This is a genomic window from Mariniphaga sediminis, assembly GCF_003573545.1.
GTDB classification, from domain to species: domain Bacteria; phylum Bacteroidota; class Bacteroidia; order Bacteroidales; family Prolixibacteraceae; genus Mariniphaga; species Mariniphaga sediminis.
Window position 1 is genome coordinate 1 of the sequence record NZ_QWET01000018.1, and the last position, 57,671, is coordinate 57,671.

Here is a 57,671-nt window from a genome sequence, read left to right on the forward strand (position 1 = left end):
GGACCCTGATATTGTAATCAAATAATCCTTTCTTCCCATCGTGCCTAAAGGTATTGCAGGCCGCATTTCTTCCAGGGAGAAGAAATCAAAGCGGTCGTAAAAGATTAAGGTAGCTATAGCGGCGGGGCACCACCTCTTCCCATTCCGAACAGAGAAGTTAAGCCCGCCAGCGCCGATGGTACTGCGTAAAAGTGGGAGAGTAGGCCGCTGCCGGATTTATCCAAAGCCCGTGTTCTTTTGAGCACGGGCTTTTTTATGGATATAGCTGAAATATAGAATAATTATTTTCATTTTTTTTCGTTCAATCACTGAACTATTCCTGACAAAATGGATAAAAAAGAAGAATTGCTTAACTCATGGAGGGAGAATACATTTTTTTCCTTACTCATTCTTGCGGTTGGCGTTTTTCCTTTTTCTGAAGCGCTGGTAAGTATTTCTGTCGGATTGTTATTATTTCAGGCACTGGCCCTTCGGTCGTGGTTCCACCCTACAGCGAAAAAACGTTCCCGGAAGATTATTCTTTTGCCGTTTTCTGTTTTTGCAATTTACTTACTGGGAACTTTGTTTACAAAAGATTTCTCTTTCGCTTTATATGAATTGAAAAAAGTAATTTTTTGGATAGTTGTTCCCCTGGCTGTTTTTCTTTCTCCCAAACTTTCGGAAAGAAAACTGTACACTGTTTTTTTTGTTTTTATTCTTTCTGTAACTGTATCAGGTTTATTTTTTACGGGCAAACTCATTCTTCACGATTACTTTCAATTAAATGGCTTCCGTAATATCAGTTTTGTTTCACACATCCGCTTTTCTTTTCAGGTGGCGCTTTCACTTATTCTGCTGGTGTGGATTCTCATAAGCAGAAAATATGCAGAATTCAAAATAAGTGTTTCTGTAATTATTGTTTTGATTTTGTGGCTTTTTTATTTTCTTCTCCTGCTAAAATCTTTGCTGGGTATTGTCTCATTCTTCGGAACCCTTGGATTTTCTTTGGTATTTTACGCTATTACAATAAAAAATGCCAGGTGGAAAACTATGTTGGCTGTTGCATTTTTGCTAATGGTTTTTGTGCCTTCCTTTTTTGTTGGGAATGTGTTAAATGATTTTTATGACTTTAAAGAAGTTAACCCGGATACATTGGATAAACAGACAATATCAGGGAATGATTACACGCATGACCTCGATGATAAATTCCGGGAAAATGGCTACCTGCTGAATGTGTACATGTGTGATGTGGAACTCCGGCAGGAATGGAACAAACGGAGTGAAATCAAATACGATGATATTCTCAACGGTTATCCTTTGAGTAGTGTGCTTACCCGCTATCTTACCAGCCTGGGATACCGAAAAGACAGTGTTGGAGTGAGTAAACTGACAGCCGAAGATATCGGGCTTATTGAAGAAGGGGTAACAAACTGGAAGTTTCATAACCGGTTCTTTTCCATCTATCCCAGGATTTATGAAACGGTGTGGGAGCTTGATTATTATTTGCGTACAGGGGATCCCAACAATAAATCGCTGGCGCAGCGTATCGAATTTGTAAAAGCGACTCTCATCCTGATTAAAGAGAGCCCCTGGGTTGGAATTGGCACGGGGAACTGGATTCTGAAATACGACGAGGTGTATGACAAAATGGAAACCAAACTGATCAAAGAGAAACGGGGACCATCGCACAACCAATATTTAAATTACATAATGAAGTTTGGTATTCTCGGATTTGCCTGGATCCTTTTTGTCCTCCTCTTCCCGGTTTTTCGGTTAGGACATAAAAGAAATTTCATTTTTATATTGTTCCTGATTTTTATGGCCTTTGCTAACCTGGGAGATGCTAACATGGAAACCCACATGGGACTTTCCTTTTTTTCTTTTTTTTATTACCTCTTTCTCTGGAACTCAACAGATGAAATGAAAAAATCTATTCTGAAGAAGTAAGGCCGTTTTTACATTTTATAAATTTTCCTGTTATTGTTTTTTCCAGAAGTTGTTGGTTGATCAGCACCTGCTCCCTGCTTTGTACTCTATGCCAGAGATGGTAAGTGATGGCCTGAAACTTTATTTTTCTGAAAGTAACCCCACCGTTGAACAACCTTGCCACCAGTTCAGTGTCTTCCAGTCCCCAGCCGGAGAAATCTTCGTTCCATCCATTTACAGCCATCACATCTTTTTTCCAGGTTCCAAGTAATCCGCCGCGCAGGTTCGACGAAAAATGTAGTGGTTTTAGCAATGTGTTTAGAAAGGGAAGCCTGACAGCATTTAACCGGTTGTTTTCAATTTCAGGAGAAAAAAAAGGAACCGCAAAGCGTTTCTTTTTAGTCCTGGTTCGTCTTTTTGTTGCTGATTCAGAAAGAAATACCCTTGAACCAATGAGTGCTTCTCCTTTCCGGATATTTCTCCGGAAGTCTTCAATAAAACGGGGATGAAAAAATAAATCGCCATCAGAAAAAATAAGATATTCTCCGCTACTTTTTTTTACGGCTTTATTGCGAATAGCGGCTGCCCTGAATCCTTTATCTTCATGCCAAACTTGCAGAAGCGGTACCGGGAATTTTTGTTGGAAAGATTCAATGAGTTGTTGCGTTTCTTTTGTCGATCCGTCATCGGCAATGATGATTTCATCAGGATAAACAGATTGATTGACAACGCTTTTTAAGATGATTGCCAGTGCAGCAGGCCGGTTATATGTTACTATAATTAGTGAAACCTTCATAATAGGAAAATAGGGTGAGTAAAAGTAAGCAGAATCTTTTATGTTAACATTTGTTTAGGAGATAAACTTTGTGAGAATCTATTTCCTGTTTCATAAGTGTTTGAATTCCTGACCAGAAGCAATTCGTTTTGATATCGAACTTTTTAGCGATTCTGTTGTTTCGCTTAGGAAAGAAAAAAGGAAAAAAAGATATGAAAAGAAGAAATTTTATTACCGCTATGGGTACGGTTGCCCTGGCAACACCTTTAATTGGAACTATTAGTTCGTGTGCCTCTGAAACCAAAAAGTTTGAAGGGCATAAATTTCCTGAGTTGGGTTACGATTTTAATGCCCTGGAGCCTTACATAGACGCGCAAACGATGGAGTTGCATTATACAAAACATCATCAGGGGTATTTTAATAAATTTATGAATGCAGCGGAAGGGACAGAACTTTTGAATACACCCATGGAACAAATTTTTGCTACCATCAGTCAGCAGTCTGACGGAGTACGCAACAATGGGGGTGGATTTTACAATCACGCGCTCTTCTGGGAAAATATGACTCCTTCCCAGGGAGAAATTCCCGCTGAACTGAAGGCGGCCATTGATAAGGATTTTGGCTCATTGGAAACATTCAAGGAAAAATTTGGAACTGCCGCCAAAACGCAGTTTGGCAGCGGATGGGCCTGGCTTGCTGTAGATGGCAACGGGAAACTGTTTGTTACCTCTACTCCCAACCAGGACAATCCGCTGATGGATGTTGCCGATACACAAGGGGTTCCACTGTTGGGCCTTGACGTGTGGGAACATGCCTATTACCTGAATTATCAAAACAAAAGAGGTGACTACGTCAATAATTTCTGGAATATCGTAAACTGGGATGTGGTAAAATCCAGGTTGGATCAGGTGAATGCATAGAAAATAGTTGGAACATTTGCGGTGGCTCATTATTTTTGAGGTTTTAAATTTGAAGGAATGAGCCATCGTATTGTTTTTTTGGGAGCCGGAAACCTTGCCACGAGATTGTCTCTTGAATTAAAGAAGAACGGGTATGTCATCGCGCAGGTTTACAGTCGTACCAAATCTTCGGCCAGCCAGCTTGCCCTGAAACTGCAAACGCACTACACTACCTCTCCGCAAAAAATTATACCGGATGCCGACATTTATTTTGTGGCATTGAAAGATTCAGCTTATCAGGAAGTGCTGCCTTATGTGACACTTGAAAATAAACTGCTGGTTCATTGTTCGGGGAGTATGCCTCTTTCTGCACTTGAAAAGTATTCAGAAAGAAGGGGCGTTTTGTATCCTTTGCAAACATTCTCTAAAAACCGGCTGGTGGATTTTAGCGAAATACCGGTGTTTATTGAGGCGAATTCAAAAGCGGATGAAGACAAACTGAATCAGATAGCCCACAAAATTTCTCATAAAGTGAAAGTGCTTGACTCGGAGAAACGTTTAAGTCTTCATATTGCGGCTGTTTTTGCGTGCAATTTTGTCAATCACTTTTACTCAGTTGCATCGGAAATATTAAAATCAGATGGCATTCCGTTCGATGTGCTTCAGCCATTAATATTGGAAACGGCGGAGAAAGTGCAGGTTATGGCCCCGGAAGAAGCGCAAACAGGACCTGCCGTACGTTTCGATAAAAATGTTATTTCGAGCCATATGGATGCGCTTCAGGCCTTTCCCGAATTCAGGAAAATGTATATGGACATTTCAGAAAGTATTTTTAAATATCATAAAAACAGATAGCTGATGTCGTTTTTTAAAGAAGAGTTGAAAAATATAAAAGCCTTTGTTTTCGATGTGGATGGAGTATTGTCGAAAGACACTTCGCCGCTGAATGAAGAAGGCGATCCGGTTCGGACTGCCAATGTGAAAGATGGTTTTGCCATTCGAAATGCCCTGGCAATGGGATACCCTGTTGCTGTAATTACCGGAGGGTTTGTTGAGAGGGTGCGCCTGCGGCATGAGCGGTTGGGGGTAAAATATTACTACGACAAAGTCAGGGATAAATCAAAGTGTTTAAATGACTTTCTGGAGAAAACCGGAATAAAGCCAGAAAATGTTCTTTTTATGGGCGACGATTTGGTCGATTACAAGGTCATGCTTGAAGTCGGAGTTCCTGTTTGCCCGCAGGATGCTGTTTCTGATATCAAAGCTATTTCGAAATATGTCTCTCCCCGAAAAGGCGGAGAGGGCTGTGTGCGCGATGTTATTGAACAAACCCTCAGAGCACAGGAAAAGTGGATTCCGAAAGATATGTCAGTAAATAATGCTTATTAAATGAATTGGTTTCCAAATTACAATTATATTCTGGCCTCAAAATCGCCGCGCCGGCAACACTTACTCCAGTCGCTCGGGATTCCGTTCAGCATAAAAGTGAAAGAGGTGGATGAAGTATTTCCCGAAGGGTTGTCCAAAACGGAAATTCCGGTTTATCTTGCGCGGTTAAAAGCAGATGTTTTTTTGCCCGAACTGGCCGAAAATGATTTGCTGATTACTGCAGATACTATTGTTTCCCTGGATGGTGAGATAATCGGTAAACCAGGGACCCGGGAATCTGCTGCCGAAATGCTTGGCAAACTCAGTGGAAAAGAACATCAGGTGATTTCAGGGGTCTGTCTTTCTTCGGTAGACAAACAGATAGCGTTTTATTCCTTAACGAACGTTCAGTTTAAGAAACTAAGTGAAGAAGAAATTCAATACTACATTTCGTCTTTCAAACCTTTGGATAAAGCGGGCGCTTACGGAATTCAGGAATGGATTGGGTTTATTGGGATTACCCATATCGAAGGCTCTTTTTATAATGTGATGGGACTGCCGGTTCAGCAACTCTATGAAGAAATTCTCCGGTTTTAGTTTCATTTTCCAAACCCTTTTTGTTTTTCCCTCGTAAATTGGATCAAGTAATCACTATTTGATCCGTTACCATGAAATATTTTATTAAATTATTTTCGTTGGTCTTTTTTATGTTTCTCATATTTTGTGGGTGTAGCAGAAAAGAGCAGGTAAACGTTGGGTTACTGATGCATGCGCTTGATAAGGAGAGATGGGAAAATGACCGTGACTTTTTCGTTGAAAAAGTACAGGAACTTGGTGGAACCGTGGAAGTTCGGATTGCCGACAATAATGCTGAAAAGCAATTGAAACAGGCTGACGAATTGCTCACCAACAATGTTGATATTTTGGTTGTTGTGCCAGTCGACCAGTTTGCTGCTGCCCAAATTGTAGAAGACGCTCACGCCAAAAATGTAAAGGTCATTTCGTATGACCGGCTGATAAAAAATTGTTCGCTCGATTTTTATGTTTCGACTGATAATGTGGAAATAGGAAAACTTCAGGCGGAATATCTTACCACAATCAGGCCTACCGGGCGTTATGCTCTGATCGGAGGTGCTATGACCGATAACAACAGCCAGTTTTTATACCTGGGGCAAATGAATGTTTTACAGCCTCTGGTTGAACGCGGAGATGTGCAAATCATTTACAATGTGTTTACGGAAAGCTGGGAAGAAGAGGAAGGCTATAACCATGCCAGGAAGCTTTTAGCCGAAACCGACCAGGTGGATGCTATTATTGCCGGAAACGATGCCATTGCTTATGGAGTTATCCGGGCTTTACGTGAAGCCGGAAAAGAAGACGAGGTTTTGGTGGTTGGAATGGATGCCGACCTGAAAAACCTTCAGGAGATTGTTGCGGGGCATCAAACCTGTACCATTTACAAACCGATTGAAAAAATGGCGGCTACCGCTGCCGAACTGGCGATAACACTCGGAAGGGAAGAGCCGTATGAAAAAACATTCCAGACTGTAAGTAACGGCGCCCGCCTGGTCCCGGCCGTACTGCATAATGGAATGGTAGTAAACCGCGAGAACCTTAAGTTGACGGTTATCTCTGAAGGGTACCAGTCTGCGGAGGATATTTACCGGTAGTATACCACAGTGTAATATAAGTGTATAAAACTGTGAAATTGGTGCATAACGAAAAGAGTTTTACTTAAAAAAACGGGGAAGAATGTATCAAATGAGAATTTGATTATGAAAAACTGAATGGTTGAAATTATTCTTATAAAGGAAACTAATAAAATGGGGCTTATTCATTTTTTTTTGAAATAGCCTCTTTTTGTTTGGTAAAAGAAAACGTCCAAAATATTATCGGCAACAGATAAATTTTTATAAATTGGCTCTTTGTAAATTCTGAAACAGATAAGACCATTTTCCTATTGATGCATCCTTCTGGAAATTGTAATATTGAAAAACTTAAAGACGGGAACAAGTCTGAGTTTGAGAAGATATACCTCGATTTTTTCGATGTGTTGTATGCTTTATGTTTTCAATATGCTCAAAGTAAGAGTGTTGCTGAAGAGTTGGTGCAGGATGCTTTTATGAAGTTGTGGGAGATAAAAGAAGAGCTTCAGGACAACACTAACATAAAAAATTTTCTTTTTACTATTGCCAAGAATAATAGTCTGAACTACTTGCGCAGTCGTCAAATTGCATTCAAACATTTAACCCGGATTAAAGAACGAGAAAGCTATTATGCCGCTCAATCACTGGAATATCTTGGCGATGATGTGATTGAATTTGAAGAGTTGATGCGAATGATTGACAAGGCCATTGAGGAACTTCCAGCCGAATTAAAAGAAGCCTTTACAATGAACCGGTATAGTGATATGAAATATGCCGAAATAGCCGAAAAACTCCAGGTGAGCATTAAAACAGTAGAAGCCCGCATCTCCAGGGCTTTGAAAATCCTCCGGAAAGAACTGAAGGGGTACCTGTCTGTTATTTTTATGTCATTTTGATATATGTATCACTCTAGCTCCATCTTTGGGAGGCGTGGGGTACATTGTTTTTCCTCTCCGCTAAAGGGGAACGGCAGCTTGGTAAGTCGATGATACCAAACTCCCTTCGGGACAGTATAACACTTTTGGCTTACTCATTTCTTCAAAAAAAACTACAGAAATATAAAAATGCATTGAGAATGTGTAGTTTATCATTTGGCGATTAGCCTGGATTCAAAAAAATACATTTTCTCATAGGGTAGTAAGCGGGTTATGTGTTTAGTTAGTATAAAACATTGCATGAATGAATTCCGGTGAATTTTTAAAATATCTTACGAACAAGGCTTCCGACAAAGAAAAAGAGGCATTTTACGCATCGCTTCAGGAAAACAAACCGTTGGAAAAAGAATTTCTGGATGCCAGGAAAGTTTGGGATCTTGCCCAATTGAATAATGTCAGGTTATCCACCAAACGTAAAAAACAACTTTTTGAAGAGTTCTGGCAAAGAAGTCACCAGGAAATACCCCGGGAAAAAAGATTGGTGACTGTATTTTTGCGATATGCTGCCATTGTTGTTTTAATACTGGCAATTCCCGTCTTTTATTATTTGGGCAGAAACAAAACAACCGTTTCGCATGATATGCTTACAACTATTACCTGCGCTCCGGGCGATAAATCTTCGGTTGTTTTGCCAGACGGTTCGGAAGTCTGTTTAAATTCAGGAAGTACCATTGTATTCCCTAATGATTTTGGAAACGGGCAAAGGCAGATACGTTTGGAAGGGGAAGCTTTTTTTAGCGTGAGGAAAAACCCAAAGGTACCTTTTGTCGTAGAAGCTTCTGAAATTGAGGTAGAAGTGCTGGGTACCGACTTTAATTTAAAGGCCTACCCGGAAGAATCCGAGATATTGGCCACGTTGGTTGAAGGCAGGCTAAAGGTTACAAGCGAATCGGAAAGTAAAATGATTATGCCTAATGAGAAGCTGGTTTATAATCGTTCTTCCCGGAAAATGGTTCAATACAGGCTTAGCGACACTTCACCGGAAACAGAATGGAAAGAGGGACGCTTTGTTTTTAGAAACGAATCATTGGCCGATTTGGAACTGGAAATGGAACGATGGTTCGATGTAGACATTGAATTTGCCGATGAAGAAGTAAAAACGAGGCGCTTTACGGGTATTCTTGAAAGAGAAAGTATTCTCGAAACCATTTCTTATTTCGGGATTTCAAAGTATGTGGATTACAAAATTGACGGAAACCTAATAACTTTTTATTCAGCGAACTAAAAAAATTATTTGCCTATGATGTAAACGTTCTAACGAAATGAAAAAGGGAAGTGCGTCACCACTTCCCATGAATTAAACCGAAGTTTAACTGTAAAATTTTCAAATTTATGATTTTTGAACAAAACTGCCCTCCCTTTTTTAGAAAAAGGAGGCAAAAAAAGTTACTGACTATTATGAAACTAACGTGGTTGCTAATTACGGTTCTTACCGTTCAAACAACGGCTTCATCAGTTTGGTCCCAAACATCGAATATGTCGTTAAATCTGCGGAATGTAACTTTACAGGAGTTGTTTTTGACCATTGAAAACAACAGCCAGTACCGTTTCTTTTACAACAATGATGAAGTAAATACCTCAGAGAAAGTCACTGTTGTGGTAAATGATAAACCAGTTGGGGAAATTCTGAATATTGCCCTTAAAGATTTGCCGTACACCTTTAAACAAATGAAAGACCGGCTGATTGTAATTGAGTTATATGATAATAACAAAGAGCAGGCTGGGCAGCAATCAACTGTCTCCGGCAGGGTAACTGATAGTAACAATCAACCTCTCCCGGGGGTAGCCGTGATAGTGAAAGGTACCACAGTGGGTACCATTACCGATTTGGATGGGAATTACACCCTCGTTAATGTCCCGGATAATGCCACACTGGTGTTTTCTTTTATGGGGATGCGAACCCAGGAAGTGCCCGTTGAAAACCAGACTTCAGTTAGCATTACAATGGAGGAAGATGCCATTGGTCTTGATGAAGTGGTAGTGGTGGGGTTTGGTACACAGAAAAAGGCGGATTTGACAGGAGCCGTAAGTGCAGTTCAGGGAGAGGAGTTGCTCAAAAGAATTGACGTAACGAATACTGCCACAGCATTGCAGGGCTTGTCACCGGGGTTAACCATTCAAAACTTTGCAGGTGAACCGGGCCGTGAAGATATTAGAGTCAGAATCAGGGGAAACGGAACGTTGAATAATTCGGATCCTTTGGTTTTGGTTGACGGAGTTGAACGCTCCCTTGCCACAATTGAACCAAATGATATTGAATCATTAACAATACTGAAGGATGCCGCCTCTGCCGCAATATATGGTTCGCGCGCTGCAAACGGTGTAATTCTTATTACAACAAAACGTGGCGCTGTGGCCGGAACAACTGTTAGTTACGGATATAATGTAGGTTTCCAGAATGTACTTGGCTATCCTGAAGCGGCCAATAAAGTGGACTGGTTAAATCTTGAAAATGAAGCCCAGGTTAATGCCGGTCTTGATCCTATTCATACCCAGGAGCATATTGACAATGTTGCTGCCGGGAATGATCCAATAAAATATCCCTTCACAGTTTATGAAGACTATCTGTTTCATAAAAACGCACCGCAACAGCGCCATAGCATTTCTCTTACATCCGGCGGAGAAAATGGTCGGATTTTCGCCTCATTAAACTACCTGGATCAGGATGGTATTATTAACAGGTTTAATAACAAAAGGATATCTGCCAGGATAAATTCAGATTTATATATCAGTGATAAATTAACGGCCAATTTTAATCTGAATTACATGAACCGAAAAGCAACCGGGCCAGGCCATACAGCCCAGCGATTGGTTCAGGCAATGCTTCACATGAACCGGACTATCGTTGGAAAATATCCCGACGGGACCTGGGAGTTGATTAGCGGGCAATGGAACGCAATTGCTATGATGGAAAACGGGGAAAGGGTTCTTGAAAGAGATGAAGTTGTAGGCCAGGCGGGCATTGAATATCAGATTTTACCTTCGCTTTCATTAAAAGGCGATGTGACGCTGAAAGCTTACGGACAAGATGAAAGTACCTTTATGAACACGCTTAAAGGGATGAGAAGTTATGAAACCGGAGAGTTGGTTACCGTAGGGGGGTGGTTTGCAACAAATAACCTCACCGAAGGTCAGGAAAATACCAAAGAATGGAGCCAGCGGGCATACCTCAATTTTAACAAGTCATTTGATAAACATTCTGTAGAAGCGGTGGCTGGTTACGAAGGAATCAGTAATAAATTTAAACAGATTGAAGGCTATCGGCAGAATTTTTTCAACAACGAACTGCGCGATTTAAATTCTGGTGCCTCTGCAGCACAAACAGCTACTGGTTACAGGGAAGAATGGGGACTCCAGTCATTTTTTGGAAGGGTTAATTACTCGTTTGATTCCAAATACCTGTTACAGGCAAACGTTCGTTATGACGGTTCTTCAAGGTTTGCAGAAGGAAATAGATGGGGATTGTTTCCCTCATTTTCTGCCGGATGGCGCGTCTCTCAGGAGGGATTCCTGGTGGATAACAACATAATCAGTAATTTGAGGTTAAGAGCATCCTGGGGACAATTAGGTAATCAGGACATTGGCTTATGGAGGTACCTGAATACATACAACCTGGATCAATCCTATGCATTCAATGATGGAGTCGTATCCGGGGCTGCTGTTACAACTGCCGGAAACCCCGACATTACATGGGAAACCACAACAATGACCAATGTCGGTTTTGACCTTGGTTTTCTGGATAACCGGATGGAAGTAATTGCGGAGTATTTCTGGAACAGGACCGAGGATATATTACTTGAATTACCCATTCCGCCTACCATTGGTGTGGAGGCTCCCACTCAAAATGCCGCAGTTGTTTCCAATAAAGGATATGAAATCTCGGTTAAGTATTACAGTCCGCAAAGGAGCGACGGCGGTTTCCAATATTCGCTGGGAATTAATTTTTCTGATGTCAAAAATAAAATTGAAGATTTAAAAGGCACCGGGCCATATTTCCCTGACAAATTCACCGTATGGGAAGAAGGTTATTCTATGACTTCTTTGCGTGGGTTAAAATCACCCGGTTTATATCTGTCCGATGCTGATTTTACCCAGTATCCAACGAAATTGGTACCCCAGGTGGCAATGGGCGACATAATTTATGAAGACCTGAATGGGGATGGCGTTATAAGTCAGGCATTGTATCCTGCCGGAGATCAATATGTAATGGGAGACGAGGATCCTCGCTATGAGTATGGAATAAGCGCCGAAGCAAGCTATAAATCATTTGATTTTTCAATGTTCTGGCAAGGGGTAATGCAAAAATATCACACCCTCGACGGAGCATTAATGGAAGGACCGAACTGGGGAAACTTCATTCCCGCAATAATGGCAGAAGAAACCTGGCATCCAACCAGAAACCCTAATGGTACCTGGCCAATTGTAACGTATGGAAACAGTTGGAACCTTGTTGAAGCCGATTTCTGGCTTCAGGATGCAAAATACCTGAGACTTAAAAATGTCCAGCTGGGATATACGATCAAACCATCTAAATATATCTCGAATCTGAGAGTTTATGTGTCGGGTGAGAATCTATTGACTTTCACTCCAACAGAACTGTTTGACCCGGAAACTCCCCGGGGAAGGAGTCAATTCTTTCCGCACTCCAAAATTTTCAGTGCAGGGGTGAATATAACATTTTAAGATTACAGATTATTAAAAAGATGTGTTATGAAAAATATAATAATTCTATTCATATTACTAGCCATAGGGACGCTGCCGGGCTGTGACTTTAATGAAGAACTCAATACGATTCCTACGGGTACTGTGTCAGAATTAATTTTCTGGGAAAGCGAAAATGATGCACTTCTGGCAGTAAATGCAGCCTACCGGGAACTTGACGGAAACGGGTTGGTGCAACTTGTAACCACCACCGATCTTGCTATGCATGCTCCATCAGGACCACAAACATTATATGACATAGCTGTTGGGACAATCGACCCTACAAACTATTCTGTTCGCGATTATTGGAGACGTTATTGGATTGGCGTAAGAAAAGCAAATGATCCAATAAATAATATTGATAAAATCGAAAACGGGGATCAGGAATTGTTGGCCAGGTTAAAAGCGGAAGCCAGATTCCTGCGTGCTTATTATTACACCATGCTTACTACATTTTGGGGTGATGTTCCGTTGGTTACAGAGCCATTGGGGATTCAGGAGCAGGTTAACCGAAGCAGTAAAGAGGATGTTGTCGATTTTATTATTACTGAATTAGACGCCATTACCGGGACTCTCCCAATTAGTTATACCGGCAATGACATCGGAAGAGCCACCCGTGGCGCAGCATTGGCTTTAAAAGCAAGAGTTGCATTATACAACGGGAGATATACCGCTGCAAGAGATGCAGCCAAAGCCGTAATTGATTTGGATGTGTATGGATTATATCCGGATTATGAAAAATTATTCTGGTATGAAGGACAAGGGTCAGAAGAAGTCATATTCGATCATCAATATGCGGTGGGGTATGATTATACGAACTATGTTGGCAGATCTGCATCTTCGCTTGGAGGCGGATCCGGTATTGATCCATTAAGGGCGTATTTGTTAATACATGAATATAAAGGAGCAGTAGACCCTGAGAATGAATATGCCGGACTTGATCCCCGGTTTGGTTATAATGTTTTATTTCCGGGCGCAGTTATGCCAAACGGAGAAATTTATGACTCAACGCCAACCAGCGAAACACCAGACAGAATATCATCAAGTGAATTTGCCACAAACTATGGGTTTAATGTAAAAAAGGCAATTGACTGGGAAAGGGATGGCGGTAATCCGGAACAATCAACATTGAACTTTATACTGATTCGTTATGCTGATGTGTTGCTTATGTACGCTGAGGCAAAAATTGAATTAAACGAATTGGACGACACTGTATATGATGCCATTAATGAGGTGAGAACACGTCCAACAGTTGAAATGCCAGCTATTACAGGTGGAAAGTCACAAGCGGAGTTAAGAGAGATTGTTAGAAGGGAACGCACCGTTGAATTGGCGTATGAAGGTTTACATTTGTTTGATATGAACCGCTGGCAGACAGGAGAAGCAAAAACTCAGCCGGCACTGGGAATCAGGTACAAGAATGAGAGTGGAGAGTGGGTTATTGTAAATAGAAATCTTACCCGGAATTTTAGGGCTGATAGGGATTATCTGTGGCCCATTCCGCAGGAAGAAGTGGAAGTTAATCCTAATATTGGACAGAATCCAAATTATTAGTGCATTAGCAGACATTTCCGTACCGGGTAATACTAATTAATGCAAGGGACTATATCTTCAGCTTTAAGCGAAGGTATAGCCCTTGAATATAGTTCTCATCGAAGTTTTGTTTAGAACAAAAGATTACAATAGGTGTGTTGAATTCGAAATAAGAATTAATTTCGGGCCAAAAACCAATAAATATGAATTACAATCTAATATATCTGTTGCTGGGTACAATGCTGATCTCTTCTTGTGCCCGGAACAATAATACACTTACGGAAAAGGAGAAAGCAGAAGGTTGGGAACTGCTTTTCGATGGGCAATCTTTGGACAGCTGGAAAATGTATAACGGTGGAGCAGTCACCGGATGGGTGGTGGAAGATGAATGTCTTGTCGCTCTCGGACAGGGAGGAGATATTGGGGGCGATATCATCACAAAAAAACAATATGACAATTTTGAAATCTCCATTGACTGGAAAGCAGGAAAAGGAGGGAATAGCGGTTTAATGTACCATGTACTGGAAGGCGAAAATCTCATTGCGCCTTATTTAACCGGACCCGAATATCAGTTTATTGATGAAGAAGGGTTTGACGGAACATTGGAAGAATGGCAAAAAACGGGATGTGATTATGCCATGCACCTGCCCGATTTAAACAAAAAGAAATTAAACCCCGCTGGAAAATGGAATAACAGCAAAATTATTTTTGATAATGGTCACGTAGAACATTGGCTGAACGGAGAAAAGATTCTTGAGTTTGAAGCCTGGACTCCGGATTGGTATAAAAAAAGAGACAGTGGAAAATGGGAAAAGATGCCTGAATATGGCTTGTCGCCTGTCGGACATATTTGTCTCCAGGATCATGGTGCCAAGTTTTGGTTCAAAAATATTAAGATAAAATCATTGCCTGAGAAGGAAAAGGAGAAAGTTAGCCTTTTCAACGGTCATGATTTAACCGGGTGGAGAATATTTGGTACTGAAAAATGGTGGGCTGAAAATGGCCTTTTGATTTGCGAAAGCGGCCCTGACGAAGAGTATGGTTACCTGGGAACCGAAAGATACTATAAGGATTTTGACTTAACACTCGAATTTAAACAGGAAGCTGACGGGAACAGCGGTGTTTTTATTCGTTCAATAATTGAAGGGACAAAAATAGCCGGCTGGCAGGTTGAAGTAGCACCTAAAAATCATGATACGGGCGGAATTTACGAATCTTATGGAAGAGGATGGCTGGAACAAATCCCGGATGAAAAGGAAAACATATTGAAAGAAAATGACTGGAATACGATGCGGATAAAAGTCGTTGGTGATGAGATTACTACCTGGCTAAACGACATGCAAATGGTCAATTTGAAGGATGAAAAGATTGGAGATGCCGTAGGGCGAATCGCATTACAGATTCATTCCGGGGGAGGAATAAAAGTGTTATGGAGAAATATTGAATTAAAAGAACTATAATTTGTATTATTGAGATTTTTAACAATAAATTCTAAAACAATATGGACTTATCAAGAAGACAATTCTCGAAGATTGCCGGACTGGCAACCGTGGGAACAGTAATTTCATCCAATGCTGTTTGGGCAGCCAACAGCGACACCTTAAAGGTGGGGCTTATTGGATGTGGTGGTCGTGGAACAGGTGCCGCAGAACAGGCACTTAACGCCGATCCAAACGTAGTGCTTACGGCCATGGCCGATGCTTTTTCCGACCACTTGGAAAAATCCTATGAAAGTTTAAAACAAAAATTTGGCGAAAAGGTACAAGTTGAAAACAGTAAGAAATTTGTTGGACTGGATGCCTTTCAAAAATTGATTGACTCGGATGTAGATGTTGTTTTGTTGGCTACGCCACCGGCTTTCCGTCCGGAACATCTTGAAGCAGCGGTGGATGCCGGGAAGCATATTTTCGCAGAAAAGCCATTTGCCGTGGATGCCCCGGGATTGCGCCGGGTAATGCTGGCAGCGCGGAAAGCAAAGGATAAACAATTGTCATTGGTTTCCGGCTTCTGCTGGAGATACCATATTCCAAAACGTGAAACATTCAGCCGCGTACTGGATGGCCAGATCGGCAATGTTCTGGCAGCCGAAGCCACCTACAATACAGGAGAACTGTGGTACAAAGAGCGGCAGAAAGGGTGGTCTGATATGGAATATAAGCTGCGTAACTGGTTGTATTATAACTGGCTTTCAGGAGACCATATAATTGAACAAGCCATCCACAGTATTGATATGCTTTCATGGGCCATGGGCGATGAAGCCCCTGTGAAAGTGAGCGGAACAGGTGGCCGGCAAAAACGGACCGATAAAAAATACGGTAATGTTTACGACCATTTTGCAGTTACCTATGAGTACTCAAATGGTATGAAAGCCTATTTCCTTTGCCGTCAGCAAACAGGAACGAGCCCTTCGTATGCTGTTGAGCTTGTTGGATCGGAAGGAAAGTGTGTGGTAGACTGCAGAACAGGATTGCACGAAATAAAAGGTGAAAATCCCTGGAGATACGATGATAGTACTAAATTTACGGACGAAAATGCATATAAAAAGTCGAAAGTAAAGAATATGTATCAACAGGAACACGATGAGTTGTTTGCCTCCATCCGGGCAGGAAAGCCGATGAATGACGGTGAATGGATGACACGTTCCAACCTGCTGGCTATGGCAGGGCGAATGGCCGCTTATACGGGACAGACAATTTCCTACGAACAGGCCCTTTCGTCAATGGAAGAGCTGTTCCCCGGAAATATATCCTGGAAAACGGACTATGATCTTCCTGTTGCCATTCCGGGAGTAGACAAATTTAAATAAGGATATGATTATGAACAGGAAAAACTTTATTAAATCGGCAGGTTTGATGGCGGGGGCCGCGGCAGTGGCTACCCCGTTTTCCGCCTCAGCAGCCCGGGGAAGTACTCCTTCTGCGGCAAAGGTGACCCTGAAAAAAAGTTTGGGGTTTGGAATGATAAAAGAGGATTTACCGCTGGTTGACAAATTTAAACTGGTCAGGGATCTGGGATTTGACGGAATTGAGCTGAACAGTCCCACCGACATGGACAAGTCAGAAATTCTTGCGGCAAAGGAGAAATCAGGCATTGAACTTCCCAGTGTGGTAAACAGCGACCACTGGAAAAAACCACTTACCGATCCCGATCCGGCGGTGCGGAAAGAGTGCATAAAATCGGTTGCCCAATCGTTGCAGGATGTGAAAGACTTTGGCGGGGATACCGTTTTATTGGTTCCGGGAGTTGTGAATGAAAAGGTGAGTTACGAGCAGGCCTACAATACGGCGCTTGATTCAGTGAGGGAATTAATTCCGTATGCCGAAGAAACCGGAATACAGATTGCCCTTGAAAATGTATGGAACAACTTTTTGATCAGTCCGGTGGAGGCCAAACGTTTTGTGGATGAAATCAACCACCCGTTGGTAGGCTGGTATTTTGACATAGGCAATATCCTGCGCTACGGCTGGCCCGAGCATTGGATAAAAACGCTGAACAGGCGCATTATGAAGCTCCATATTAAAGAATACAGCCGAAAGTTGATGAATGAGGAAGGTCTTTGGGAAGGATTTAAAGTGAAGCTGCTTGAAGGCGACAACAACTGGCCTGAAGTGATGAAAGCAGTCCGTGAAATCAATCACCAGGGAGGATGGTTGACTGCCGAAGTCAGTGGAGGCGACCGGGAACACCTGAAGGATGTTTCCCTCAGGATGGATAAAATAATAGGCTACCTGTAGGTTAGCCAGTAGTTTCCGATTATAAAAAAAAATGAATGCGCCGGGGTGTCTTATTGCATCCCGGCGTTAAAATTTCAGCCGGAGAGGTTATCCTCCGGAGCCAATCCTTACAATCTGTTATATCTCCATTTGTTTCTTCAGTGGCCGGTAGTGGCCAGTATTTTTGGGTCGCTCACATGGTTATAAATGCCTGATGGAAGATAAATGGTAGCTGTCAGTCCGGGCTTTTCTGATAACCAGGATGTCGTAATTTTTCCCCGGGAACATTGGCTTCGTTTCAGCCCATAAAAAGCTCCTTTCCAAAGTGCCAGGCCATTAGTCCGGAAACTATCAGTTTCATCAGCGTACCTGCTAAAAAGCCTATGAAAGAGCCAAAACCGGATTTTAATGCGGCGCCGGAATCTTTGCCTGCGGTGAGTTCTCCTGCCACCGCCCCCACAAATGGCCCCACAACAATTCCAAAAGGCGGAAAAAAGAACAGCCCGATAATCAGTCCGATGATGCTTCCCCAAACGCCCCGTTTGCTTCCTCCGAAACGTTTGGTGCCCCATACTGGTATGGCATAATCAAGCAGATAAACAACCACGGTAATAATACCCCATATAATTAAAAACCGGGGAGAGAAGTGGTATCTCTCTGTAAAATGCAGCAGCAACAAGCCAATATAACTCAGTGGAGGCCCGGGAAGAACCGGAAGTACACCCCCCAGAATTCCTCCAATAATAAAAATGATTCCAAAGCCAATTAAAAGGTAATCCATTGCCTGATATTAAATAGTAGGTGCAAATAAACACAAAATTTGTCCACTATAATATTCATTTTAGCGACGCAACTAAATTTTACCGGGAAGAGTAATTTTTTGTGACTGATTTCTCTGCGGATTGTTGATTAATTCTACAACTGACGGGCAAATTCAACACTTTCGGTGTTAGGCTATTTTTGAATATGTGAAGCGGTAATGGTCTGTTATGTAGTGTTTTTGTGTTCTTTGTTCGGGGTTTTTCTTTTTTTGGAACAGTTTTTTTATCAGTAGCATGGAATGAAAACAATGAAAGTTATGAAAACAAAGTTTAGTATTCTTTTTACCCTGACTGCCATTTTGCTGACCGGGATATTATTCTCTTGTCAACAGCAAAAAAAGAAAGGGAGCGAAGAAAGTATCGAAGAAAAAGTGGAACAGGAAGTTGAAAACTTCGGGAATAGGTTGAGCCAGATTTCTGAGACTGACCCTGCATTTGCCGAAAAACTGGAGGCCGAGCTTGAAACCTTTGAGGCGACAATGGAAGAGTTTAGCGAGGAGATGGAAGCCGCCGGTGAGGATGTCAACAAAGAGGTGGATGAAATAGCCCATACCCTTTTGGCAGAAGCTCGGCAATTAAATCAGAAGTTGGATAGGTGGAGCGAAGATGCAGGAGAAGGTCTTTCTGAATTAAAAAACGAAGTTCAAAAAGACTTTGTTCAGTTCAAACAATCAGTAAATGACTGGTTGAACTAAGTTTCCGGCCCCCAAACACAATTTTTCCTTATTGCTAATAAATAATGCCTTTTGCGTTAGAATTCAGGATGGTCTGCAATTTTCAATGTATATTTGCGGTTCACCAAAAGGCGAATAGTTTCGCCCGAAACTGTAAATTAGCATAGTAATGTTAAATGTTTCCTTAAAAACTTGGTGAACGGCTTGATTATTTATTAAAAAAGTATTTTCTTTGCAAGCCGTAAAAATAATGCGTTTGTTTGTACATCAAGAAATTATATAAAAATGTCACGAGTTTGCCAAATAACAGGGAAAAGAGCGATGGTGGGAAACAATGTCTCTCACTCAAAGCGCAGGGTTAAAAGGAAGTTTAACGTTAACCTGTTTCGGAAAAAGTTTTATCTTCCGAATGAAAAACGCTGGGTTCAGTTGACCGTTTCAGCATCCGGTATTCGCACTATTAATAAAAAGGGCGTCGTAGCCGCCATTCAGGAAGCAAAAGAAAAAGGATTTATCGAAAAAATTTAAAGATACCGCGTAATGGCTAAAAAAGGAAAAGGCAACAGGATTCAGGTTATTTTAGAATGCACCGAGCATAAAGACAGTGGTATGCCGGGTACTTCACGGTATATTACGACCAAAAACAGGAAAAATACACCTGACAGGTTGGAAATGAAAAAGTACAACCCCATTTTGAAAAAAGTTACTGTTCATAAAGAAATTAAATAAAGAATTTGAATTATGGCAAAGAAAGCAGTTGCAACATTACAAAAAGGTGCGGGGAAAGGCCATTCTAAAGTAATTAAAATGGTCAAATCACCTGAGACCGGAGCCTACACGTTCAAGGAGGAAGTGGTTACCAACGATGAGGTAAAAGATTATTTTCAAAAACAATAGGTAATGTAAATACCGAAATCAAAGGAAGCTTTCATCAACCATGGAAGCTTTTTTTGTGTCCGGTTTCCCCCACATTCAGTTACCGAAAATATTGTTAATTTTAGCCACCACAAATTAAGATTCAATGGGAATATTCGGAAGTTTTACCAAAAGTAAAAAGGAGAACCTCGACAAAGGCCTGTCAAAAACAAAGGAAAGTGTTTTTAAAAAGCTGGGACGGGCTGTTGTGGGCAAGTCAAAGGTGGATGATGAAGTACTCGATAACCTGGAAGAGGTGCTGATTACTTCGGATGTGGGGGTGGAAACAACCCTGAAAATTATTGAACGGATTGAAGAACGGGTGGCCCGCGACAAGTATCTTGGGGTTGATGAACTCAATCAAATATTAAAAGAAGAAATTGCCGCATTGCTGGAAGAAAACAATTCGGGCGATGTATCTGACTTCGATCTTCCGGATACGGAAAAGCCTTATGTTATTATGGTGGTTGGGGTGAATGGCGTGGGAAAAACAACTACCATCGGGAAACTCGCCTACCAGTTTAAACAAGCCGGGAAAAAGGTTTACCTTGGCGCAGCGGATACATTCCGTGCAGCTGCCATTGAACAGCTCGAGATTTGGGCAAAAAGGGTAGATGTTCCCATTGTAAAACAAAAAATGGGTGCCGATCCGGCTTCGGTTGCTTACGATTCTCTGTCGTCTGCCAAATCCAACGATGCCGATGTGGTAATTATTGATACGGCCGGAAGGTTACACAATAAGGTAAACCTGATGAATGAGCTGGCAAAAATTAAAAAAGTGATGTCGCGCATTGTTCCGGGAGCGCCTCACGAAGTACTGCTTATCCTCGATGGTTCTACCGGACAGAATGCTTTTGAACAGGCCAAACAGTTTACCAAAGCCACAGAAGTAACGTCGCTGGCCCTTACCAAACTTGACGGAACTGCAAAGGGGGGAGTGGTAATTGGTATTTCAGATCAGTTTAAAATTCCCGTAAAATACATTGGAATTGGAGAAAAAATGGAACACCTCCAGATTTTCAGGAGGCGTGAGTTTGTGGAATCGCTTTTTTCGGAAAGCTAAAACCTGCTATTTTTCAGTTGTGTTTTTCTTTTTTTCGGGGTGATGAGGCAATGCAATATCCTCTGCGACCAGTTCCCATCCGACCGATTCTATAAGTTGTCTTATTATGGCAATGGTGTCGGCAGCCTGGTTCCGGGTAATGTCAAAAAGGTAACTACGTTCGATTTTGTCGCGAATAAACTCTTTCGATTTTTTATTCATGTTGGTCAGGTCCAGTTCCGAAAATTTATTGATAATTCCTTTTTGTACATCGTAATATTCCAAATCAGTGTCCATGCTTAAAATTTCGGGTTTGGGGAAATGTGAAAGTTTAACCCGCTTTTTCCCCGGTTGCATTTCGATATGGATTTTTGCCAGGTCGAAACCGATGAGCACTTTTGCTTTTACAATCAGCAGCGCTTTTTTCTCCAGTTGAAGCAACTTAAAAAAAATGCTTTTCCCGTCGCGATGGGAAAAAACTTCTGAAAATTCGCCTTCTACAGTGATAAGCTTACAAACATGCCTGATTTTGTCGAGCAGTATTGTTGACTGAACCTGTGTGCCCTGAACACTCCGTTTTTTAAAAAACCAGGTTGTGCCGACCACTCCTCCAGCCAGTCCAAGCAAAACTCCCAACAAAATCAGGGTTTCCATAAATTTTAGTTTAATGAACTAATATAGAACTTTTTAAGTAAACCTTCGCCCACGTGTACAATAAATTCCGAAGTTGTATTAATTTATGCTCCCTATTCCTTGTCCCCCTCCTTATCTTCTGATGTCTTTGTTTCGTTTGTTTCAACGGCGGGTAAAAAATATTCAGCAATCTTAAATACAGGAAAATCTTCGGAGAGGATACCTAAATTTGCCGCGCAGGCAATTACTAACTTTTCTTCAGGGTAAATAATGAGTATGGCTCCACCTCCGGTAACATTGCCGGCTTTACCGAATATCTTCCGGCCCTCTCTGTCCGCCAAAGTCATCCAGCCATTGGTCATTTGTGCCGGCATATTGTTTTGCAACATCACGGGTTCGAAGAGTCTTTTTTTTAGTTCTTCGGAGAGGTAATCGGAATAAAGGAGGGCATTTCCAAATTTGACCAAATCTTCCGCATTGGAAAGCAGTCCCTCTGAAGGAGTCTTGAAACGCATATCCCTTGTGGTTGCATTTATTACCTGCGAAATGTAATTGTGATCGAAAAAATCAGATCGCCCTATGATGGGAATCAGCGGATTATCCGGCAAAGTGTTTTCCAGCTTCAGGGTGTCAGTCACATATTCCTCTAATATTTTAGGAAAATGTTTTCCGGAAACTTTTTCCATCACAGCACCCAGCAAATTGTAATTAAAAAGATTTGGAACCTGGTATATGCCGGGGGGAACAGCAAGCGAATCATCCTTGAAAATATCAATGCCTTTTATGAGGCTGGTATTCAGGGCACGCCAATCTCTTTCTGTCTCTCTTGGATTTCTGATACCTGAAGTTTGGTTAACAAGATGTTTAAGGGAAAGGTTGAACCGCTTCTCCGGAAAATCGGGAAAATAGTGCCAGACGGCGGAGTCCGGATGTAATGTCCCCTCTTCAACCATTTTTTGGTAGATGAATGCAGTAAACAGTTCCGAAATTTCACCAATCCTGAATTTGGTGGATCGGGTTGCGGGACTCTCCAGATCTTTCGATGCAAGTCCAAGTCCTTCAGAATAAAGTATTTTTCCCTCTTTAGCAATGGCAACGGTTGCTCCCGGTACAAAATTTTGCGTAAGGAAAAAAGCAACATCTTTTCGGGCTGCCTTTATTTCATCAATGTACTTTCGGTCGTAAATGATATCGTTTTTTTGCTTTTTACAACCAGAAAGGTTAACTAAAACAACAAGTAAAATGAAAAGCTTAAAAATTCTTCCTACCATAATTAAAAACGTTAGTCATTTATAATTTTATTTTTGTTCCATCTCTTCGGGGTAATCTCAGTGTCAGCTAGCTGCTACATTTGTTTTTTCATTTTCCGAACGCGCAATGATTACGGCACCGCAGCTGTCGCTCCATACATTAACAGAAGTTCGCAGCATATCGAGGATACGATCTACGGCAAGGATAAGTCCGATTCCTTCTAAAGGAAGTCCCACAGCTGTTAGCACAACTGTAATCATTACGAGGCCTGCCATGGGAATACCGGCGGCCCCAATGGAAGCAAGCAGTGCTGTTACCACCACCAGAGCCTGTTGCCCAAAGGTAAGATCTATGCTGTAGGCCTGCGCAATAAATATGGCAGCCACGCATTCGTACAGTGCCGTGCCGTCCATATTTATGGTGGCTCCCAAAGGAAGGGTAAAGCTGGATACTTTATTGGACACTCCACTGTTATTTTCCAGTGCATCCATCGTGAGCGGTAGTGTAGCGCTCGAAGATGAGGTGGAAAATGCAGTGAGTAGAGGAACCGTCATATTTTTCAAATGGGCATAGGGTTTTGCTTTCCCGATAAAACGTACAATGAGGGGAAGAGAAATCAATGCATGAATAAGTAGTGCAACAACCACACACAGGCTGTAAATGGCCAGACTGCCTGCAACACTTGCCAGATCATCCGAATTCCTGTGGACTTCAGCAGAAACAATTCCAAAGATTCCCAGCGGTGTGAACTTAATAATAAAGAGAGTGATTTTCATCATCACATCGAAAACTGCATCGAAAAAGGTGCTTAATGATTGCCTGTGTTTTTTTTCTACCCGTGTAATAAAATAGCCAAAAAGAATAGCAAAAAATATTACAGGAAGAATTTCTCCCTGCGCCATTGAACCAATAATATTATCAGGAATAAGCCTGTAAAAAATATCTTTTACCGAACCAGCCTGATCGGCCAGTCCTTCTACTGATTTGGAAAATCCCAGATCCACCCCAACACCGGGTTTTATGAGGTTTACAACGGTCAACCCGGTTAAAATAGCAAGCGTACTGGTAAATATGTAATAAAATAACGTCTTTATACCCAGTCTGCCCAGGTTTTTACCGTCGCCCATGCTGGTAACACCACTAATGATGGAACTGAAAATAAGTGGAATAATTACCATGGTTAATGCCCGCAGGAAAATATTTCCCATCCACGAGACATATTTAACCCCCTGGGGAACAAAATACCCGAAAAGTACAGCCAGAATAAGAGCAATCAGTATTTGCCAGTGCAGTTTGATCCGCATTTTTATATTATTGTTTTATGTCGGTTTATTAAAGGGGTGCTAAATTAGTTTTTTTAGGATACATGACAAATTGCAAATAATGCAATTTAACCTGAAACAAGTGTTTTTATTAATTCTACAAACTCATAGATTTCCCTTTCAGTGGTGTCGAATGAAGTCATCCAGCGTACCTCCGATTCTTTTTCGTTCCATATATAGAAGAAAAAATGCTCCTGCAATGGTTCGATAATTTCTTGCGGAACCCGGGCAAATACTCCGTTAGCTTCTACGGGTTGGGTGATTTTTATGCCCGGAATTTTTGCTACTTCAGCCTCCAGCAGTTTTGCCATTCTGTTGGAGTGAGAGGCTGTTTCTTTCCACAAGTCATCTTTGAAATAGGCCTGAAACTGTGCCCCCACAAACCGCATTTTAGAATAGAGTTGCATACTTTGTTTGCGCAGGTATTTGGTTTCTGTAGTGAGTTCCTGATTAAAAAACAATACCGCTTCACCCATCATCATTCCGTTTTTTGTGCCGCCAAAGGAAAGTACATCCACGCCGCAATCTTTGGTAAAGGATTTGAAATCCATGTTTAATGTTACGGCGGCGTTGGCAATCCGGGCGCCATCAATGTGCAGGAACATGTTGTGTTGGTGTGCAAGGTCGGCCAGTGCCCTGATTTCGGCCGGTGTGTAAACGGTTCCCATTTCAGTTGCCTGCGAAACCGAAATGACCCGTGGTTGGGAATGGTGTTCAAAGTTGAATCCTTTCAGGTGATGTTGAATAGATTCCGGTGTAAGCTTGCCATTTACGGGCTCTGTTGGCAGCAATTTACAACCTGTAAATTTTTCCGGTGCGCCGCATTCGTCTTCCTCAATATGTGCTGTTTCGGCACAAATGATGGAGTGAAAACTCCGGGTGATGGAAGAAAGCCCTAATACATTGGCACCGGTACCGTTAAAAACAAAAAACACCTCGGTATCTTCTCCAAATTTTTCCCTGAATATTTCAATGGCTTTTGCGGTGTAAGAATCGTTGCCATAGCCAATAACGTGCCCGTGGTTTACTTCTTCCATCGCCTTAAAAATGGCAGGGTGGACACCCGAATTGTTGTCACTTGCAAATCCTTTTTTCATACCTTGTTTTATATTTTTCAGACCGTTGTCCGTTCCTTTGAATCTAAATCTTTACTTTTAACCAGTATAAAGAAAGAAAAAATCATACGTTTTTGAAAATGGATAAAGCAGCCATTTTTTGGTTCAGGCGCGATTTGCGGTTGCATGATAATCATGGGCTATGGCAGGCATTAAAATCCGGATTACCTGTGCTCCCGGTGTTTATTTTCGATACGGAAATCCTCGGGAAACTTTCTTCCGGAGACGATGCCCGTGTGTCATTTATATATGCTGAAGTTAAGAAACTGAAGGAGGAATTGGAAAAGAAAGGCAGCTCCCTGTGGGTATTCCATGGGAAGCCTTTGGCGGCATTCAGAAAATTGTTTCGCGGGATAAAGGTAGAAGCGGTTTTTACCAATAAAGATTATGAACCTTATTCCCGGCAACGTGACGCCAAAACTGATCGGTTTTTTAGGTCGGAATGTGTTGATTTTTTTCTGTTTAAAGACCAGGTAATTTTTGAAAAAAGCGAGGTAGTGAAAGACAATGGCGAACCGTACACTGTTTTTACTCCTTACAGCAAAAAATGGAAACAGGTTTTAAACGGGAAGAAAATTTCTTCATTCCCTTCTGAAGAGAGGTTGGAAGGGTTGTTGAAAATTGACCCGCTCCCATTTCCCAAACTGAGCGATTTAGGATTTAAAAAAAGTTCTCTCGTGGTTCCGCCACCGGAAATTACAGAAGATGTTATTCGAAATTATGCCCGGACACGTAATTTGCCTGCTATACGCGGAACTTCCCGGTTGGGCGTTCATTTACGGTTTGGCACGGTTAGTATCCGCGAATTAATCCGGAAAGCAGAGAAATGGTCGGAAGTTTTTTTGAATGAGCTTATCTGGCGGGAGTTTTTTAGTAGTGTTTTATGGCACTTTCCGCAAGTGGAGAATCAGGCATTCAAATCAAAATACGATTTTATTCCTTGGAGAAATAATGAAAAAGAGTTTGAAAGGTGGTGCTGTGGGGAGACGGGGTATCCGCTGGTAGATGCCGGAATGCGGGAACTGAATGCCACCGGATTTATGCATAACCGGGTACGGATGGTTACGGCCAGTTTTTTAACCAAACACCTGCTTGTCGATTGGCGCTGGGGCGAAGCCTATTTTGCTGAAAAGTTGCTCGATTTTGAACTGGCATCAAATAATGGAAACTGGCAGTGGGCTGCCGGTACTGGCTGCGATGCAGCGCCTTATTTTCGGATTTTTAATCCTGAAAGCCAGCAGAAAAAGTTTGATCCTGAAGGCCAGTATGTGCGGAAATGGGTGCCGGAAGTGAACACTCCTTCTTATCCGAAACCCATGGTAGAACATAAAATGGCCAGAGAGCGGGCGTTAAAAACATACAAGGAGGCGTTAAAATGAAAATCAAGAGTAGACCTCCCGACCTGTTCTTAGTAGCCGGAAAAATATTTAATTTACTTCCCTTCCTGCAGCCACTCCAGGATCCTCCGGTTTTGCGGGCCGGTTACAGGAGATAACGACTCAACTACATGCCCCTCTTCATCTACCAGGAATTTTTGAAAATTCCAGATAACTTTTGCATCAAGTACGCCGTTCTGTTCGCTGCTTGTCAACCATTTGTAAACTCGATGAATGCTGTCGCCTTTAATCGAAATTTTTTCCATCATCAGAAAACTGACACCGTATTTTTGTGTGCAAAATTCTTTGACTTGCCCATTGTTTCCAGGCTCCTGGCTGCCAAAATCATTACTGGGAAAACCGATAATTTCAAAATCATCGCCTCCATATTCTTCATATAACTCTTGCAATTTTTTGAACTGATGCGTCAGGGCACATTCCGAAGCTGTATTTACAATCAGAACCTTTTTGCCTTTCAGCAGGGAAAAATCAAACAGGTTGCCGTCAATGGTACGAGCGCTGAAATCATGCAATGTGCTGAACTGCGTAAAAGCATGAAGACTGCCCAGCAGGAGAAGCGTTAAAAGAATTGAACGTTTTCGCATACTGATCTAAAAAAATAAAGGTGAAATGTAATGAAAGTTTGGCTTTTCCGGTAATAAAATCGGTAGTTGTTGATAAGTTTTGCCGGGTAAAAAAACAGAATTGTTTATCTTTGGTCGATTGAGAAAGACCACGGAGTAAATGGAAAATTTTATTGTTTCAGCGCGAAAATACAGGCCCGATTCGTTTGACACGGTTGTGGCACAATCGTCCATTACCACCACCCTGAAAAATGCCATTAAAAACAGCCAGTTGGCACATGCTTACCTGTTTTGCGGTCCGCGTGGGGTGGGGAAGACGACCTGCGCCCGTATTTTTGCCAAAACAATCAACTGCTCCAACCTTTCGCCCGAAGTGGAGGCGTGTAACGAATGTGAATCATGCAAAGCATTTAATACCAGTCGTTCGTTTAATATTCATGAATTAGATGCCGCTTCCAACAACTCGGTAGACGATATCAGGCAGCTTATCGACCAGGTGCGAATTCCCCCGCAGGTGGGAAAATACAGCGTTTATATTATTGATGAGGTACACATGCTTTCATCACAGGCTTTTAACGCTTTTCTTAAAACACTGGAAGAACCGCCGAAACATGCTATTTTTATTTTGGCGACAACCGAAAAACACAAAATTATCCCTACAATTTTGTCTCGTTGCCAGATTTTTGATTTTAACAGGATTGGCATTTCCGATATAGCCGGGCACCTGGAGTACGTAGCTAAAAATGAAGGGGTAACGGCAGAAAAGGAAGCACTGAATATTATTGCCCAAAAGGCTGATGGAGCTATGCGTGATGCCCTTTCCATTTTCGACCAGATTGTTAGTTTTTCAGGGAAGGACATTACCTATCAGGATGTTATTTCAAACCTTAATGTGCTGGATTACGATTATTATTTCAGACTGGTAGAACATTTTGTGAAGAATGAAGTGCCTGATTCCCTGATGATTTTTGATGACATTTTAAATCACGGCTTCGACGGACATCATTTTATAAACGGACTGAGCAGCCATTTACGTAACCTGTTGGTTTGTAAAGATCCGGTTACGGTGCAGTTACTTGAGGTGAGTGGAGAAATTAAAGATCGTTATAAAGTACAGGCGGCTTCTTGTGAAAATGACTTTTTACTAAAAGCGCTGGAAATAAGTAATGAGTGCGACATGCAGTACAAAATGAGCCAAAATAAGCGGCTGCTGGTAGAACTGGCAATTGTACGGATAGCGCAGCTGACCTTAAAAAAAAAATAGCTGACAACACTGGTCCCGACGATATTCTGGAACCTATATTTTTGGATCAACCCCCTTCTGAAGCGCCCAAAAAAGACGCAGAACAAAAGAAATCACCTCCGGTTGATGCGCCGGTAAAAAAGCCTGTAAGGAGGCTTTCGCGCGGAGCCAAAAGTCCTTCCATTAAAGATGCTCTTGCCGGGAAATTCAGCGAAGAAAAGCTGTCAGCTAAAGAACAACACGAAATCTATACCAGTGTTGGTGAAACGAGAGATTTTACTCCTGAAGCGCTTAAAATGAAGTGGGATGAATTTCTGATACGGCTTGATGATCGCCCGAATCTTAAATCAACTCTTTCAAGGACTCCCAAAATAGAAGATGGGTATCAACTGGTGCTGGAGATTGATAATTCGGTACAGGATGATCTGATAAACAGCATTAAGCCGGAATTGATTTCGTGGTTACGAAAAGAACTGAGAAACTCCAAAATCCACTTGATTACCCGGATAACAGAAGTCGAAAAGGAAAAACTTATTTATACCGATTCGGAAAAATACATGGAGATGCTGAAGAAAAATCCCCGCCTGGAGTTGCTCAAACAAAAGTTCAAACTCGATTTTGAATAAGAAAATTCAGGGAGCCAGCCTTTTTATATCCCAGCCATTTTCAGTCTTTTCATACAAAATACGATCGTGGAGCCGGTTGACACGTCCCTGCCAGAATTCTATTTTTTGCGGAACAACCCGGTAGCCTCCCCAATCCGGGGGAAGGGGAGGACGTTCACCATCAAACTGCTTGCTGAATTTTGCGAATCGCTTTTCCAGGTATTCCCTCGAAGGAATGACTTCACTTTGTTCGGAGGCCCAGGCACTAATCTGGCTTTCAACCGGCCTTGAGTGGAAATATTTTTCCGAGATCTCCCTGCTTGTTTTTTCCGCAAACCCTGAAATATGAATTTGCCGCTCAAACGACGACCAGTAAAAGTGGAGCCCAACAGCCTGGTTTTCCTCTATTGCCTTTCCTTTTTCGCTGTTGTAGTTCGTAAAGAAAACAAAACCGTTTTCATCAAAAAATTTGAGTAAAACAATTCGCGAACGGGGAAACCCGTCGCTGCCCAGCGTTGACAATGTTATGGCAGTGGGTTCTTTTTCTTCCGAATCAAGAACATCTTCCATCCATTTCTCGAATTGTTCGAAAGGGTTTTTCGCAATATTTCTCCGGGAAATTCCCGGAAAGTTGTACTCATTTCTTACGGCATCAATCTTCATATTTCTTTTTAACCAATTAAGAATCAAAAAATTTGCTATTGTATATCTATGAACATTTTTTTTAAGGAAATGTTTTTTATTTGATGGAGGAAGGTATTTTTTAGTATAAATTTTTAAATGATGAGCTATGAAAAGATGGTTTGTTTTTTTGATGGTTGTTGCCTTTTTCCCGGCAGTCGCCGGTACCGGCACGCTTGAAATAGGGGGAAAAGTAACCCACTCCGATGTGAAAATGCTGGATGTTTCAGGAGAAAAAGTTTCCCTGGCTGACGTAGCCAAAGAAAACGGACTTCTGGTAATGTTTTCAAGCAATACCTGCCCGTTTGTTCAGCAATGGGAAAGCCGCTTCCCTGAAATTAAGAAATGGGCAGATAAGAATAATGTGGGAATGATTGTTTTGAATTCCAATTATAAAAATCGCGACGGAGTTGACTCTTATGAGGAAATGCAGAAGCGTGCCCGTGAGAAGAATTATAATTTTTACTATGTGGTGGATAAGGAAAGCAAAATTGCCAATGCCTTTGGAGGGCAAACCACGCCGCATGTATTCTTGTTTGACAGCCGCATGGAGTTGGTTTACAAAGGAGCTATCGACGACAATTACAAGAGCGCCGATGCCGTAAAACAGGCGTATCTGAAAGATGCTATTTCCAGTATTGCCAAAGGGGAGAATGTGGCTATTGCTGAAACAAAACCGATTGGTTGCAGCATTAAAAGGAAGCAGGATTAGTAGCTTTATTCTTTAATCAAGTACGCAACCTGAGAAGATCGCAAAAGAGACGAAAGCTATCTTTTGTGTGTTTGAATGAATACAGATGGCCTTTCCATGAGGGGCAGGCATAAAATTCAAAAGAGATTAGCGGAAAAAACTGAAATTGACTTTTCCGTATTGGCGAAGTTCTGCAAAGTTTGGCCATTTGGTGAATTCATAACTTTTGGGGTGTTCCAAAATTAACAGTCCCCCTTCACGGAGAACATTTGCTTCGAAAACTGCAGCCGGGATTTTGTCGAGCCAGGGGGCATCAAAAGGAGGATCAGCAAAAATAATGTCGAAATCCTGCCGGCAATATTTCAGAAACCGGAAAACGTCATCGCGAACAATCTGTGCATTGGTTATGCCAAGTTTCTCCACCACATCATGTATGAAGCGCACATGACCTGGATTTTTTTCGACAAGAGTCACTGCTTCTGCTCCGCGGCTGATAAATTCATAGCCAATACTCCCGGTTCCGGAAAACAGATCCAGCACCTTCATTTCTGAAAAATGATAACTGTTTGTCAGGATATTAAATAATGCCTCCTTGGCAAGATCAGTGGTTGGCCGCGCCGAAAACTTTTTGTTCGGTGTAAAAATTCTTCCTTTGTATTTGCCTCCAACTATTCGCATATTCAGGGTAACGTAAAAAAGCGGTGCAGAGGCTCCGTAAAAGTGTTCGTATCAAAATTTATTTCCGGCGAGAGGAAGGAGGTGTTGCTGAAATAGTTGGAAAGACCGGAATAAAGTTCTCCGTCAGGAAGGATTTCACCTGTTAGTAGCAGCTCAGTCTCTTTTACACTAATGCCTTGTTGTTTTAGTAAGGAGAGTACATAGTAGATAACATCGTTTGTATGGAAAAAATCAAAACTGTTGGCTGCCTGCAACTTTCCTTGAGCGTAGAGCAACAGGCAGAAACTTTTTTTTCCAAAAAGCAATGCCAGGGTGTGACTGCCCTTTTCTGCCCTTTTTTGCAGTTTCTGAATCAGAAGGGTAACCGGATGCAACAGGGAGTGTCCGGGAAATATCTTGCCGATTACTTTCGAAAATGAATCAGGTACCGGGAAAAGCAAATTTCCGTTAATGGCAGGAATGTAATTATCCTTAACCGGATAACTGCTTTCTTTTCCGAAAACCAGGCTGAAAATTTCGGTTTGGTTTTCGTAATGATACCATTCTCCGGGAATCAGGGAAAATTTATCCGTGAGAAGTAAGATGAGGGTTTTAGCATATTTTTTTTGAATCAGTTCGTGTGATTCATACCACTCAGTGAAACGACGTGCCAGAAAATTTGGAGAACTAATGGTGACAGGGAAATTCTCTAAAACCAGCAGACGGTTTTCATCCGGATGAACAACAGAAAAAGAAAATCCATCCAGGCTGACCTGGATGGATAGTATATATTTTTCAGTTTGGCTAAAATCGAATTTCAGATCTTTAATCGGGTCAACCATTTCGGATTACTCCCAGTTACCGGCATTGTTAACGGTTTCGGTAAGTGATCCCACTTTCAGCCCGGGATATTTTTCATTCAACCTGCTTTGTTCGTTCAGGTTGATTACATATTGCCTGTCAAGACCCCTTAAAATAACATTGTTATGCGCTTTGGCCTCGAATACGGGAACTTTAATTCCGGAACCGGTAGTAATAACATTGGATCCCAGCATAAATTCAGCAACCGTATCAGAGAGCGGCACGTATTTCAAATCTTTTGGTTTGAAAGAGCTTTCAAACAGACTTTCCTTAACACTGTTTTTAATCGTGTCGCGGATAATCAATCCCATGCGCAAGGCTTTTCTTTCCGTTAACCCAGCCTCTATCATGCTGTCTGTCAGTTCTCCAACTTTTCTTACGTTTCTAACAGAATCGTATTCTACAAAATGTATCAGGGTGTCCCAGTCTCCTGTAAACCGGCCGTAAACATCTTTATACGCCAATTGGGCTTTCCGAATGTCTTTCAGCCTTTGAATAGTTACATCGTAACGATCCGTTTTTGTTTTTTCGAAGTCAATCGGATGCTGGATGCCCTGGTAAATAAGATAGGTTAAACCTATCGCAACAATAACAAGCAAAATCTGAATAATGGTTCTCATCTTTATCGTTTTAATAAGATTATCGTCGATTGCTTGCAAAATTATAAAAAAAAATAAATTACCTTCCTTTGCTCTTTGTTATTTTAGCAGGCATGATTAAAAATCATTTAAAGACTTTATTAGAGCAGAATTTACCTTTTGCTCCAACTGTGTGCCAGTCAGAGTTAATCGAAGGTTTATCCGGATTTATTACGTCGGAAAACCAGGATAAAATATTACTGGTAAAAGGTTTTGCCGGAACCGGGAAGACAACCATGATCAATACCCTGGTACAAACACTTAAATCACTTAAAATACAGACTGTTCTGATGGCCCCCACTGGCAGGGCTGCCAAGGTAATGGCGGGATATGCCGGAATGACGGCTTTTACCATTCATAAAAAAATATACCGGCAACAGTCGTCTGCCGATGGAATGGGCCGGTTTGTCCTCGACAGGAACCTTCATAAAAATACATGGTTTGTGGTGGACGAGGCTTCCATGATTTCCAATGAAAGCAATGAAAATTCGGTTTTTGGAACCGGAAGGCTACTGGACGATTTGCTGGAATATGTCTATTCCGGATTTAATTGCCGGTTGGTGATGGTTGGTGACACAGCCCAGCTTCCGCCTGTAGGATTGAGTATAAGCCCGGCTTTAGAGGCAGATACCCTGAGAATGCATGGTTTTGAAGTAGATGAGTATGTGTTGACGGAGGTCGTCAGGCAGGCTTCCGATTCCGGAATTTTATCCTGTGCAACACAAATAAGGCAACGGATTGAACAGGGGAACCAATCCGGTTTTTTTCCATTGAAAATGGATTTGCTCGACGATGTTATCCAAATTTCGGGGGAAGACCTGATTGAGCGTATCTCTTCGTGTTACGGGCAATACGGACTTTTTGAGACCACTATTGTTACCCGTTCGAACAAAAGGGCGAATTTGTACAATAAAGGAATCAGAGGGGCGATTCTTTACCGGGAAAATGAAATTGAAAAAGGTGATTTGCTGATGGTGGTAAAAAATAACTACTATTGGGCTGGAGAGGATGAAGGAATCGATTTTATTGCCAACGGAGATATTGCCGAGGTGATTTCCATTTACGGGTATGAAGAATTGTATGGTTTTCGTTTTGCTGACGTTTGCCTCCGGTTTGTGGATTATGAGGATGTGGAACTCGACTGTAAGATTTTTCTGGATACCCTCTCCATTGAATCTGCTTCCTTTTCCTATGAAAAAAACCGGCAGCTTTTCGAGGCCGTTTCGGAAGATTATGCTGAAATCGGAAATAAACAAAAGCGCTGGAAAAAGATTAAGGAGAACTCCCATTTTAATGCGCTTCAGGTTAAGTATGCTTATGCTCTAACCTGTCATAAAGCGCAGGGCGGACAATGGAAAGCTGTTTTTGTCGATCATGGTTATCTGGTGGAAGAGATGCTTGATCAGGAATATTACCGATGGCTTTATACGGCTTTTACCCGGCCGGTAGAACAATTGTTCCTGGTGAATTTTCACAGAAGCTTTCTTGAGACGGCAGAGATGGAATGATTTTTATTTTTTTACAGAATAGGTTTTTCCATCGATGGCAACCTCTGTATTGCTGAAAATCGTTTGGGCCTCTTCTAAAAAAGGCTCTACCTCTTTGTACCGCGTTGAAAAATGACCGATGATTAATTTCCCGGCATGTGCCATTTGAGCTGTTTTGGCTGCATCTAAAGCGGTGGAATGGTAAGTCCTTTCAGCCCAATCACGCAGCTCTTCGGTGAAGGTAGCCTCGTGGTAAAGCAAATTCACGCCCTGGATCGTTTCAACTACCTGGGGGTAGAACGCCGTATCAGAACAAAAAGCGTAGGAGCGGGGGGGAGGAGGGGGAGTTGTTAGTTTTGCGTTGGGAACAACTTCTCCTTCGGCAGTTAAAAAGTCTGCCCCCTGTTTTATCGCCCTGATTTGGGCGACAGGAATTTGGTATTGTTCAATACATTCCTTTTTAATATTGGCCTCTTTCGGCTTTTCGCGGAATAAAAAACCGCAACAGTTAATGCTGTGTTTTAGCGGAAAAGAAATCACTTCCACTTTTTTGTCTTCAAAAATGAGTTGAGGCTTTTTAAAATTTAAAGGGTGAAAAATCACTTTGAACTGCATTTCTCCCTTTAAAAAATCGAGTTGGGTCTGGATAACATCTTTTAGTTGGGAAGGGGAATAAATGTGGATGTCGTTTTTCAGTCCCAGCAGATTAAAGGTCGAAATTAACCCGATTAATCCGTAAAAATGATCCCCATGCAGGTGAGAAATGAAAATGTGTTTTATTTTTCCGAAAGCGATTTTTTGCCGGCGGATTTGAATTTGTGTTCCTTCTCCGCAATCGATCAAAAAAAACCGCCCAAGTACATTAAGTACCTGGGCGGTAGGATATCTTTCAGAAGTCGGTATGGCGGAACTGCTTCCCAGTATGGTTAACTCAAAAGGCATTTCCACTTACATCTCCTTCTTTCTGTTTAGCAACTTCTCGGCTTCATCAACGGTTTTCGTAATAAGAAGAACGGTGTGAAGCATTGAAATTTTTATCAGGTGATCCACGTCGGGCTGTAACCCACAAAGGATAAAAGTACCGATAGTGTCTTCACATAACCTGTTGCCAATTAAAATGGCCCGCAGTCCCGATGAATCGCAATATTTACATTTGCTCATATCGAGTACAATGTTTTTTTCACCATTGTTGTTCAACACTACAAACTCTGTCTTTAAATCCGGAGCGGTATTTGTGTCGAGCCTTTCGGTGTTCACCTTAACAAGGGAGAACCCTTCCTTTTTGAGAATTTCGATTGCCATGTCACAATTTACGAAATTCCGGCTAAAAATATATTAACCGAATCCGGATTAATTTTCCTTATCTTCTGTTTTCTCCTTTTTCTCTTTTTTCTCCAACTGTGATTTCAGTGCAGCCAAATCAGAGATGTCACCCAGGGTGGTTTTTTCGATATTGTCGTTCACTGCTTTCACCGCTTTTTTGGTTGAACGCGTTTGCGATTTCCGTTTTGATGAATCTTCAGCACGTTTTATATCTTCAAATACCCTGGAGTGTGAAACGATGATCCGTTTAGCCGATTTATTGAACTCAATCACTTTGAAATCCAGTTTCTCATCTTGTTTCGCCTGCGTTCCGTCTTCTTTAACAAGATGACGCGGAGTTGCAAATCCTTCTACGCCGTAAGGCAGGGCAACAATAGCACCTTTGTCCATCAGGTCTACAACGGTACCTTCGTGGATGGAATCGGTGGTGAATATGGTTTCAAATACATCCCATGGATTTTCTTCCAGTTGTTTATGGCCAAGGCTCAAACGACGGTTTTCTGTGTCGATGTCGAGCACTACCACTTCGATTTCTTCGCCAATAGAAGTGAATTCTGATGGGTGTTTGATTTTTTTCGTCCAGCTTAAATCGGAGATGTGGATAAGTCCGTCCACTCCTTCTGTGATTTCAACAAACACACCGAAGTTGGTAAAGTTGCGGACAATAGCTTTGTGCTTGGTTCCCACACCGTAGTTTTCTTCGATTTTTTCCCACGGGTCGTTTTTCAGCTGTTTCATACCCAGCGACATTTTCCTGTCTTCGCGGTCGAGTGTCAGAATGACTGCTTCCAATTCGTCGCCTACTTTCAGGAAATCCTGTGCACTGCGAAGGTGCTGACTCCATGACATTTCCGAAACGTGGATTAATCCTTCCACTCCCGGAGCTATTTCTACAAATGCACCGTAGTCGGCAAGTACAACCACTTTGCCTTTTACTGAGTCGCCTACTTTCAGGGTTTCATCCAGTTTATCCCATGGGTGCGGAGTTAACTGTTTTAGACCCAATGCAATTCGTTTTTTGTCGTCGTCGAAGTCGAGGATAACTACATTCAGTTTCTGATCCAGTTCCACAATTTCGGTTGGGTGATTGATTCGTCCCCATGAAAGGTCGGTAATGTGAATAAGTCCGTCCACACCGCCGAGATCCATAAATACCCCGTATGAAGTGATATTTTTGACAGTACCTTCCAGTACCTGGCCTTTTTCAAGTTTGGCAATAATCTCTTTTTTCTGTTGTTCAAGTTCCGCTTCAATCAATGCTTTGTGAGAAACTACCACGTTACGGTATTCATGATTGATCTTAACGACTTTGAACTCCATGGTTTTGCCAACAAATACATCATAGTCGCGAATTGGTTTCACATCAATTTGTGAGCCAGGCAGGAAGGCTTCGATACCGAAGACATCCACAATCATACCGCCTTTTGTGCGACATTTGATATATCCTTTTATTATTTCATCATTTTCGAGTGATTCATTCACACGTTCCCAAGAGCGTGTAGCACGCGCTTTTTTGTGCGAAAGGATCATCTGTCCCTTTTTGTCTTCCAGGCTTTCGATGTAAACATCTACTTTGTCCCCTACTTTTAATTCGGGGTTGTAGCGGAATTCGTTCAGGCTGACAATACCATCTGACTTGTAGCCTATGTCAACAACCACTTCGCGTTTGTTCAAAGCGATGACAGTGCCTTCCAGTACCTCTTTTTCGGTCACTGTATTCAGCGTGTTGTCATACATCATTTCCAGATCAGCACGTTGTTTTTCAGAATAGGAATCAATTCCGCTTTCAAGGCTGCTCCAATCGAATTCTTCTGTTTCTTTAGAGGCTGTTTCAGTTTCGGCTTCAGCTTCTGCCTTAACTTCTTCTTTGGGCTCATCCGTTGCTTCTTCATTTACTTCTGCAGCAACTTCTTCGCTTTTTACCTCTTCTGTTTCTTTTGTTTCAGCTTCTGCTGCCTGCTCTTCTTCTTTAGCTTCTACAGGCTCTTCAGCTTTAGGGGTTTCTGTTGTTTCAGGAGTTTCTTCTCCGGGCTTTTCTGTAGCCGCTTTTTCTTCCTGAACAGGAGCTTCAGTTATTTGCTGTTCTTCCTGTTCTACTTTTTCATTTTTCTTTTCAGTCATGCAATTCTTAATAAATTAATAAGTTAGACATTATACTTGTTCTTAAATCGCGCGCAAAAATATAACTTAATTCACTTATTTCAAAGGTTTTCAGTATTTTATTTTGCCGGATTGACGATTTCGTTACATTGCGGAACATCCCGGAAATTAAAAGATGATACGAATTAATTTTATTAATTTTGAAATTCATTTTTAAAAAAGATGACATAAAACCAGATAACATGAAAGGAATAATTCTCGCTGGTGGCGCCGGAACGCGGCTTTACCCCATCACACGATCGATTTCAAAACAGATTATACCGGTTTACGATAAACCGATGATATATTACCCCTTGTCAGTACTTATGCTGGCCGGAATTCGGGAAGTTCTGATTATTTCTACTCCTACTGATATTAAGTTGTATGAGGAACTTTTTGGTGACGGAAGCCAGTTGGGGCTGGATATTTCCTATAAAATTCAGCCTTCGCCTGACGGGCTGGCACAGGCATTTATTCTCGGCGAGGAGTTTATTGGAGACGATAATGTTTGTATGATTCTGGGGGATAATATTTTTTACGGATATAATTTTAGTGGTATCCTTGAGGAGGCCTCCCGTCTGGAAGATGGGGCCATTGTCTTTGGTTACTACGTAAATGACCCCGAACGATACGGGGTTGCTGAATTCGATGCCAGTGGTAAGGTAATATCCATTGAGGAGAAGCCGCAGCAGCCCAAATCGAATTATGCCGTTACTGGGTTGTATTTTTATTCAAACGATGTGGTGGAGAAAGCCCGGACGCTGAAGCCGTCGGCTCGCGGAGAACTGGAAATTACGGATTTGAACCGCAGGTATCTTGAAGAAGAACGGCTGAAAGTGAAATTGCTTGGGCGGGGATTTGCCTGGCTCGATACTGGCACCCACGATAGTCTGTTGCAGGCATCCAATTTTATTGCAACCATTGAGCAGCGACAGGGGTTAAAAGTATCATGCATTGAAGAGATTGCCTATAAAAAAGGGTTTATCTCTAGAGAACAATTAATAGAACTGGCGAAGCCGCTGAATAAAAATCAATACGGCGAGTATCTTTTGCGCCTGGCCGACAAACAAATTTTTTCTTTTTAAAATGAAGGTAACAGAAACTCCACTACCGGGATTATTGATTATCGAACCCCGGGTTTTTGCTGATTCGAGAGGGTATTTTTTTGAAGCATGGCAGGAAGAGCGTTACCGGGATGCCGGTATTGATACTGTATTTATTCAGGACAATGAATCAAAATCGTCGCGGGGAGTGGTGCGGGGTCTCCATTATCAGCTGGAGCCCTGGTCGCAGGCAAAGCTGGTACGTGTGGTGGAAGGCCGGGTATTTGACGTAGCCGTTGATCTGAGAAAAGGATCTCCCACTTTTGGCCGGTGGTTTGGCCTTGAACTCGACGGCGAATCAAAAAAGCAATTGTTTATCCCCCGTGGATTTGCTCACGGTTTTTCGGTTTTAAGTGAAACGGCCGTTTTTGCCTATAAATGCGATAACGGATACAACCGCGATGCGGAAAGATCTCTGAATATAAATGATCCGCAGCTGGCCATCGACTGGATGTTGAACGATGTTAAACCCATTGTATCTGAAAAGGATTTGGCTGCTCCCTATTTTGCAGATGCAGAAATGAACTTTAAATTCGATACACAATGAAGATACTTGTTACCGGTGCTTACGGACAATTAGGAAGTGAACTGAAAGAACTATCCGACAAATTTCCGCATTGGGAGTTTTTTTTTACGGATTGGGATTCTCTTGACATCACGGATGAAAATGCCGTGAACGATTTTTTTGAGGAGCACAAACCGGGATTTGTAATTAATTGTGCGGCATATACAGCGGTTGACAAGGCAGAAACCGATACACATTCCGCCTTGAAACTGAATACCTTTGCTCCGGGAGTTCTGGCAAAAGCTGCCAAAGTTTATGAAGCCGGCTTTATTCATATCTCCACCGATTATGTGTTCGATGGTAAATCATTCAACCCTTATTCAGAAATAGATACCGTGAACCCGGAAGGAATCTACGGAAAAACCAAACTGGGCGGGGAACGCTCGTGCAGGGGCGAAAATAAAAATGCTTTGATTATCAGAACGTCCTGGTTGTACTCTGCTTATGGAAACAATTTTGTGAAAACCATGCTCCGGCTTGGTCAGGAACGTGATTCCTTGAAAGTGGTATTTGACCAGGTAGGGACGCCAACATATGCCGCCGATCTGGCCAGGACTGTTTTGGCTATTGCGGAGATTTATGATACAAACAGAGAAAAATTCATCCCGGGCATTTACCATTATTCTAATGAAGGTGTAGCCAGTTGGTACGATTTTGCCAAAAGCATTTTTGAGATAACAAATACCGATTGCCGGGTATCTCCGGTTTTGTCTGTTGAGTTTCCGACACCCGCCAAACGGCCTCACTATAGTGTGTTGGATAAATCGAAAATAAAAAACACATTTAACCTGGAAATACAGTATTGGAAAGATAGTTTGAAAATTTGCCTGAATAAAATTCAAAAAAATAACTGAAATGGAAAATAAGGAGTTACTGCAACAGGTTCGTGATAAAGCACAGGAATGGCTTTCGGAAACCTACGATAAAGAAATACGGGGAGAAGTGCAACGTTTACTGGAGGCAGATGACCCGTCGGAGTTAATTGATTCGTTTTATAAAAATCTTGAATTCGGTACCGGTGGTTTGCGCGGAATTATGGGAGCAGGTACCAACCGGATGAACAGATACACAGTGGGAGCCGCTACACAGGGACTGGCAAATTACCTGAAGAAAAACTTTGCAGATCTTCCGGAGATTAAGGTGGCCATTGGTCACGATTGCCGCAATAATAGCCGGCTTTTTGCTGAAACCAGTGCCCGGATTTTTGCCGCTAACGGCATTAAGGCTTATTTATTTGAGGACTTGCGCCCCACGCCTGAGCTTTCTTTTGCCATTCGCGAACTGGGCTGTCAAAGCGGAATTATTCTTACGGCATCTCATAATCCGAAAGAATACAATGGTTACAAAGCATACTGGGACGATGGTTCGCAGATTGTAGCCCCGCACGATGTGAATATTGTAAACGAAGTGCTGAATGTAAAACCCGAAGACATAAAGTTTGACGGACCGGATGAACTCATTGAAATAATGGGCGAAGAGATGGACGAAAAATTTCTCGAAAAAGTAAAAACAGTTTCCATTTCTCCCGATGTGATCGAAAGGCACAAAGACATAAAAATCGTTTATACGCCCATTCACGGTACCGGTGTCAGGCTGGTTCCGGCAGCTCTCCGGAAATTTGGCTTTACCAACATCATCAATATTCCGGAACAGGATGTGGTCAGCGGTGACTTCCCTACGGTAGTTTCGCCCAACCCGGAAGAAGAGGCTGCCATGGAAATGGCGATGAAAAAAGCCCGGGAAGTAAATGCCGACCTGGTAATGGCCACAGACCCCGACTCCGACAGGCTGGGAGTAGCCGTAAAAAATGACAAAGGGGAGTATGTAATTGTAAATGGGAATCAGACCGCCCTCATTTTTATCTATTATATCATTACCAAAATGAAAGATGCCGGCACGTTGAAGGGCAACGAATATGTTGTAAAAACTATTGTTACAACGGAGTTGATTGCAGAAATAGCCCGGAAAAATGATATTGGTTATTACGATGTTTACACCGGTTTCAAATTTATAGCCGAAGTGATTCGCGAGTTGGAAGGCACTAAAAAATACATAGGGGGAGGAGAAGAAAGTTTTGGGTTTCTTCCGGCCGATTTTGTGCGCGACAAAGATGCTGTTTCTTCGTGTGCCCTTATGGCTGAGATTACAGCCTGGGCTATCGATCAGGGAAAAACCTTATTTGAATTGCTTCAGGATATTTATCTGGAATACAGTTACTCCAAAGAAAAAATGAAATATGTCGTTCGTCCGGGTAAATCAGGGGCTGATGAGATTCGGAAAATTATGGAAGATTTTCGTAACCAACCGCCCCGTGAATTGGGTGGTTCTCCTTTGGAGTGGGTGAAAGATTATTCGACGCTGACAGCTAAAAACCTGGTAACCGGCGAGGCGAAAAAAATTGACCAGAAAACAACGTCAAATGTTTTACAGTTTTTTACGCAGGACGGCACCAAAATTTCAGTGCGGCCATCGGGTACCGAACCTAAAATCAAGTTTTATTTTGAAGTGAAGGGAGCTTTAAAATCCCGCACTCATTTTGATGAAGCAGAGGAAACAGCCGATGCGAAAATTGAGGCAATTATGGAAGAGCTGGGACTTTAATCGAATTTTATATGAGGAAAAACAGAAGATCATTCCTGAAAAAGCTGGTAGCCGGAACAACGGCTGCCGGTTTTTTACCTTTTGCAAAGAATGCATCTGCAGCAGAAGTTAAATTGAAAGGCGCCCTAGTGCATCATGTTTTCTTTTGGCTGAAAGAACCGAATAATGAAGGGCATTTGAAGCAACTGGTAAAGGCGCTGAACGATTTACTGAAAGTGGAAACCATTAAAATGAGCCATATCGGTTTTCCTGCCGGAACGGAAAGCCGCGATGTGGTGGACCACTCCTATTCTGTTTCGTACATGGTAATGTTTGACAATCAGGCGGGACAGGATGCCTACCAGGTACATCCGCTACATGTAAAGTTTGTAAAAGAAAATTCTTACTTGTGGGAGAGAGTAGTGGTTTACGATTCAGTAGATCAGTGAAAAAACAAATACGCCATAAATATTGCAGCAATAATTCCTGTAAAATCGGCTATTAGCCCGCAAACCACGGCATAGCGGGTGTTTTTTATTCCCACCGATCCAAAGTAAACTGCCAGAATGTAAAATGTTGTGTCGGTAGCACCCTGCACTGTACTGGCTACGCGGCCTACAAACGAATCAGCTCCATGGGTTGACATGGCATCTACCATCATCCCACGGGCTCCGCTGCCACTCAATGGTTTCATAAGGGCTGTGGGCAGAGCAGGAGTAAAATCAGTGTTAATGCCAGCCTGTTCAAATAACCATGTAAAGCCGGAAATGAGCCACTCCATGGCACCCGATGCCCTGAATGCACCAATGGCTACGAGAATCGCCACCAGGTAAGGAATAATTTTTACCGCTGTTTTGAACCCATCTTTGGCACCATCGATAAACGATTCATACACATTTACTTTTTTCAACACCGCCAAAACGATAAAAGCAATTATCACCGAAAAGAGGATGAAGTTACTGGCAAGGTTTGAAACCTGCGTAACCGTTTCCTTATCAAGCCCTGAAAAATACCAGATAATTCCGGCAATAACGAGTGTGAGTCCGCCCAGGTAGCTTAATATAACTTTGTCCAGCAGGTTTATTTTTTGGTAAATGGCCACGGAAATTAACCCGGCCAGCGTAGAAAAATAGGTGGCCAGTAAAATCGGGATGAAAATATCGGAAGGGTTTACCGCTCCCAGTTGTGCCCTGTAAACCATGATGCTGATGGGCAGCAGGGTCAGCCCCGAGGTATTCAGTACCAAAAACATAATTTGTGCATTGGAAGCTACTTTTTTGTCCGGGTTTGTTGCCTGCATTTCTTTCATGGCTTGCAATCCGGTGGGAGTCGCAGCGTTATCGAGATTTAGCATGTTGGCGGCAATATTCATCATAATGGAACCGTAGGCCGGGTGTGTTTTCCCCAGTTCCGGGAAAAGTTTATTGAAGAATGGACCGATAACCCGCGAAAAGATATTTACAATTCCTCCTTTTTCTCCAATGCGCATAATTCCCATCCACAGGGTAAGTACACCGGTAAGGCCCAGTGAAATTTCAAAACCGGTTTTGGCCATGTCAAAGGTTTCGTTCACCATGTTAGGGAACACCTCCACATCGCCGAAAAATAACAGTCGGATTAGTCCAATCAGGAAAGCAGCCAGGAAAAAGAATATCCAGATGTAGTTTAGAGCCATTTAATTAAAATGCAGTTATACAAATTCGCGTAATGCAGATTTATTTAGTGAAAAAACGATTTCGTATCTCACTGTATTGTTGTACCATTTTAAAGTTTATTCCCAAATTCTTTCGCCATTTTTTCTATTTCTTCAACAGACGGATTGCCGGAGAAAACAGCAAGCCGGTAACGAAAGGTAGCCGATTGTCCATCTTCTATTTTAAAATTCATCTGCTCTTTGCCTTTCGAAAAAACATTCTGCCCAAGCGTGTTGGCGGCAAACAGGCCATAGCCGCGGGCATGCCAGTAGGTAGGATATCCTGCGTTTCCGGGATGATCGAAAATGACAACGGCTACATTTTCGCCGTTCATTACTCCCGAGAGTTTCATCCATTTTGCCCGGGTAGCCCATACATCGCTGCCTGTTATGCCTTCGCTGCTGAGGTAATCGCCGGTGGCAACTTTATCATCAGATGCATCCACCTCGGTAACGTTTCCGTGGGAGTCGGTCAGTTTTACTTTTCCGGAGGAAGGTAATTCCAATTCGCGGGTTACACGAATGGCAAACATCCCTTCTTTGTTGTCGGTAATCTTTACTATCCCGTTCACCGCTTTTAAAATAGTTGTGCGGTCAATAATGCGGGTTTTTCCCTCTACCGAAAAAGTATATTCAGAAGTTTCTGCAAGAAGCGTATTCCCTTTATGGTCCTTCCATGAGGCAGTGGTGGTCAGTTTCCCTTTCCCTTTTCCGCTTTCCGCATTTTCAACCGTTTCGTGAAAAATGGTGCCGTAGTTATCTGCCTTCTCAGGAGGAATTGCTTCCGAGTTATTCCAGAAATCGAGGCCATTAACGTCGCCATAATTTAGCCATATTCCCACGTGGTGGGGATGATCGGCCCGTTCCCCTGCTTTATTTTTCAATGGGAATTGCCTGGTAATTTCATTCCCGTCGGCAGTAATTACCGGCCACAACACCGGTTTTTTAATGTTGTCGGGATAGATGTATGAAGTAAAAAGATCTCCTCCCACCGAAATATCCACTTTTTTTTCTGCCGGTTTTGGTTCTATCGTTATTCGCGGTTGTGCTTCTAAAAAGAATACACAGAAAATCATGCTGCAAGCTGTTAAGAATATCCGTTTCATTATTGATTTATTAACTGGTTAAAGTGGCAACAAGATAATAAACTTAACAGAGTGTTCCATAAAATTTGGATATATTTGTTCGGTTCAATAACGGCAATGCATGCGGGATTCTAAGAATAACAACATTGATTTTTTGTGGAACGCTTTTCTGCGAGGCGATGATAAAAGTTTCTCAGCTATTTATCAGCAGCACATTGAAGCGATGTTTTCTTATGGATATAAGCTAAGCGCTGATCGGGAAATTGTTCATGATTGTATCCAGGAAATATTCATAGATCTATTCCTTAAACGGGAAAAAGTCAATGTGAGAATCGAAAATTTGAAATCCTATTTGTTCGTAGCGTTGAGGAATTGTATCGGAAAAAAAATGTCTAAAAAAAGAAGATTTGAGCCGATTCGTAGAGGGGAGGAGAGTAACGATATTTCATTTCAAACCGAATATAGTTTCCAGGAAAAACTGATAGAGCTTGAGATTTCGGGTGAAATAAAGAAAAAACTACAAACAGCCGTAAATAGTTTACCCGATCGTCAGAAGGAAATTATTTACCTCAAATTTGAGGAAGAAATGGATTATTCCGAAATAGCCGATATCCTCAAAATTTCTGTGGAGTCAGCGCGGAAGTTGCTGTACCGTTCGTTGTTGTCGTTACGGAAAATAGTTGATCCGGCAGTCGTACAAACACTATTTGCAATTTTTTTTCGAAAAAAATCAATTTTCATGTCCATGTTCTAGGTACTTTCAGCCCCTGTTATTAAACAAGGGAACAATAAGTGGATAAATTTTTAAACTATTTTGAGGATAAGAAGTTTGTGCGTTGGGTTCTTTATCCCGACAATCAGCTTGATACATTCTGGAAAGAGTATCTTGAAGCCAATCCTTCAGAGAAGGACCAGTTGGAATTGGCCCGGCTACTTTTATTGCAACTTCAATCGAAAAAAGAGTCTGCGATTTCTGATACGGCAACAGTTGATCTGTACCCGGAAATAGTCGCGCAGATAGAGCAAAAACAAAAAAGATATAAAGTCCGCAGGTTTGCATTGGCATTTGCCAGGTATGCTGCCGTGGGACTGTTGTTTTTTTCGCTGGGTATAGCTTATTATTATTTCCAAGGCCCAGGGCAGTTGGAGAGGTTATCAGAACAAGCAGTTATGTTGCAGGGGAATGAACATGCACAACTTATATTGGGAAGTGGAGAGAATGTTTCTATTAACGAAAAAGAATCGACGGTTGAGTACCAGGCAAATGGAAAAATTATTATCAATAACCAGGATACGGTGCAGTCGAATGCAGGAAGTTCGGAAAAGCAGGAGTTGAACCATCTTATAGTTCCTTACGGAAACAGCTCTTCTGTAAAATTGCCCGACGGAACAATTGCCTACTTAAATGCCGGTTCTCGTTTGGTATATCCCAACTTTTTTAAAGGAAAAAGCAGGGAAGTTTTTTTGATTGGAGAAGGTTTTTTTGAGGTAGCCCACAATGAAGAAATGTCGTTTATTGTGCAAACAAATGATTTGAGTGTTGAGGCGCTTGGTACCCAATTTAACTTATCAGCGTATCCATCTGATAATATGGTGGAAACGGTTTTGGTAGAAGGAAAAGTAAAACTGAGGCAAAAAGGTTTTCAGCCCCTGAAAAGGGATTATATTCTGGAGCCTGATCAGTTGGCCGTTTTTGATCGGGCCAGCACTGAAATAAATATCTCAGAAGTAGATGTACTGAACTATGTATCATGGCACGAAGGTTTCTTGAACTTTGAAAGTGCAGAGTTAAGCAGGATCGCAAAAAAATTGGAGCGTTACTACAACATCAATATCATGTTGAGCGATCCGATGCTGGGTATCCGGACTATCTCCGGAAAACTGAAATTAAAAGATGAGAAGGAGCGGGCATTAATGGTGTTGGCAACTACAGCATCAGTAGAATTGGTGAAATTAAACGAAACGACTTATGTATTGAGATAAAAACTAAAAAACCAGACAGTGTCCCACCACTGCCCGGTTTTCAGATAATTAAATTTTATTAATTGAACTTTTCAAAATTATGAAAAAATTACGAACTGTGTATCTTTTGACAAAAAGATGCAGAAACTTAAACTTTAAAAAAATGAAATTGACGTTATTGTTTTCATTTTTGATTTTTTCGGCAGCCTGGGCTGAATCGTATTCCCAGACCACGCGAATCAGTTTGGATCTCAAAAACGTCCCGGTAAAAAAGTTAATCCAGGAAATTGAAGATCAAACCGATTTTTTCTTTTTATACCAGGACGAAGTTATCAGCAGAAACCAGCGAATTACTATCCAGGTGGACAATGAGTCGTTAGACAAGATCATTCAATTGATGGAAGAACAGGCTTCTGTTTCCGCTGAAATTATGGAAAAACAGATTGTGCTAAAAAGAAAAGTTGCTGCGACAAGATTAGACACCCAGCAGCCTGAACGTCAAATTACCGGGTTTGTATCCGATCAGGATGGGCAACCGTTGCCAGGCGTCACGGTGGTCGTGAAAGGAACAACTACCGGGACGGTTACAAATTCCGATGGGGAGTTTACATTGGCAATTCCGGATAATGCTGAAACATTGCAGTTTTCTTTTGTAGGAATGAAAGTGCAGGAAGTGGCAGTGGAAGGGAAGAGTACTTTTACAGTAGTGATGGAAGAGGATGCGATTGGTGTTGAAGAAGTTGTTGTAGTAGGTTATGGTACGCAGAAAAAAGTAAATTTAACAGGAGCTGTGACAGCAATTAAGATGGATGAGAAAATTACAAGTCGTTCTCTACCGAATGTTTCGTCCATGATGCAGGGATTAGTCCCGGGGCTTGCTGTAAATCAAAACTCCGGAATGGCCGGTAATAATGAAGCTGAATTATTAATTCGTGGATTAGGAACCGTTAATAATGCCCGGCCATTAGTAGTGGTAGATGGTTTGCCAGATGTTGATTTAAACCGCATCAATATGAATGATATTGAGAGTATTTCGGTTTTGAAAGATGCGGCTTCATCTGCAGTTTATGGTTCCCGGGCGGCAAACGGGGTAATTTTGATAACTACCAAATCAGGGATAAAAGGAGAAACCAAGATCAATGCAAATGTATCTTACTCTGTTGCAAATCCTACAAAAACGTATGATTTTATGGCAGATTATCCCAGGGCTCTGACGCTTCATCAAAGAGAGGCGGCCGTAAATACACTTCGTTCAAATTACACGTATAAAGATGGAACAATTGATCAATGGATGGCACTGGGGATGATTGATCCTGTACGTTATCCAAATACTGATTGGTGGAATATTATATTAAGAAACGGTGAAACACAGAATTATAATGTATCAGCTACAGGAGGGAATGATAAATCCAATTTTTTCATTTCTGTTGGATTAATGGATGAAAAGGGATTACAGATTAGTAATGATTATACCAGGTATAATGTAAGGATTAATTATGATGCGAAAATAAGATCAAACATGAATGTAGGGGCAAAGTTTGCCGGAAATTGGTCAAAGTATCAATATAATTATTCAGAGGGTTTTACTGCTAATTCCTCCGGAAGTCTTGATTTATATGCTGCAGTTGCAGGTATTCTTCCTTATGATCCGGCAACTGGCTATTATGGTGGGGTGATGGCCTATAATGAGAATGTACAGGCGTATAATCCTTATGTGGATTTTAAAAACAGAGTGAATTATCAAAACCGGCAAGAGGCCAATGGGAGTCTCTATTGGGATTGGTCCCCTGTTTCAGGCCTAAAAGCAAGAGCAGAATATGCATTAAATTATTATAATCAGTTCCGATGGCGTGCTGATATACCGGCACGCGCCTATGACTTTCAACAAGATGATTTTGGGTCGCGCGTGTATGTTGGAGAAAATGCAGGTGTTTCCAATTATAGCAGCTCAGGATATAAAACATTGTTAACAGGCCGGATAAACTACGATAAACAATTTGGAGAAAATCATACAATTAACTTAATGGCTGTATACAGTGAAGAATTTTGGTATGGACGAAGTTTGAATGCCAGTCGAAATGACCGGATACATCCATCGCTTCATGAACTCAATGCAGCCTTACTGGATAAAATTTCAAATTCAGGTTCTTCCAGTGCAGAAGGGTTACGTTCATATATTGGAAGGTTGAACTATTCGGCATTTGATAAATACCTGTTGGAAGCAAATTTCAGGTATGATGGTTCCTCTAAATTTCTTCCGGGATATCAATATGGCTTTTTCCCTTCAGCTGCTGTAGGCTGGAGATTTGTAGAGGAAGGATTTTTTCAATCCATAGCAGAAAAAGTAAATCTTTCGAATGGGAAATTACGCCTTTCCTATGGAGGTCTGGGAAACAACAGTGGGGTTAATCGTTATGAACAACAAGAGACTCTTGGAACCAATAATTATTTTATTAAAGAGAAAATAGTCAAAGGCTTTATTTATGAAAAGATGGTTAACCGAGATTTATCCTGGGAAGAAACAAGAGTGATAAATTTTGGAGTTGATTTAGGGTTTTGGAAAAATTCACTCTCCCTGGAAATCGATTATTATAACCGTTTGACTACCGGGATGAACCGGCCTTCAGAACTTTCCAATTTACTTACCGGAGCATATGATGCACCGCGCAGAAACATCGGAGACTTGCGTAACCGAGGAATTGAAGGGAATTTTACCTGGCGGGACCAAAAAGGTGCATTTAATTATGCGGTTAATTTTAATGTGTCCTACAATGAAACCGTATTGGAAAAGTGGAGTGAATTTCTTACGAGAGGGTGGGTATTTATAGATATGCCTTATCATTTTCTTTATACATATGAGGATGATGGAATTGCGCAAACATGGGCAGATATATACAATGCCACTCCCCAGGGAGCATCTCCGGGAGACATATTAAAAAAAGATTTAAATGGAGATGGACGGATAGATAGCAATGACAGAAAAGCTTATCCCAATGTGCAACGTGACAGGCCCACAACAAATTATGCGTTAAATGCAAATATGTCATGGAAAGGATTTGATCTGGCAATTTTGTTTCAGGGGGCTGCAGGAAGAAAAGACTATTGGATTAATAATTACAATAATATCAATTTTGCAGATACACATTATGCCTCAACCTGGGAACATTGGAATAATACATGGATGGTAGACAACAGGGAAGGAGGATGGCCAAGGCTTGGAGGCAGTGGTAACCGAGTGGAAACAACCTTTTGGCTGGATAATCTGTCCTATTTACGTTTTAAAAATTTACAATTGGGATATACCTTCCCCCAAAGATTGTTAAAGCCATTTGGAATCAGTAATATACGGGTTTTTGGGTCGGCTGAAAATTTGGTGACTTTTACCAAATACAGAGGATTAGACCCGGAAAAACGGACATATTCAAATGAGGTTTATCCGCTAAATAAAGTATACTTAATTGGTATTAATTTTGAAATTTAAATGGTACACACGATGAAACGACTAGTATCTAAAATATATATAATAATCCTGACAGGATTCATGCTTTTCCCTTCATGCATTGAAAATCTTCTTGAGCAGGAACCTACTACAGAACTTGGTGCTTCAGCTTTTTGGAAGACAGAAGCTGATGCTACTTATGCGTTGATGGGAGCATATTCTTCTATCCGTCCCATATTCGATCGCGATTATCATTATGATGGATTAGGTGAGTTTTTAAGAATGTATAATACCGGGGCAGCGCCAATCAAATTTTCAACAAGTAACCCAAGTAATTATGGTGGTGGTTTTGATGCAGTGTGGGAAGCATTGTATGGCGCAGTTAACCGTACAAATTATGTTATTGAGAATGTAGAAAAGATGCTTTCTGATGCAAAGACTGAAAAATCAGTTACCAACCTGGAATCAATTATTGGGGAAGCTCGGTTGTTACGGGGAATGTGCTATTTTAGGTTGATTGCTATGTACGGTGATGTGCCTTATTTTGGAAACATAATTTATGATAATTCTGAAGTGGCATCTATTTCAAGGACACCGATTGCCCAGGTAAAAGATTCTATTCTGGCTGATTTTACTTATGCGATAGAGAAACTTCCTGAACAAACCCAGGAAACAGGCAGGGCTTCCAAGCCTTCAGCGCTGGCATTCAGAGGTAAACTTAATCTTTATTGGGCGTCCTGGAACAATTTCGGATGGCCGGAACTCGACACTTTTACGCCAAGTTCTTCAGAGGCAACTGCAGCGTATACATCTGCTGCTGCAGATTTTAAAAGCGTAATTGAGGATTTTGGCTTGCAGCTTTTTAGGGGAGGAGAGCCAGGAGAATGGGGAGTAATGGGTGATGCTGAGGTTCTGCCTAATTATTATTACCTTTTTATTCCATCTACAGGCAATCAGAATGCTGACGGAGAAATGTTAATGGTATTTACGCATGGTGGTATTGGAACCGGACAAAGTGAAGAGTTAATGCGGGTTTTTACCGGAAGATCAATTGAGGGATCACAAAATCAGGCAATTCCGAGATTTGAAATAGCAGATCGCTACCAGTCAACAATCACCGGAGATTTTTGCGAACCTTTAATCCCAATGAACCCTTCTGAACCAGGAGCCAGAACAGCACTAAATTCAGCTTTAAACCCGGAGAGTTATGCCAATAGAGATTATAGAATGAAAGCTACACTCTTATGGGATTATGAAAAAATAATGGGTCTGCGTTCTTTACAGGAAATAGGATATGTACCTTTTATATATAAAACATGGAATCAAAAAATTACTATTGACGGTGAAGAATATACCACTTTCAATGATGGAGGCACAAACAGGACAGGATATGATTTCAGAAAGTTTGTGCGAAATTATTCAGGACAAGGACGCAGTGAGGGGGATTATAACTGGCCTGTAATGAGGTTGGCTGATGTTTTTCTAATGTATGCGGAGGCTACAAATGAATTACACGGACCACAAGCTGATGCCATTGAACTTGTTAACCAAATACGGCACCGGGGTAATTTACCTCCATTAGCTGCAGAAAAGACCGCAGATAAAGAATCTTTCTTTGCTGCTATCGAACAGGAAAGAATTATTGAGTTATTTGCTGAGGGGCACAGGATGTGGGATCTCCGGAGATGGAGAGCAATTGAAAGAGTTTGGGGACCACCATATGGAGACGGGAAATGGACTATTGATACGCACGGAGCAAATCAGCAACGCTTTTTTTACAATGCCTCGGAACTTACTTATCAACGTTGTTACCTGTTCCGTATTCCTCCGGGAGAAAGAGACATAAATTCTAACTTAACGCAAAATACCCCGTGGCTTTAATATAATAATTGTAAAATTCCAGTTATGAAAAAGATTATAAAAAATATAGCGGTCAAAAAATATGTATTACCTGTCTCATTGGTTTTCCTGTCATTGTTTTTAATAATTCGCTGTACAGATTATCCTATTGATGAAGACGGATTATTAATAACTGAAAGAGCAGAATGTTATGTAAGTAATTTTGAATTACTGGGCACAGATTTTCAAACAGTACGGACAAAAGCTCCTGAAATAGATACGGTGGCTCAAACTATCCATGTGGAAGTATTTTATGGGACCGATCTGAAAAACCTGTATCCACAGTTCTCATTAATTACTGATGCAAAACTGGACCCTAAAATTACGGGCAAAGTTGATTTCTCTGATATTGAAAATCCAAAACAATGGACTGTAGTTTCCGGAAACAGACAAGTTCGTAAGACGTATACGGTTTTTATAGCAGTGCAGGAAATATCTCAAAATTAACAAATCATGAAAAATATATTTTTTAACATATGCAAATTGATTTTTCTTGCTGTGATAATTGTTTCATGCGAGGAAACCGAATATTCAATTCCTGAATTAAAACCAGGGTTGAAAAATGATTGTATTAAACATTCCCTGGGGCCAAATGTGTTGGGACAAAATATTGAGTTCGCTTATGCAATGGCGCTTAAACCTGAAGAAGGAATTCTTTTGAAAGCTGAAGTGGAAGCTTCTATTGCCGGCGCGGAAGGTACTTATCTTGAAAATAAGTCATATTATACCAATGGTTCAGGAATTAATGTAGGTGTCGAAGTAGGAGAAGCTTCTGTTTCTTCGGGAAACAAAACAACGGTTACATTTAATAAAGACACTTGTGCTGCAACCCTGCGCTATTTTTATAAAGTACCGGAAGAAGCGCGAGGTAAAATGATAACTTTTAAATTCTCTGCCACTGCTAATAATGGAGAGTCAGTTTCATATGAAATGGGGCCTTATAAAGTGAGAGAGATGGATATGATACTGGATTTGGTTGCCACAAATGAGGAGGCTTGCTATATTTCCATATCGGATATGGCCGTTTATAATGCGGCGGAAGCCGCTGAAAAACCGGATAATATTGATTTGGTTTATCTGTACAGAGCAATTCCCGGAATTTCATTTAATCATGCATTGGTTTCACCTTCGGCCGAATCGCAATATTTACCTGAAGTAGTGTTGCCATCCAATGTAAATAATAAATCAAAAGTAATTAAAGCATGGAACGTTCAGGATCAACAACTGGCCCGTCTGCACTATGGTGTGTTTGTTGATGATTCGGATATTGAGCAAATTGATTTTTCCAATGCAGCCGACTTTGCCATAAACATGAAAAAAGAATCGGGCCTTTGGGTTGAAACAGAAGATGGTAAATACAGGGCCTACATTTTTATCAATAAAGTTAAAGTTGATGATTCTTCCGAAGAGATGACATTAAGTTTGAAAAGATTACAAGTAAAATAGTTTCAATCTGTTTGCTGAAAAAGCATCATGTTTTTTCATAGATGATTTTATGTTGTAAATGAAAAGGTTAGAGGTGATGGAAGCATTCCATTTCACCTCAACCTTTCATCGTGCTTAAGCTAAAAAAAGTTCATTTTATTCTTTAAAATGAAGGATTAGAAAAGAAGGAAAGTTAAAAGTAAATGACTTTATTCTTGTTGCGATTTAATCGTTGTTTTAATCTTAAAATCACATAAAAATGACTAGCGAAAATAGAAGGCAATTTCTTCAGAAGTTTGGGTTTATTTCTCTTGCTGCCGGTGTAAGCAGCTTCCCTATGGCAACCATTGGATATCCTTCAGATTCTTTCATTGAAACTGAAAAAAGTGGGCTTGCATCTTTGTTGCCCGGTGAAATATTTTCGGTACTGAATATAGATAGTTCAGAGCTTGCAAAAGTAAAAGAAGTTTTAAATAAGAAAGGATACGACGCTGCATTGGCAGAATTACTCAAGTACTATAGAATCCGTTACCCGAAACCTGCCGAAGTGGCCAAAAGTTCCTCAAGTGGTTCTGATAAAGTTTCAGCTTCAATATCCAGAGCAAATAATATAGAGAAGCATATTTTTCAATGGGGACCATACGACGCTGCAGATTATGGCTCTAATATCGATTGGGCGGCAGATCCTGCTGGTGATATTGAATGGGTCGCATCAGTCTATCGTTTTTACTGGGCGAATGATTTGGTAAATGCATATTTGGAAACTGGCGATGAAAGGTATGCCAGCATTTTTGTTGAATTGACAACAGACTGGATAGGCAAACACCCGCTGGAGAAAACAATTGATATTGTTCATCCTGTATATAAGGCGGGTGTATATGGTTCTGCTGGTTGGAAAGGATATCCCTGGCTTGATCTTCAGACCGGCATCAGGGCCACTAATATTTGTAAGGGGTTTCGGACTTTTGTACATACTAAGGCTTTTACACCAAGTTTTTTAGCAATGCTGATTGCCAGTTTATATGACCATCAGCTAAAAACAGAAAAGATGCCAATGAATAAAGTTCATAATAAGGCTATTTTTGAACAACGTGGTTTTTTTAATGTTATGTACACCCTTCCTGAATATAAAGACAGGGAAAAGTGGCTGGATACAGGTATTGAACTTACAAGTAAATACTTGTTGGCCCAAACTACTGCAGATGGGGTTCAGCGTGAATGGTGCGGAGGATATCATACGGGAGTTTACAATGACGCACTTGAAATAGAGAACCGAACGGAGGCTTTGGGGCGTAAAATGCCATTGGTTTTTCAGAATCGGATAAAATTAATGGCGGATCATTTTTTCGGTATCTCGACACCAGATCTGGGATTTCCTATGTTTGGAGATACATCCAGAAATGTACAGGCATCTGGTGACCGAAAGTCGTTGCCTTTATACGACAGATTGTTGGAAGCGAGTGAAAAGTTTAATGATCCAAAATATAAAGCTTTGGCCGACCTGGATATTCAGCAGTTGCCTTCAAACGGGAGTACCGCTTTTTCAGAATCCGGACTTTATGCTATGAGAAATAAATGGACACCTGATCAGGTATACATGGCTTTACATTGTTCTCCACCGGCATTCAGCTCTCACGATACGCCTGATAACGGAACTTTTGAAATCTATGGCTATGGACGTTGGTTAATGCCAGATACAGGATTTTATACTTATGGCAATAATCTTAAAGCCAGGGCATGGCATCGGCAAACAAAAGTTCATGCAACATTGACTTTAAATGGGGAAGATACAATGATTTCCGGACGCAAGTTATTGTGGAATAGCAGTGAAGATGCAGATGTTTTGTGTGTTGAAAATCATTCTTACCGATTTTTTCTGCATCGTCGGACAGTATGGTTTTTGGGAAAAAAGAGTGATGTTCCATTCTTTGTTATTCTTGATGAAGCAATTGGCGACGGAAAAGGTGATATCGCTATTCATTTTCCAATCGCACCTGGACCAGTAACCCTGGATAATGCCATGGGACGTATTACAACAGGGTTTGACGACTCGAATCTTATGATTCAGGTAGTTGGTCAAAAGCCGATTAGTTTAGAGAAAGAGGAAGGCTGGTATTCGAAGAAATATGGTGAAAGAGAGAAACGGACTTCCGTATCTGCTGTTTACAAAGGGCAGGGGCCTTTTGCTTTTGTGTCAGTTTTAGTTCCGCATAAAGGGAAAAAGTATCCGGATTGTCGGCTTATTACAGATCTTGCTTCACTTTATGCTGGAGGTGATCCGGTAGAATTGGAAGTGGAGGTGGACGGGAAGAAATGGACATTGGAACGAAAATTACATGGTTGAAAAGGTCTGAGTTTATACAGAAGAAAATGGCAATAATAAAAAATATAAAATAATGCGACTTCTTGTTTTTTTAACGGTGTCAGTTCTGCTATCATCTACACTCTCATGCACTTATGAAGATGATAATGTGCAATTGGGCGAATGGACTCCAAAAGCTGGGGGGTGTGGAGGCATTTTTTTTTATGCCGATGAAGGTCCGTTGGTAATTGAAATAGAAAAACAGGACTTGAATAAAACCAAATCCTCAACGGCATTACGTGCAATTTTTGTTGGCCCTGATCGTAAGTTAATTCAGGATTTATGGATTCCTGATGATAATATACCACAGGGAGGGGGAACAGGCCCGGCACAGTCATTAATATTAAACGCAGAGGTAGAGCATCCTGGTGTTTATGCCGTAATGATTACTGTCGCAAATGATCGGTATGGAGAGAATATCATTTGGCGATTCAGAACGAGTTGTAAAAAGTATATGATTGAAACTTCCAGGGGACATCGTGATCAGCACCATGAAGAACCCATTGTTTTGCACGATGCTGAAAGAGAGGCTGATTTGTGCTTTTTACCCCCCGATAATACGTTTAGTATTTTAGCGACTAACTTAGCTGATGATGTAGAATCATTGGAATTAAAAGATGCTCAAAATCGTCAAATAGCCGTTATCAGTGTAAAAAACGATACCGCATTTTATACTGTTGATGAGGGGACTCGGCTTGCAACTCCGTGGAAGTTGCATTTTGAAAAGGCGCAAAGTAAGGTGCAAATACAAGGAGTGACCAAATGGAGTGTTGGTGATGAGTCAAACTACTTTCACCAATTTCCCAATGGCGCATTTTGGACTCCATCGTCTGAAAGCTGGTTTTCAGTTCAGAGCAATCGATGGTTACTTACTCCGCATAACAGAACTATTTTTGGTGATCAGGGAGAAAAAAAATCAATTTCCTTTAAAGTGCACAATAATGGGATTAAGGCAAATCAAATTACGTTAGAGCTTGAATTCCCAAATCAGAAATGGGATATTCAACTGTCAGAGGAAAAAGTTGATCTGGCTCCGAATGAAGAAAAAGAGATAACGCTTAACTGGATAGCAGAAAAGGTTGATCAGGTTGTACACCTGCGGGCAACTTGCGATGATTATTCAACCTACTCAACATTATATGCCAAAGCAGGAAGAATCCCGACAGATTCCCATATCGATATTCCATTGGTACTTAAACCTTATTTTCAAGAGCATGAGCAATATGGCTATTTGCCAGATTATCCTTTAGATAATCAACCATACTTTAATATTGACAACAGACCTTTTGTTCGTACGGAAGATGGCGTATTTTCCTTAAAAAATGAGAAATGGGACAATGTACAAGTTGGATCGCCAAATGGGTCAATTATTGCTTTTGGTGCTGATGGCGATGTGTATACATTGGCAAAAAAGAATGACCAGGCAGTTTTGTTACACTCACAAGACGGAGGGAAAAGTTTTACTTCTTATGATATTCCTGGGAGTTCCCCAACCTCGCGTTTTGATATAGAGCAATTTTCAGGGCATAATATACCTGCTGGCCCTCCTCCGGTAACAAGATATACCCAAAGGGGAGCAGATAAAAACCACTTTTGGCGAAGGCATGGTGATTTGGAGCTTTTAATCCCTAAAAAGGGTAGTAATGGAATTGAATGGAAAGAATCAATATTAATATCTGAAAAGTGTCTGGGGGTATCTTCACATTCCGGGATCCCTTCGTCATTAGTTTCTCTCGGTTCAAAAATTTTTATTGTTTGGGGTGAAGTGTCTGATCCCGAGGTGAGCAAAGAAATAATTCCGGGAGTACCTGTTTACGTTACCTCTTATGACATAGCTACAGGCAAGTTGGAAAAACCCATATTGGTTGGTTATGGAGCACCTCCTAATGATGTACATAATATTCCGGGAATTACATTGGACAGCAAAGGGTTCTTACATGTATTAACAGGTACACATGGTAGACCATTTAATTATACAAGGTCAATTGAACCTGGAAATATAAATGGAGGTTGGACTGAGGCGGA

52 protein-coding genes and 1 rRNA gene (1 of these 53 running past the window's edge) are annotated in these 57,671 nt (G+C 41.4%); 37 read left to right on the forward strand and 16 right to left on the reverse strand.

The window, feature by feature from the left end; all coding sequences use genetic code 11:
* The first annotated feature begins 105 nt into the window (after positions 1-105).
* Positions 106-216 (forward strand): 5S ribosomal RNA (gene rrf, locus D1164_RS18530).
* A 111-nt stretch (positions 217-327) separates the two neighbouring features.
* On the forward strand, positions 328-1,926 hold the full coding sequence (locus D1164_RS18535) for an O-antigen ligase family protein (protein WP_119351399.1): 1,599 nt from the start codon (positions 328-330) through the stop codon (positions 1,924-1,926).
* Here D1164_RS18535 and D1164_RS18540 read toward each other — a convergent pair.
* Positions 1,910-2,701 (reverse strand): glycosyltransferase family 2 protein, encoded by a 792-nt coding sequence (locus D1164_RS18540; RefSeq protein WP_119351400.1) that lies wholly within the window; start codon positions 2,699-2,701, stop codon positions 1,910-1,912. The genes D1164_RS18535 and D1164_RS18540 overlap by 17 nt on opposite strands.
* Positions 2,702-2,892: 191 nt before the next feature.
* On the opposite strand from D1164_RS18540, the gene D1164_RS18545 reads away from it, so the two are divergent.
* From D1164_RS18545 to D1164_RS18600, 12 genes are all read left to right on the forward strand, one after another.
* Entirely contained in the window at positions 2,893-3,600 is a 708-nt protein-coding gene (locus tag D1164_RS18545; protein WP_119351473.1) for a superoxide dismutase, read from the forward strand.
* A gap of 57 nt (positions 3,601-3,657) precedes the next feature.
* Positions 3,658-4,434, forward strand: coding sequence for a Rossmann-like and DUF2520 domain-containing protein (locus D1164_RS18550; RefSeq protein ID WP_119351401.1), 777 nt, complete (start codon positions 3,658-3,660; stop codon positions 4,432-4,434).
* A gap of 3 nt (positions 4,435-4,437) precedes the next feature.
* Positions 4,438-4,968 (forward strand): KdsC family phosphatase, encoded by a 531-nt coding sequence (locus tag D1164_RS18555; RefSeq protein WP_119351402.1) that lies wholly within the window; start codon positions 4,438-4,440, stop codon positions 4,966-4,968.
* Positions 4,969-5,544: a Maf-like protein gene (locus D1164_RS18560; RefSeq protein WP_119351403.1), complete on the forward strand. Its 576-nt coding sequence runs from the start codon at positions 4,969-4,971 to the stop codon at positions 5,542-5,544.
* 71 nt (positions 5,545-5,615) lie between these two features.
* Positions 5,616-6,617: a sugar ABC transporter substrate-binding protein gene (locus D1164_RS18565; RefSeq protein WP_119351404.1), complete on the forward strand. Its 1,002-nt coding sequence runs from the start codon at positions 5,616-5,618 to the stop codon at positions 6,615-6,617.
* A 293-nt stretch (positions 6,618-6,910) separates the two neighbouring features.
* Complete coding sequence (locus D1164_RS18570) at positions 6,911-7,489, forward strand: RNA polymerase sigma-70 factor (protein WP_119351405.1); 579 nt, start codon at positions 6,911-6,913, stop codon at positions 7,487-7,489.
* A 283-nt stretch (positions 7,490-7,772) separates the two neighbouring features.
* Positions 7,773-8,753, forward strand: coding sequence for a FecR family protein (locus D1164_RS18575; RefSeq protein ID WP_119351406.1), 981 nt, complete (start codon positions 7,773-7,775; stop codon positions 8,751-8,753).
* Between the two features lie 173 nt (positions 8,754-8,926).
* Positions 8,927-12,211, forward strand: coding sequence for a TonB-dependent receptor (locus tag D1164_RS18580; RefSeq protein WP_206611063.1), 3,285 nt, complete (start codon positions 8,927-8,929; stop codon positions 12,209-12,211).
* Between the two features lie 27 nt (positions 12,212-12,238).
* The gene (locus D1164_RS18585) at positions 12,239-13,783 is read left to right on the forward strand and encodes a RagB/SusD family nutrient uptake outer membrane protein (protein ID WP_119351407.1); all 1,545 of its coding nucleotides are present in this window, start codon (positions 12,239-12,241) and stop codon (positions 13,781-13,783) included.
* Between the two features lie 182 nt (positions 13,784-13,965).
* Positions 13,966-15,222, forward strand: coding sequence for a 3-keto-disaccharide hydrolase (locus D1164_RS18590; RefSeq protein ID WP_119351408.1), 1,257 nt, complete (start codon positions 13,966-13,968; stop codon positions 15,220-15,222).
* 41 nt (positions 15,223-15,263) lie between these two features.
* A complete protein-coding gene (locus D1164_RS18595) occupies positions 15,264-16,568 on the forward strand; it encodes a Gfo/Idh/MocA family protein (protein ID WP_119351409.1) in 1,305 nt (434 codons plus the stop codon).
* Between the two features lie 10 nt (positions 16,569-16,578).
* A complete protein-coding gene (locus tag D1164_RS18600) occupies positions 16,579-17,496 on the forward strand; it encodes a sugar phosphate isomerase/epimerase family protein (protein ID WP_119351410.1) in 918 nt (305 codons plus the stop codon).
* Positions 17,497-17,773: 277 nt separating this feature from the next.
* Here D1164_RS18600 and D1164_RS18605 read toward each other — a convergent pair whose 3' ends face one another.
* Complete coding sequence (locus D1164_RS18605) at positions 17,774-18,256, reverse strand: DUF456 domain-containing protein (RefSeq protein ID WP_119351411.1); 483 nt, start codon at positions 18,254-18,256, stop codon at positions 17,774-17,776.
* 297 nt (positions 18,257-18,553) lie between these two features.
* Between D1164_RS18605 and D1164_RS18610 the strand changes: the two genes are divergently transcribed.
* The 5 genes from D1164_RS18610 (at position 18,554) to ftsY (ending at position 20,948) form a co-directional block, all read left to right on the forward strand.
* Positions 18,554-18,991, forward strand: coding sequence for a hypothetical protein (locus D1164_RS18610; RefSeq protein ID WP_147372229.1), 438 nt, complete (start codon positions 18,554-18,556; stop codon positions 18,989-18,991).
* Positions 18,992-19,255: 264 nt separating this feature from the next.
* Positions 19,256-19,498: a 50S ribosomal protein L28 gene (rpmB, locus tag D1164_RS18615; RefSeq protein ID WP_119351413.1), complete on the forward strand. Its 243-nt coding sequence runs from the start codon at positions 19,256-19,258 to the stop codon at positions 19,496-19,498.
* 12 nt (positions 19,499-19,510) lie between these two features.
* Positions 19,511-19,699: a 50S ribosomal protein L33 gene (rpmG, locus tag D1164_RS18620; RefSeq protein ID WP_073003146.1), complete on the forward strand. Its 189-nt coding sequence runs from the start codon at positions 19,511-19,513 to the stop codon at positions 19,697-19,699.
* Positions 19,700-19,711: 12 nt separating this feature from the next.
* The gene (locus D1164_RS18625; RefSeq protein ID WP_119351414.1) at positions 19,712-19,867 is read left to right on the forward strand and encodes a DUF4295 domain-containing protein; all 156 of its coding nucleotides are present in this window, start codon (positions 19,712-19,714) and stop codon (positions 19,865-19,867) included.
* A gap of 124 nt (positions 19,868-19,991) precedes the next feature.
* Entirely contained in the window at positions 19,992-20,948 is a 957-nt protein-coding gene (gene ftsY, locus D1164_RS18630; RefSeq protein ID WP_119351415.1) for a signal recognition particle-docking protein FtsY, read from the forward strand.
* Between the two features lie 6 nt (positions 20,949-20,954).
* Here ftsY and D1164_RS18635 read toward each other — a convergent pair whose 3' ends face one another.
* From D1164_RS18635 to D1164_RS18650, 4 genes are all read right to left on the reverse strand, one after another.
* Complete coding sequence (locus tag D1164_RS18635) at positions 20,955-21,581, reverse strand: DUF4230 domain-containing protein (protein WP_119351416.1); 627 nt, start codon at positions 21,579-21,581, stop codon at positions 20,955-20,957.
* 92 nt (positions 21,582-21,673) lie between these two features.
* A complete protein-coding gene (locus tag D1164_RS18640; RefSeq protein ID WP_119351417.1) occupies positions 21,674-22,831 on the reverse strand; it encodes a serine hydrolase domain-containing protein in 1,158 nt (385 codons plus the stop codon).
* A 63-nt stretch (positions 22,832-22,894) separates the two neighbouring features.
* Positions 22,895-24,115 (reverse strand): dicarboxylate/amino acid:cation symporter, encoded by a 1,221-nt coding sequence (locus D1164_RS18645; protein ID WP_119351418.1) that lies wholly within the window; start codon positions 24,113-24,115, stop codon positions 22,895-22,897.
* Between the two features lie 86 nt (positions 24,116-24,201).
* The gene (locus D1164_RS18650; protein WP_119351419.1) at positions 24,202-25,230 is read right to left on the reverse strand and encodes a threonine aldolase family protein; all 1,029 of its coding nucleotides are present in this window, start codon (positions 25,228-25,230) and stop codon (positions 24,202-24,204) included.
* A gap of 98 nt (positions 25,231-25,328) precedes the next feature.
* Here D1164_RS18650 and D1164_RS18655 point away from each other — a divergent pair, with 98 nt between their 5' ends.
* Entirely contained in the window at positions 25,329-26,627 is a 1,299-nt protein-coding gene (locus D1164_RS18655; RefSeq protein ID WP_119351420.1) for a cryptochrome/photolyase family protein, read from the forward strand.
* 53 nt (positions 26,628-26,680) lie between these two features.
* Here the strand turns inward: D1164_RS18655 and D1164_RS18660 are convergent, their stop codons facing one another.
* Positions 26,681-27,229 carry a glutathione peroxidase gene (locus D1164_RS18660; protein WP_119351421.1) on the reverse strand — a complete coding sequence of 183 codons (549 nt, stop codon included), beginning with the start codon at positions 27,227-27,229 and terminating at the stop codon, positions 26,681-26,683.
* 139 nt (positions 27,230-27,368) lie between these two features.
* On the opposite strand from D1164_RS18660, the gene D1164_RS18665 reads away from it, so the two are divergent.
* The gene (locus tag D1164_RS18665) at positions 27,369-28,472 is read left to right on the forward strand and encodes a DNA polymerase III subunit gamma/tau (RefSeq protein ID WP_119351422.1); all 1,104 of its coding nucleotides are present in this window, start codon (positions 27,369-27,371) and stop codon (positions 28,470-28,472) included.
* A 41-nt stretch (positions 28,473-28,513) separates the two neighbouring features.
* Entirely contained in the window at positions 28,514-29,077 is a 564-nt protein-coding gene (locus D1164_RS18670) for a hypothetical protein (RefSeq protein WP_119351423.1), read from the forward strand.
* Positions 29,078-29,083: 6 nt separating this feature from the next.
* Here D1164_RS18670 and pdxH read toward each other — a convergent pair whose 3' ends face one another.
* Positions 29,084-29,719, reverse strand: coding sequence for a pyridoxamine 5'-phosphate oxidase (gene pdxH, locus D1164_RS18675; protein WP_119351424.1), 636 nt, complete (start codon positions 29,717-29,719; stop codon positions 29,084-29,086).
* A 127-nt stretch (positions 29,720-29,846) separates the two neighbouring features.
* On the opposite strand from pdxH, the gene D1164_RS18680 reads away from it, so the two are divergent.
* Positions 29,847-30,449, forward strand: a complete 603-nt coding sequence (locus tag D1164_RS18680) for a thioredoxin family protein (protein ID WP_119351425.1) — start codon at positions 29,847-29,849, stop codon at positions 30,447-30,449.
* Between the two features lie 126 nt (positions 30,450-30,575).
* On the opposite strand, the gene rsmD is transcribed toward D1164_RS18680, so the two are convergent.
* Genes rsmD through D1164_RS18695 form a run of 3 tightly spaced genes read right to left on the reverse strand, consistent with a single transcriptional unit; the run spans position 30,576 to position 32,566 of the window.
* The gene (rsmD, locus tag D1164_RS18685; protein ID WP_119351426.1) at positions 30,576-31,106 is read right to left on the reverse strand and encodes a 16S rRNA (guanine(966)-N(2))-methyltransferase RsmD; all 531 of its coding nucleotides are present in this window, start codon (positions 31,104-31,106) and stop codon (positions 30,576-30,578) included.
* Positions 31,107-31,108: 2 nt separating this feature from the next.
* Positions 31,109-31,927, reverse strand: coding sequence for a DUF3822 family protein (locus D1164_RS18690; RefSeq protein WP_119351427.1), 819 nt, complete (start codon positions 31,925-31,927; stop codon positions 31,109-31,111).
* A 6-nt stretch (positions 31,928-31,933) separates the two neighbouring features.
* Complete coding sequence (locus tag D1164_RS18695) at positions 31,934-32,566, reverse strand: hypothetical protein (protein ID WP_119351475.1); 633 nt, start codon at positions 32,564-32,566, stop codon at positions 31,934-31,936.
* Between the two features lie 92 nt (positions 32,567-32,658).
* Here D1164_RS18695 and D1164_RS18700 point away from each other — a divergent pair, with 92 nt between their 5' ends.
* Positions 32,659-34,092, forward strand: coding sequence for an ATP-dependent DNA helicase (locus D1164_RS18700; protein WP_119351428.1), 1,434 nt, complete (start codon positions 32,659-32,661; stop codon positions 34,090-34,092).
* 3 nt (positions 34,093-34,095) lie between these two features.
* Here D1164_RS18700 and D1164_RS18705 read toward each other — a convergent pair whose 3' ends face one another.
* From D1164_RS18705 to rpsA, 3 genes are read right to left on the reverse strand one after another with little or no spacing between them, the layout of a single operon-like run.
* Positions 34,096-35,013 (reverse strand): ribonuclease Z, encoded by a 918-nt coding sequence (locus D1164_RS18705; RefSeq protein WP_119351476.1) that lies wholly within the window; start codon positions 35,011-35,013, stop codon positions 34,096-34,098.
* Positions 35,014-35,019: 6 nt separating this feature from the next.
* Positions 35,020-35,373: an STAS domain-containing protein gene (locus D1164_RS18710; protein ID WP_119351429.1), complete on the reverse strand. Its 354-nt coding sequence runs from the start codon at positions 35,371-35,373 to the stop codon at positions 35,020-35,022.
* A gap of 48 nt (positions 35,374-35,421) precedes the next feature.
* Positions 35,422-37,515: a 30S ribosomal protein S1 gene (gene rpsA, locus D1164_RS18715; protein WP_119351430.1), complete on the reverse strand. Its 2,094-nt coding sequence runs from the start codon at positions 37,513-37,515 to the stop codon at positions 35,422-35,424.
* 221 nt (positions 37,516-37,736) lie between these two features.
* Between rpsA and rfbA the strand changes: the two genes are divergently transcribed.
* Genes rfbA through D1164_RS18745 form a run of 5 tightly spaced genes read left to right on the forward strand, consistent with a single transcriptional unit; the run spans position 37,737 to position 42,230 of the window.
* Positions 37,737-38,618 (forward strand): glucose-1-phosphate thymidylyltransferase RfbA, encoded by an 882-nt coding sequence (gene rfbA / locus D1164_RS18725; protein WP_119351477.1) that lies wholly within the window; start codon positions 37,737-37,739, stop codon positions 38,616-38,618.
* A 1-nt stretch (position 38,619) separates the two neighbouring features.
* Positions 38,620-39,183 (forward strand): dTDP-4-dehydrorhamnose 3,5-epimerase, encoded by a 564-nt coding sequence (gene rfbC / locus D1164_RS18730; RefSeq protein WP_119351432.1) that lies wholly within the window; start codon positions 38,620-38,622, stop codon positions 39,181-39,183.
* On the forward strand, positions 39,180-40,055 hold the full coding sequence (gene rfbD, locus D1164_RS18735) for a dTDP-4-dehydrorhamnose reductase (protein ID WP_119351433.1): 876 nt from the start codon (positions 39,180-39,182) through the stop codon (positions 40,053-40,055). Before rfbC ends, rfbD begins: the two co-directional genes overlap by 4 nt.
* Before the next feature lies 1 nt (position 40,056).
* Positions 40,057-41,802, forward strand: coding sequence for a phospho-sugar mutase (locus D1164_RS18740; protein WP_119351434.1), 1,746 nt, complete (start codon positions 40,057-40,059; stop codon positions 41,800-41,802).
* 11 nt (positions 41,803-41,813) lie between these two features.
* Entirely contained in the window at positions 41,814-42,230 is a 417-nt protein-coding gene (locus D1164_RS18745; RefSeq protein WP_119351435.1) for a Dabb family protein, read from the forward strand.
* Here the strand turns inward: D1164_RS18745 and D1164_RS18750 are convergent.
* Entirely contained in the window at positions 42,224-43,456 is a 1,233-nt protein-coding gene (locus D1164_RS18750) for a nucleoside recognition domain-containing protein (protein ID WP_119351436.1), read from the reverse strand. The two genes, D1164_RS18745 and D1164_RS18750, sit on opposite strands and share 7 nt — an antisense overlap.
* An 89-nt stretch (positions 43,457-43,545) precedes the next feature.
* Positions 43,546-44,550, reverse strand: coding sequence for a DUF6807 domain-containing protein (locus tag D1164_RS18755; RefSeq protein WP_119351437.1), 1,005 nt, complete (start codon positions 44,548-44,550; stop codon positions 43,546-43,548).
* 130 nt (positions 44,551-44,680) lie between these two features.
* On the opposite strand from D1164_RS18755, the gene D1164_RS18760 reads away from it, so the two are divergent.
* From D1164_RS18760 to D1164_RS18795, 8 genes are all read left to right on the forward strand, one after another.
* Positions 44,681-45,313 (forward strand): RNA polymerase sigma factor, encoded by a 633-nt coding sequence (locus D1164_RS18760; RefSeq protein ID WP_119351438.1) that lies wholly within the window; start codon positions 44,681-44,683, stop codon positions 45,311-45,313.
* 38 nt (positions 45,314-45,351) lie between these two features.
* The gene (locus D1164_RS18765; RefSeq protein WP_119351439.1) at positions 45,352-46,542 is read left to right on the forward strand and encodes a FecR family protein; all 1,191 of its coding nucleotides are present in this window, start codon (positions 45,352-45,354) and stop codon (positions 46,540-46,542) included.
* Positions 46,543-46,684: 142 nt separating this feature from the next.
* A complete protein-coding gene (locus tag D1164_RS18770; protein WP_119351478.1) occupies positions 46,685-50,002 on the forward strand; it encodes a SusC/RagA family TonB-linked outer membrane protein in 3,318 nt (1,105 codons plus the stop codon).
* Positions 50,003-50,014: 12 nt separating this feature from the next.
* Positions 50,015-51,841 (forward strand): RagB/SusD family nutrient uptake outer membrane protein, encoded by a 1,827-nt coding sequence (locus tag D1164_RS18775; protein WP_119351440.1) that lies wholly within the window; start codon positions 50,015-50,017, stop codon positions 51,839-51,841.
* A gap of 24 nt (positions 51,842-51,865) precedes the next feature.
* Entirely contained in the window at positions 51,866-52,306 is a 441-nt protein-coding gene (locus D1164_RS18780) for a hypothetical protein (RefSeq protein WP_206611064.1), read from the forward strand.
* 6 nt (positions 52,307-52,312) lie between these two features.
* Entirely contained in the window at positions 52,313-53,305 is a 993-nt protein-coding gene (locus tag D1164_RS18785) for a DUF4466 family protein (protein WP_119351441.1), read from the forward strand.
* 238 nt (positions 53,306-53,543) lie between these two features.
* Positions 53,544-55,628: an alginate lyase family protein gene (locus D1164_RS18790; protein ID WP_119351442.1), complete on the forward strand. Its 2,085-nt coding sequence runs from the start codon at positions 53,544-53,546 to the stop codon at positions 55,626-55,628.
* A gap of 52 nt (positions 55,629-55,680) precedes the next feature.
* A protein-coding gene (locus D1164_RS18795) for a BNR-4 repeat-containing protein (protein WP_119351443.1) crosses the window boundary here: on the forward strand, positions 55,681-57,671 show its 5' portion. It continues 406 nt past the right edge of the window; only the first 1,991 of its 2,397 coding nucleotides appear in the window; its start codon is at positions 55,681-55,683; its stop codon lies beyond the right edge, outside the window.

What these genes read in the sequence shown, in the direction of transcription:
- D1164_RS18535 (WP_119351399.1), top strand. Translation starts at nt 328, where the DNA reads ATGGATAAAAAAGAAGAATTGCTTAACTCATGGAGGGAGAATACATTT.
- D1164_RS18540 (WP_119351400.1), bottom strand. Translation starts at nt 2,701, where the DNA reads ATGAAGGTTTCACTAATTATAGTAACATATAACCGGCCTGCTGCACTG.
- D1164_RS18545 (WP_119351473.1), top strand. Translation starts at nt 2,893, where the DNA reads ATGAAAAGAAGAAATTTTATTACCGCTATGGGTACGGTTGCCCTGGCA.
- D1164_RS18550 (WP_119351401.1), top strand. Translation starts at nt 3,658, where the DNA reads ATGAGCCATCGTATTGTTTTTTTGGGAGCCGGAAACCTTGCCACGAGA.
- D1164_RS18555 (WP_119351402.1), top strand. Translation starts at nt 4,438, where the DNA reads ATGTCGTTTTTTAAAGAAGAGTTGAAAAATATAAAAGCCTTTGTTTTC.
- D1164_RS18560 (WP_119351403.1), top strand. Translation starts at nt 4,969, where the DNA reads ATGAATTGGTTTCCAAATTACAATTATATTCTGGCCTCAAAATCGCCG.
- D1164_RS18565 (WP_119351404.1), top strand. Translation starts at nt 5,616, where the DNA reads ATGAAATATTTTATTAAATTATTTTCGTTGGTCTTTTTTATGTTTCTC.
- D1164_RS18570 (WP_119351405.1), top strand. Translation starts at nt 6,911, where the DNA reads ATGCATCCTTCTGGAAATTGTAATATTGAAAAACTTAAAGACGGGAAC.
- D1164_RS18575 (WP_119351406.1), top strand. Translation starts at nt 7,773, where the DNA reads ATGAATTCCGGTGAATTTTTAAAATATCTTACGAACAAGGCTTCCGAC.
- D1164_RS18580 (WP_206611063.1), top strand. Translation starts at nt 8,927, where the DNA reads ATGAAACTAACGTGGTTGCTAATTACGGTTCTTACCGTTCAAACAACG.
- D1164_RS18585 (WP_119351407.1), top strand. Translation starts at nt 12,239, where the DNA reads ATGAAAAATATAATAATTCTATTCATATTACTAGCCATAGGGACGCTG.
- D1164_RS18590 (WP_119351408.1), top strand. Translation starts at nt 13,966, where the DNA reads ATGAATTACAATCTAATATATCTGTTGCTGGGTACAATGCTGATCTCT.
- D1164_RS18595 (WP_119351409.1), top strand. Translation starts at nt 15,264, where the DNA reads ATGGACTTATCAAGAAGACAATTCTCGAAGATTGCCGGACTGGCAACC.
- D1164_RS18600 (WP_119351410.1), top strand. Translation starts at nt 16,579, where the DNA reads ATGAACAGGAAAAACTTTATTAAATCGGCAGGTTTGATGGCGGGGGCC.
- D1164_RS18605 (WP_119351411.1), bottom strand. Translation starts at nt 18,256, where the DNA reads ATGGATTACCTTTTAATTGGCTTTGGAATCATTTTTATTATTGGAGGA.
- D1164_RS18610 (WP_147372229.1), top strand. Translation starts at nt 18,554, where the DNA reads ATGAAAACAAAGTTTAGTATTCTTTTTACCCTGACTGCCATTTTGCTG.
- rpmB (WP_119351413.1), top strand. Translation starts at nt 19,256, where the DNA reads ATGTCACGAGTTTGCCAAATAACAGGGAAAAGAGCGATGGTGGGAAAC.
- rpmG (WP_073003146.1), top strand. Translation starts at nt 19,511, where the DNA reads ATGGCTAAAAAAGGAAAAGGCAACAGGATTCAGGTTATTTTAGAATGC.
- D1164_RS18625 (WP_119351414.1), top strand. Translation starts at nt 19,712, where the DNA reads ATGGCAAAGAAAGCAGTTGCAACATTACAAAAAGGTGCGGGGAAAGGC.
- ftsY (WP_119351415.1), top strand. Translation starts at nt 19,992, where the DNA reads ATGGGAATATTCGGAAGTTTTACCAAAAGTAAAAAGGAGAACCTCGAC.
- D1164_RS18635 (WP_119351416.1), bottom strand. Translation starts at nt 21,581, where the DNA reads ATGGAAACCCTGATTTTGTTGGGAGTTTTGCTTGGACTGGCTGGAGGA.
- D1164_RS18640 (WP_119351417.1), bottom strand. Translation starts at nt 22,831, where the DNA reads ATGGTAGGAAGAATTTTTAAGCTTTTCATTTTACTTGTTGTTTTAGTT.
- D1164_RS18645 (WP_119351418.1), bottom strand. Translation starts at nt 24,115, where the DNA reads ATGCGGATCAAACTGCACTGGCAAATACTGATTGCTCTTATTCTGGCT.
- D1164_RS18650 (WP_119351419.1), bottom strand. Translation starts at nt 25,230, where the DNA reads ATGAAAAAAGGATTTGCAAGTGACAACAATTCGGGTGTCCACCCTGCC.
- D1164_RS18655 (WP_119351420.1), top strand. Translation starts at nt 25,329, where the DNA reads ATGGATAAAGCAGCCATTTTTTGGTTCAGGCGCGATTTGCGGTTGCAT.
- D1164_RS18660 (WP_119351421.1), bottom strand. Translation starts at nt 27,229, where the DNA reads ATGCGAAAACGTTCAATTCTTTTAACGCTTCTCCTGCTGGGCAGTCTT.
- D1164_RS18665 (WP_119351422.1), top strand. Translation starts at nt 27,369, where the DNA reads ATGGAAAATTTTATTGTTTCAGCGCGAAAATACAGGCCCGATTCGTTT.
- pdxH (WP_119351424.1), bottom strand. Translation starts at nt 29,719, where the DNA reads ATGAAGATTGATGCCGTAAGAAATGAGTACAACTTTCCGGGAATTTCC.
- D1164_RS18680 (WP_119351425.1), top strand. Translation starts at nt 29,847, where the DNA reads ATGAAAAGATGGTTTGTTTTTTTGATGGTTGTTGCCTTTTTCCCGGCA.
- rsmD (WP_119351426.1), bottom strand. Translation starts at nt 31,106, where the DNA reads ATGCGAATAGTTGGAGGCAAATACAAAGGAAGAATTTTTACACCGAAC.
- D1164_RS18690 (WP_119351427.1), bottom strand. Translation starts at nt 31,927, where the DNA reads ATGGTTGACCCGATTAAAGATCTGAAATTCGATTTTAGCCAAACTGAA.
- D1164_RS18695 (WP_119351475.1), bottom strand. Translation starts at nt 32,566, where the DNA reads ATGAGAACCATTATTCAGATTTTGCTTGTTATTGTTGCGATAGGTTTA.
- D1164_RS18700 (WP_119351428.1), top strand. Translation starts at nt 32,659, where the DNA reads ATGATTAAAAATCATTTAAAGACTTTATTAGAGCAGAATTTACCTTTT.
- D1164_RS18705 (WP_119351476.1), bottom strand. Translation starts at nt 35,013, where the DNA reads ATGCCTTTTGAGTTAACCATACTGGGAAGCAGTTCCGCCATACCGACT.
- D1164_RS18710 (WP_119351429.1), bottom strand. Translation starts at nt 35,373, where the DNA reads ATGGCAATCGAAATTCTCAAAAAGGAAGGGTTCTCCCTTGTTAAGGTG.
- rpsA (WP_119351430.1), bottom strand. Translation starts at nt 37,515, where the DNA reads ATGACTGAAAAGAAAAATGAAAAAGTAGAACAGGAAGAACAGCAAATA.
- rfbA (WP_119351477.1), top strand. Translation starts at nt 37,737, where the DNA reads ATGAAAGGAATAATTCTCGCTGGTGGCGCCGGAACGCGGCTTTACCCC.
- rfbC (WP_119351432.1), top strand. Translation starts at nt 38,620, where the DNA reads ATGAAGGTAACAGAAACTCCACTACCGGGATTATTGATTATCGAACCC.
- rfbD (WP_119351433.1), top strand. Translation starts at nt 39,180, where the DNA reads ATGAAGATACTTGTTACCGGTGCTTACGGACAATTAGGAAGTGAACTG.
- D1164_RS18740 (WP_119351434.1), top strand. Translation starts at nt 40,057, where the DNA reads ATGGAAAATAAGGAGTTACTGCAACAGGTTCGTGATAAAGCACAGGAA.
- D1164_RS18745 (WP_119351435.1), top strand. Translation starts at nt 41,814, where the DNA reads ATGAGGAAAAACAGAAGATCATTCCTGAAAAAGCTGGTAGCCGGAACA.
- D1164_RS18750 (WP_119351436.1), bottom strand. Translation starts at nt 43,456, where the DNA reads ATGGCTCTAAACTACATCTGGATATTCTTTTTCCTGGCTGCTTTCCTG.
- D1164_RS18755 (WP_119351437.1), bottom strand. Translation starts at nt 44,550, where the DNA reads ATGATTTTCTGTGTATTCTTTTTAGAAGCACAACCGCGAATAACGATA.
- D1164_RS18760 (WP_119351438.1), top strand. Translation starts at nt 44,681, where the DNA reads ATGCGGGATTCTAAGAATAACAACATTGATTTTTTGTGGAACGCTTTT.
- D1164_RS18770 (WP_119351478.1), top strand. Translation starts at nt 46,685, where the DNA reads ATGAAATTGACGTTATTGTTTTCATTTTTGATTTTTTCGGCAGCCTGG.
- D1164_RS18775 (WP_119351440.1), top strand. Translation starts at nt 50,015, where the DNA reads ATGAAACGACTAGTATCTAAAATATATATAATAATCCTGACAGGATTC.
- D1164_RS18780 (WP_206611064.1), top strand. Translation starts at nt 51,866, where the DNA reads ATGAAAAAGATTATAAAAAATATAGCGGTCAAAAAATATGTATTACCT.
- D1164_RS18785 (WP_119351441.1), top strand. Translation starts at nt 52,313, where the DNA reads ATGAAAAATATATTTTTTAACATATGCAAATTGATTTTTCTTGCTGTG.
- D1164_RS18790 (WP_119351442.1), top strand. Translation starts at nt 53,544, where the DNA reads ATGACTAGCGAAAATAGAAGGCAATTTCTTCAGAAGTTTGGGTTTATT.